Source organism: Bartonella sp. SL320 (assembly GCF_059687635.1).
The window spans coordinates 1-57671 of the sequence record NZ_CM185143.1 but is presented as its reverse complement, the minus strand read 5'-3'; the positions used below and the strand labels follow the sequence as shown (position 1 = coordinate 57671).

At 37.5% G+C, this 57671-nt stretch carries 39 protein-coding genes, 1 tRNA gene and 1 pseudogene (1 of these 41 running past the window's edge); 21 read left to right on the top strand and 20 right to left on the bottom strand.

The features are described from left to right. Both ubiE and gyrB read right to left on the bottom strand, forming a co-directional pair. Positions 1–330: the beginning of a bifunctional demethylmenaquinone methyltransferase/2-methoxy-6-polyprenyl-1,4-benzoquinol methylase UbiE gene (gene ubiE / locus AC6ER8_RS00205; protein WP_497078347.1), read on the bottom strand. 453 nt of this gene lie to the left of the window's left edge; 330 of the gene's 783 nt are visible here — the first part of the coding sequence; it begins with the start codon at positions 328–330; its stop codon lies off the left edge, out of view. Positions 331–443: 113 nt separating this feature from the next. After that, positions 444–2876, bottom strand: coding sequence for a DNA topoisomerase (ATP-hydrolyzing) subunit B (gene gyrB, locus AC6ER8_RS00200; RefSeq protein WP_497078345.1), 2433 nt, complete (start codon positions 2874–2876; stop codon positions 444–446). A 1059-nt stretch (positions 2877–3935) separates the two neighbouring features. Here gyrB and AC6ER8_RS00195 point away from each other — a divergent pair. Continuing rightward, entirely contained in the window at positions 3936–4850 is a 915-nt protein-coding gene (locus AC6ER8_RS00195; protein WP_497078343.1) for an ABC transporter substrate-binding protein, read from the top strand. A gap of 10 nt (positions 4851–4860) precedes the next feature. Here AC6ER8_RS00195 and AC6ER8_RS00190 read toward each other — a convergent pair whose 3' ends face one another. Further along, positions 4861–6393 (bottom strand): YifB family Mg chelatase-like AAA ATPase, encoded by a 1533-nt coding sequence (locus AC6ER8_RS00190; protein WP_497078341.1) that lies wholly within the window; start codon positions 6391–6393, stop codon positions 4861–4863. A 414-nt stretch (positions 6394–6807) separates the two neighbouring features. Here AC6ER8_RS00190 and AC6ER8_RS00185 point away from each other — a divergent pair, with 414 nt between their 5' ends. After that, positions 6808–8772: an autotransporter assembly complex protein TamA gene (locus AC6ER8_RS00185; RefSeq protein ID WP_497078339.1), complete on the top strand. Its 1965-nt coding sequence runs from the start codon at positions 6808–6810 to the stop codon at positions 8770–8772. After that, positions 8772–13436: a translocation/assembly module TamB domain-containing protein gene (locus tag AC6ER8_RS00180; RefSeq protein WP_497078337.1), complete on the top strand. Its 4665-nt coding sequence runs from the start codon at positions 8772–8774 to the stop codon at positions 13434–13436. Before AC6ER8_RS00185 ends, AC6ER8_RS00180 begins: the two co-directional genes overlap by 1 nt. A gap of 1890 nt (positions 13437–15326) precedes the next feature. On the opposite strand, the gene AC6ER8_RS00175 is transcribed toward AC6ER8_RS00180, so the two are convergent. After that, on the bottom strand, positions 15327–17093 hold the full coding sequence (locus tag AC6ER8_RS00175) for an ABC transporter ATP-binding protein (RefSeq protein WP_497078335.1): 1767 nt from the start codon (positions 17091–17093) through the stop codon (positions 15327–15329). Between the two features lie 1500 nt (positions 17094–18593). Beyond that, entirely contained in the window at positions 18594–19112 is a 519-nt protein-coding gene (gene infC / locus AC6ER8_RS00170; protein ID WP_497078333.1) for a translation initiation factor IF-3, read from the bottom strand. Positions 19113–19306: 194 nt separating this feature from the next. Between infC and AC6ER8_RS00165 the strand changes: the two genes are divergently transcribed. The 3 genes from AC6ER8_RS00165 to dapE all read left to right on the top strand — a co-directional run bounded on the left by AC6ER8_RS00165 (position 19307) and on the right by dapE (position 22260). Continuing rightward, positions 19307–20086, top strand: a complete 780-nt coding sequence (locus tag AC6ER8_RS00165) for an alpha/beta hydrolase (protein WP_497078331.1) — start codon at positions 19307–19309, stop codon at positions 20084–20086. A 31-nt stretch (positions 20087–20117) separates the two neighbouring features. After that, positions 20118–20864 carry a M48 family metallopeptidase gene (locus AC6ER8_RS00160; RefSeq protein WP_497078330.1) on the top strand — a complete coding sequence of 249 codons (747 nt, stop codon included), beginning with the start codon at positions 20118–20120 and terminating at the stop codon, positions 20862–20864. A 223-nt stretch (positions 20865–21087) separates the two neighbouring features. Continuing rightward, positions 21088–22260: a succinyl-diaminopimelate desuccinylase gene (gene dapE / locus AC6ER8_RS00155; RefSeq protein ID WP_497078328.1), complete on the top strand. Its 1173-nt coding sequence runs from the start codon at positions 21088–21090 to the stop codon at positions 22258–22260. A gap of 512 nt (positions 22261–22772) precedes the next feature. Here the strand turns inward: dapE and hemW are convergent. After that, positions 22773–23972 (bottom strand): radical SAM family heme chaperone HemW, encoded by a 1200-nt coding sequence (gene hemW / locus AC6ER8_RS00150; RefSeq protein WP_497078326.1) that lies wholly within the window; start codon positions 23970–23972, stop codon positions 22773–22775. Next, complete coding sequence (rdgB, locus tag AC6ER8_RS00145) at positions 23969–24616, bottom strand: RdgB/HAM1 family non-canonical purine NTP pyrophosphatase (RefSeq protein ID WP_497078324.1); 648 nt, start codon at positions 24614–24616, stop codon at positions 23969–23971. The genes hemW and rdgB overlap by 4 nt, the downstream gene beginning before the upstream one ends. A gap of 489 nt (positions 24617–25105) precedes the next feature. Here rdgB and hrcA point away from each other — a divergent pair, with 489 nt between their 5' ends. Both hrcA and grpE read left to right on the top strand, forming a co-directional pair. Beyond that, positions 25106–26176 carry a heat-inducible transcriptional repressor HrcA gene (gene hrcA, locus AC6ER8_RS00140; RefSeq protein WP_497078322.1) on the top strand — a complete coding sequence of 357 codons (1071 nt, stop codon included), beginning with the start codon at positions 25106–25108 and terminating at the stop codon, positions 26174–26176. Between the two features lie 126 nt (positions 26177–26302). Then, positions 26303–26971: a nucleotide exchange factor GrpE gene (gene grpE, locus AC6ER8_RS00135; RefSeq protein WP_497078320.1), complete on the top strand. Its 669-nt coding sequence runs from the start codon at positions 26303–26305 to the stop codon at positions 26969–26971. Positions 26972–27062: 91 nt separating this feature from the next. Here the strand turns inward: grpE and thpR are convergent, their stop codons facing one another. The 6 genes from thpR to AC6ER8_RS00105 all read right to left on the bottom strand — a co-directional run bounded on the left by thpR (position 27063) and on the right by AC6ER8_RS00105 (position 32097). Next, positions 27063–27602 (bottom strand): RNA 2',3'-cyclic phosphodiesterase, encoded by a 540-nt coding sequence (gene thpR, locus AC6ER8_RS00130; RefSeq protein WP_497078318.1) that lies wholly within the window; start codon positions 27600–27602, stop codon positions 27063–27065. A 613-nt stretch (positions 27603–28215) separates the two neighbouring features. Further along, on the bottom strand, positions 28216–28512 hold the full coding sequence (locus tag AC6ER8_RS00125; RefSeq protein WP_497078316.1) for an HPr family phosphocarrier protein: 297 nt from the start codon (positions 28510–28512) through the stop codon (positions 28216–28218). Positions 28513–28529: 17 nt separating this feature from the next. Then, positions 28530–28928: a PTS sugar transporter subunit IIA gene (locus tag AC6ER8_RS00120; protein WP_497078314.1), complete on the bottom strand. Its 399-nt coding sequence runs from the start codon at positions 28926–28928 to the stop codon at positions 28530–28532. Between the two features lie 135 nt (positions 28929–29063). Beyond that, on the bottom strand, positions 29064–29528 hold the full coding sequence (locus tag AC6ER8_RS00115; RefSeq protein WP_497078312.1) for an HPr kinase/phosphatase C-terminal domain-containing protein: 465 nt from the start codon (positions 29526–29528) through the stop codon (positions 29064–29066). Beyond that, positions 29512–31335, bottom strand: a complete 1824-nt coding sequence (locus AC6ER8_RS00110) for a sensor histidine kinase (protein ID WP_497079680.1) — start codon at positions 31333–31335, stop codon at positions 29512–29514. Before AC6ER8_RS00110 ends, AC6ER8_RS00115 begins: the two co-directional genes overlap by 17 nt. 39 nt (positions 31336–31374) lie before the next feature. Beyond that, a complete protein-coding gene (locus AC6ER8_RS00105; protein ID WP_375622009.1) occupies positions 31375–32097 on the bottom strand; it encodes a response regulator transcription factor in 723 nt (240 codons plus the stop codon). 386 nt (positions 32098–32483) lie between these two features. On the opposite strand from AC6ER8_RS00105, the gene lysM reads away from it, so the two are divergent. Further along, positions 32484–32939: a peptidoglycan-binding protein LysM gene (gene lysM, locus AC6ER8_RS00100; RefSeq protein WP_497078310.1), complete on the top strand. Its 456-nt coding sequence runs from the start codon at positions 32484–32486 to the stop codon at positions 32937–32939. A gap of 119 nt (positions 32940–33058) precedes the next feature. Here the strand turns inward: lysM and AC6ER8_RS00095 are convergent, their stop codons facing one another. Then, positions 33059–33613 (bottom strand): copper chaperone PCu(A)C, encoded by a 555-nt coding sequence (locus tag AC6ER8_RS00095; RefSeq protein ID WP_497078308.1) that lies wholly within the window; start codon positions 33611–33613, stop codon positions 33059–33061. Between the two features lie 1040 nt (positions 33614–34653). Between AC6ER8_RS00095 and dnaK the strand changes: the two genes are divergently transcribed. The 5 genes from dnaK to lepA all read left to right on the top strand — a co-directional run bounded on the left by dnaK (position 34654) and on the right by lepA (position 44424). Then, the gene (dnaK, locus tag AC6ER8_RS00090; protein WP_497078306.1) at positions 34654–36546 is read left to right on the top strand and encodes a molecular chaperone DnaK; all 1893 of its coding nucleotides are present in this window, start codon (positions 34654–34656) and stop codon (positions 36544–36546) included. 158 nt (positions 36547–36704) lie between these two features. Continuing rightward, positions 36705–37847, top strand: a complete 1143-nt coding sequence (dnaJ, locus tag AC6ER8_RS00085; RefSeq protein WP_497079678.1) for a molecular chaperone DnaJ — start codon at positions 36705–36707, stop codon at positions 37845–37847. Between the two features lie 1446 nt (positions 37848–39293). After that, positions 39294–40199: an acetylglutamate kinase gene (gene argB / locus AC6ER8_RS00080; RefSeq protein WP_497078305.1), complete on the top strand. Its 906-nt coding sequence runs from the start codon at positions 39294–39296 to the stop codon at positions 40197–40199. Between the two features lie 32 nt (positions 40200–40231). After that, entirely contained in the window at positions 40232–41146 is a 915-nt protein-coding gene (locus AC6ER8_RS00075; RefSeq protein WP_497078303.1) for a DMT family transporter, read from the top strand. Positions 41147–42618: 1472 nt separating this feature from the next. Then, positions 42619–44424, top strand: a complete 1806-nt coding sequence (gene lepA, locus AC6ER8_RS00070; protein ID WP_497078301.1) for a translation elongation factor 4 — start codon at positions 42619–42621, stop codon at positions 44422–44424. A gap of 566 nt (positions 44425–44990) precedes the next feature. On the opposite strand, the gene dapD is transcribed toward lepA, so the two are convergent. Beyond that, on the bottom strand, positions 44991–45839 hold the full coding sequence (gene dapD, locus AC6ER8_RS00065; protein WP_497078299.1) for a 2,3,4,5-tetrahydropyridine-2,6-dicarboxylate N-succinyltransferase: 849 nt from the start codon (positions 45837–45839) through the stop codon (positions 44991–44993). A 106-nt stretch (positions 45840–45945) separates the two neighbouring features. Here dapD and AC6ER8_RS00060 point away from each other — a divergent pair, with 106 nt between their 5' ends. Next, a complete protein-coding gene (locus AC6ER8_RS00060) occupies positions 45946–46809 on the top strand; it encodes an LOG family protein (RefSeq protein WP_497078297.1) in 864 nt (287 codons plus the stop codon). A 32-nt stretch (positions 46810–46841) separates the two neighbouring features. Here the strand turns inward: AC6ER8_RS00060 and truA are convergent, their stop codons facing one another. Genes truA through def form a run of 3 tightly spaced genes read right to left on the bottom strand, consistent with a single transcriptional unit; the run spans position 46842 to position 49046 of the window. Then, a complete protein-coding gene (gene truA / locus AC6ER8_RS00055; RefSeq protein WP_497078294.1) occupies positions 46842–47585 on the bottom strand; it encodes a tRNA pseudouridine(38-40) synthase TruA in 744 nt (247 codons plus the stop codon). A gap of 1 nt (position 47586) precedes the next feature. After that, the gene (gene fmt / locus AC6ER8_RS00050) at positions 47587–48516 is read right to left on the bottom strand and encodes a methionyl-tRNA formyltransferase (protein WP_497078292.1); all 930 of its coding nucleotides are present in this window, start codon (positions 48514–48516) and stop codon (positions 47587–47589) included. Next, entirely contained in the window at positions 48516–49046 is a 531-nt protein-coding gene (gene def, locus AC6ER8_RS00045) for a peptide deformylase (RefSeq protein WP_497078290.1), read from the bottom strand. The genes fmt and def overlap by 1 nt, the downstream gene beginning before the upstream one ends. A gap of 91 nt (positions 49047–49137) precedes the next feature. On the opposite strand from def, the gene AC6ER8_RS00040 reads away from it, so the two are divergent. Both AC6ER8_RS00040 and AC6ER8_RS00035 read left to right on the top strand, forming a co-directional pair. Further along, entirely contained in the window at positions 49138–50328 is a 1191-nt protein-coding gene (locus tag AC6ER8_RS00040; protein WP_497078288.1) for a DNA recombination protein RmuC, read from the top strand. A gap of 114 nt (positions 50329–50442) precedes the next feature. Then, entirely contained in the window at positions 50443–51030 is a 588-nt protein-coding gene (locus tag AC6ER8_RS00035; protein WP_497078286.1) for a transglycosylase SLT domain-containing protein, read from the top strand. A gap of 1057 nt (positions 51031–52087) precedes the next feature. Here the strand turns inward: AC6ER8_RS00035 and AC6ER8_RS00030 are convergent. Both AC6ER8_RS00030 and AC6ER8_RS00025 read right to left on the bottom strand, forming a co-directional pair. Then, positions 52088–52163, bottom strand: a tRNA-Ala gene (locus tag AC6ER8_RS00030). Positions 52164–52277: 114 nt separating this feature from the next. Continuing rightward, the gene (locus AC6ER8_RS00025; protein ID WP_497078284.1) at positions 52278–52658 is read right to left on the bottom strand and encodes a TIGR02300 family protein; all 381 of its coding nucleotides are present in this window, start codon (positions 52656–52658) and stop codon (positions 52278–52280) included. A gap of 186 nt (positions 52659–52844) precedes the next feature. Between AC6ER8_RS00025 and aroA the strand changes: the two genes are divergently transcribed. From aroA to AC6ER8_RS00005, 4 genes and pseudogenes are all read left to right on the top strand, one after another. Next, the gene (gene aroA / locus AC6ER8_RS00020) at positions 52845–54173 is read left to right on the top strand and encodes a 3-phosphoshikimate 1-carboxyvinyltransferase (RefSeq protein ID WP_497078281.1); all 1329 of its coding nucleotides are present in this window, start codon (positions 52845–52847) and stop codon (positions 54171–54173) included. Then, on the top strand, positions 54170–54817 hold the full coding sequence (cmk, locus tag AC6ER8_RS00015; RefSeq protein WP_497078279.1) for a (d)CMP kinase: 648 nt from the start codon (positions 54170–54172) through the stop codon (positions 54815–54817). The genes aroA and cmk overlap by 4 nt, the downstream gene beginning before the upstream one ends. 135 nt (positions 54818–54952) lie before the next feature. Continuing rightward, positions 54953–56653, top strand: a complete 1701-nt coding sequence (gene rpsA / locus AC6ER8_RS00010) for a 30S ribosomal protein S1 (protein ID WP_497078277.1) — start codon at positions 54953–54955, stop codon at positions 56651–56653. A gap of 231 nt (positions 56654–56884) precedes the next feature. Next, a pseudogene (locus AC6ER8_RS00005) lies at positions 56885–57670 on the top strand (hypothetical protein); the annotation flags it as partial. Between the last annotated feature and the right edge of the window lies 1 nt (position 57671).

Below are 57671 nucleotides of genomic sequence, written 5' to 3'. Positions count from 1 at the left end.
GAGCATTGAGCCATTAATATCAAGCACTGTTGCATGGGCTTTTTGGCGTGAAGCATTAAGAATGCGAAAAGCAATATCACCTGTACCACCAGCAACATCAAGAACTTTCCAATGAGAAAGCGCTGGTGGAGAAAGCCATGCAATCATGGAATTTTTCCACACACGATGCAGCCCTAAGGATAAGATATCATTCATCTTGTCATAATTTTCAGCAACAGAATGAAACACACCATCCACCATGGATTGTTTTTGTGTTTCATCAACTCTTGTAAAACCAAAAGAGTGCTCCATGCCACCTTCGATTCCTACACGTTCTGTTTCAGTTGCCATGTATATGACCTTCCTTATTTTTTTATCGTAAATGAAATAGCGAGGGAATGTTCAAATACGAAAAACAACGTATAAAACTGCAACGGTTATAGAGCCAAAACAGAAAAGTACCTTTAGATATCAAGATTGGCAACGCTTAAGGCATTGTCTTGAATAAAAATGCGTCTAGGTTCAACTTCATCACCCATAAGACGAGAAAAGAGTGAATCTGCATCAGTTGCATCATTAATTTTTACTTGTAAAAGAGAACGTGCATTGGGATCAAGCGTTGTTTCCCAAAGCTGTTCAGCATTCATTTCTCCAAGACCTTTATAACGTTGAAGCGTAATACCCTTTTTACCATTTGTAAAAATGCTCTCTAAAAGGCTCATAGGGCCAAAAATTCGCTCTGTTTTCTCTTTGCGGCGTAACAGAACAGGGGGATGATATATGTCGATAAAATTTTGGGAGATGCGATCAATTTGACGGGCATCTGTTGAATTTATAAGTCCAGCATCAAGTGTGATAACATCTTTAACACCACGCAAAATACGCTCAAAACACAAATTTCCATCTTCTGTATATTGTCCACTCCACCCTTGTTCCATATCATCAGCAATCAGATTAAGACGATGCGCGACCGCATCTGCTATTTTTTGCGCTTTTTCGTGTGTTGCAAAGGCCTCAGGGTTAAACGCGCCAACAATAGCGGCTTGCTCAACAATATTGCGATCATAACGGGTATGAAGACTATTTAAAAGCTGACGTAAAATACGAGCATCTTTAGCGAGTTGATACAAATCAGCTCCTGCACGAACTTCTCCCGTTGCAAGTTCAAGTGTTGTTTCTTCTAGTCCCGTATCAAGCAAGAATTCTTCAAAAGCTGCCTCATTTTTAATATATTGAGAAGATTTTCCACGCGATACTTTATAAAGAGGTGGTTGAGCAATATAAAGATGTCCACGTTCAATCAACTCAGGCATTTGTCTAAAAAAGAAAGTAAGTAGCAGAGTGCGGATATGGGCTCCATCAACGTCCGCATCTGTCATGATAATAATTTTATGATACCGTAATTTATCGGGTGAAAATTCATCTTTACCAATAGACGTTCCAAGAGCTGTAATCAGTGTTCCGATCATATCAGATGAGAGCATACGGTCAAAGCGTGCTCGTTCAACATTGAGAATTTTACCGCGGAGTGGTAAAATTGCTTGGTTTTGACGTGAGCGTCCACTTTTTGCTGAACCACCTGCCGAATCTCCCTCAACAATAAAGATTTCTGATTTTTCAGGATCACGTTCTTGGCAATCGGCAAGCTTTCCTGGCAGAGAGGTGATATCAAGCGCTCCTTTTCGCCTTGTGAGTTCACGTGCTTTGCGTGCGGCTTCACGTGCTGTTGCAGCTTCCACCACTTTACTGATGAGAAGCTTTGCTTCATTGGGATGTTCTTCCAGCCATATTGAAAGACCTTCGTTGACCAAATTTTCAACAACAGGGCGTACTTCAGAAGAAACCAACTTATCCTTTGTTTGTGAAGAAAATTTAGGATCCGGAACTTTGACAGAAAGAATTGCTGTTAATCCTTCACGGCAGTCATCACCAGTTAAATTTACTTTTTCTTTTTTGGCAATCCCTGAAGATTCAGCATAACCATTAATTTGGCGTGTAAGAGCACTTCGAAAACCAATCAAATGTGTTCCACCATCACGCTGAGGAATATTATTGGTAAAACACAAGACCTTTTCATGGTAGGAATCATTCCACCATAGAGCAACATCAACGCTCATGCCATCTTTTTCACTTGCAATATAGATAGGAGTATCAAGCAGCGGTTTTTTTGATTGATCAATATATTTGACAAATTCTGTTAATCCACCTTCATAATGCAATTCAACGGATTGAATGTCAGCATGACGCTCATCAACAAGAAGAATATGAACCCCAGAATTGAGAAAGGCCAATTCCCGTAAACGGCGCTCTAAAGTTTCAAAATCAAACTCAACCATCGTAAAGGTTTCAGAGCTTGGTAAAAATCTAATTTCTGTTCCACTCTCTTGATCACAATCACCAACAACTTTTAAGGGAGCATCAGCCACCCCATGGGTAAATGATATTTCATGAATTTTACCATTTCGCTTTATTTTCAATTTAAGCCAAACGGAAAGTGCGTTCACAACAGAGACACCAACACCGTGCAATCCACCTGAAACTTTATAAGAGTTTTGATCAAACTTTCCACCAGCATGAAGCTGTGTCATAATAACTTCAGCAGCAGAAATACCTTCTGTTGGATGGATATCTGTCGGAATTCCACGTCCATTATCACGAACAGAACAAGAACCATCAGCATGGAGTGTAACATTTACAAGAGTTGCATGACCAGCTAAAGCTTCATCGATAGCATTGTCGACAACTTCGTAGACCATATGGTGTAACCCCGATCCATCATCAGTATCACCGATATACATACCAGGACGTTTGCGTACAGCATCAAGACCTTTGAGAACTTTAATAGAAGCGGCACCATAGTCATTATTTTGTTCCGGTGAGGTTATTTCATCACTCATAAAGTTAGTCCATTTCTGTGTTCAATTTACAATATTCTATCCGCATTGTTTAAAGCACAATGTTCTGATCAGTTATTTATGGAATAACCACATTAAACATTTACCGTATATCAGCTCTAGATTCAATATCTGTCGATATACAATGGAGCGAATGATGAAATGATATTGCACTATTCTACAACAAAATATCGTCCATTGAGGATGGTGATATAAGACGAGTAAGCGCATCTTTGATATATTTAAGTATTTATACGGTGTGGGTAAATATTGTGGGGAGGACTTGAAAGCCTTTTGTTTAAGTGAATCGCATGAATGGAAGACTAAAGAAATTAAAAGCGTAATTTATCGAGAAAACCCGACTGTTTATAAGCAAACATTGGTATGAATCCTTTTCCTTTTAGATTTGGGGACAAGGTCAATGAAGCTTTATGTAAGCTTTAAATGCAAATTTTAAAATTGTGCCAAGAGTGAGACTCTTGTTTATTTTTTCACATACATAATATTTCAAAACGAATTGTGTATCTTTCTGTTACAAAAACAAAGCTTTTACTTTTTTATCTATAGATCAATCTTCAATCCTAATGAAGTTATATATTTAAAGCAAAGATAACGCGTTTTCTAAGCTGCTTCCGTTTGTTGTATGTTAGGTTAAGGCGGGAATTATTGTGTGTATTTATTTGCGTTATTCTTGTCATAGAGTTTAGATTTCTCATTCAAAATAAAACGCTATCATATTGCTTATTCACGCACTTTTTTAAGAAGTATCTCTCAATGTGTGCAGATTTATTTTCAACGACTTTTGAAAAGTATAACGTCAAATACTATAAGGTTCATTTCTTTTAAATTGTTTTTATATACTTGTTTGGGAAAATTTGAGATCATTTGAGATCAAAAGTCTAACTCTTAAAACGCATTTCAAAACAAGAAAACTGTGAAATTTTTTAACAGTTTTAGAAAATAGCAAGAATTTTATTTATTAAGCGGCAGATATTCTGGTGAAGTGCGTTAGATAATAACTAAGCAGAGTTGCATTTTAACTTTGAAAATGGGGGAGAGATTTTGAAAATAAGAAAACTTATATATGTAAAACATCTTCAATGGCGTTTTGGGGGCTTTTTACGCAATAATCTATACACTATTTTTATTCGTATTTTATTGGTAGCAGGGGGATTTCTATTTTCCTCTGACTTAGAAGCTGAAATAGCTGGAAGGTTGCCTTCTTTTTTTGATTCGCATGAACATTCAGTACAACCTGATACAACGGATATCACGCGTTTGCGTTTTGTAACAACTTTTGATTTTCCTCCTTTTAATTTTCTTGATGAAACGGGGCATCTTGCAGGCTATAATGTCGATTTATTGCGGGCTATTTGTTCAAAATTAAAGTTAGAAAAATTTTGTGAAGTAGAAGTTTTTCCTTGGACAGAGCTTGTAGGACATGTTAAAAATGGTGGTGCAGAAGTCATTATTGCGGGTTTAAAAGAAACAAGTCAGACCCAGCAAGATCTTGTTTTTACAAAATCATATTTGCGCTTTCCAGCGCGCTTTGTTGCTTCTCGAATTTTAAATCTCGATGAGCCAATAAGTGATCAATTGATCCATTTAACCAGTGGTGTTTTATCGAAAAGTGTTCACGAAAAGCTCTTTCATGATTATTTTCCTAAAGCAAAATGGCAAGGATTTAAAGAGAGAGAAGAGCTCTATAAAGCCTTACAGGAGCATAAAATCGACCTTATTTTTGATGATGGATTTGCTTTATCGTTATGGTTCAAAAATCAAAAATTTGTTGATTGCTGCCATTTTGTTGGGGGGGCCTATATGGCACCACAGTTATTGGGGCAGGGAATGCAGCTTGCTGTTGCAAAAAAGAACGACAAATTGATTGATATCCTTAATTATGCATTAAAATCTCTAGAAGAGGATGGTAAACTTACAGAGCTTTATTTGCGTTATTTTCCAATAAGTTTTTACTAGTCAACAGTTTTTAGTTAAGAGCTGTTAATCTTTCTGTACCAAGTCTATAGGAGATGGCTTCTGCGAGATGGTGGCGTGAAAGATGATCGGATTCATCAAGATCAGCAATTGTGCGTGCAACTTTGAGAATGCGATGATAAGCACGTGCAGAAAGGCGCATTTTTTCACTCACATCTCGTAAAAGTATAGCGGCATTTTTATCAGGAATGGCAATTTGTTCTATAATTTTGGCAGGGCAATCGCCATTGGTTCGAATCTGGTCAAGCCCTAGTGTTGCAAAACGTTTGGCTTGAATGGTACGACATCGTGCGACGCGTTTTGCAACGTCAAAGCTTTTTTCTGATTGCTCTGGTTGCATAAGATCCATCGCTGTTAAAGCAGGGACATCAATTCGTAAATCAATACGATCGAGAAGCGGACCAGAAATACGGGATTGATAGTCAATTTGACAGCGTATTCCTTTAGCACAAACATGACCCTTTTCACCTGCCATACCACATCGGCAAGGATTCATTGCAGCAATGAGTTGGAAGCGAGCAGGATAGCTTATATGATGATTAGCTCTAGCGATAACCGATTCTCCACTTTCTAAAGGTTGACGAAGAGAATCAAGAACTTGCGGAGAAAATTCAGGCAATTCATCAAGAAATAATACGCCATTATGGGCAAGAGAGACTTCTCCTGGTCGTCCTTTAAGTCCTCCACCAATCATTGCAGCCATGGAAGCAGAATGATGGGGGGAACGAAAGGGGCAATGAAGTGAAATGGTATGATGAATTGTTTCTCCTGTAATAGAAGCAATCAGAGAGACATCTAAAAGCTCACGACTATCAAGAGGGGGTAAAATAGAAGGTAAGCGTTGCGCCAACATAGATTTTCCAGCACCAGGAGGCCCCACAAACAAAAGGTTATGGCGTCCAGCAGCACAAACTTCTAAGGCTCTTTTGGCAGTTTTCTGTCCTTTGATTTCGCAAAGATCTGGAAGTTCAGTTTTGATAGTATATTGACGGGGTTGTGGACGTTTTTGAATTTGGGTTCCTTTAAAATGATTGACGATCGTAAGAAGAGTTTCTGGGGCAAGAATATTTATTTCTGCATTTACCCATGCTGCTTCAGGTCCACATTGAAAGGGACAAATCAGTCCTTTATCGAGTGATACAGCCGTCATAGCTGCTGGTAAAACGCCATTAACGCTGGTCAGTGAGCCATCAAGTGATAATTCGCCTAAAATGACATAGTCTTGCGCTACTTCAGGAGGAAGGATACCCATAGCAACCATTAAGCCTACAGCAATTGGTAAATCATAATGTGATCCCTCTTTAGGCAAATCAGCTGGTGCAAGATTAATTGTAATTCGTTTGGTTGGCATAGAAAGACCACAGGCATGGAGGGCTGCTTGTACGCGTTCACGGCTTTCTGCAACTGCTTTATCGGCTAATCCAACAATAGCCATTCCCATTTTTCCGGACGAAATCATAACCTGTACATCGACAGGGACAGCCTCTAGACCGCGAAAAGCAACAGTTGTAATACGTGCGATCATTTATCCCCCCTTTAGACGTGGGAGAGACAATCATATCTACGCATAAAAATCAAGAAGCATTTCTATGGTTTTTTTAATGGAGCGATCTATATAGCTATGCAGGTTTTTGTAGCGTTCTCATGGCAAGTTATTTGTACAAATTTAACCATGATAATATGGAGCGCAATAAAACATTTATAATAAGCTAAATGAATATGTTAAGAAAAACGAATGAAGCTGTTAATGAAGCTGTTTATGTGACACAACAGAGAAGAATTTTGTGAAGATATAAAGGGGAGGATAACGTTATGTATCGCAGAGTTTTATTTAATGTGATAGAACGTGTAAAATATGCGAAGTAGTTATACCTACCTTTTCTTATTTTATATTATTTAAAGTGTAGTATATGCAAAGTGTATTAAAGGTATCTGATTTATGGTATACCAGACGAGAATTTTGTTAAAATCAGGAACCATGCGCTGTGTATTTATGGGCTTGTGTTTTTCTTTTGCTTTTCCACAGCCACTTGCTGCATTTGATTTTTTTGGCATTCCTCTTTTTGGTCAAAAGAAAACAAATTCTTCTTCACGTTCTGTCAAAAGTACAGAAAAATTTTATAAAGTTGATGTTGTTACACCACCAGGGGCACCATCGGAAGGTATAAAAATAGTTAAATCTGTCTCTTCTCTTGTTGCAGATAAAGAGAAAGTATCTGCCAGTTCTTCTGGTTTGTTAGCCAAAGCACGTTCAGATTATCGGGCAATTCTTTCGGCTCTTTATGCTGATGGACGCTATGGTGGTGTTATTAGTATCAAAATTAATGGGTTAGAAGCTGCTGATTTAAGTCCGATAACGCAACTTCCAGCACACTCTAATGTCGTTATTACGGTTAATGCCGGCCCACAATATGTTTTTAGTATTGCAAATATTGATAAAGTAGCGCCTCTTGAAAAACGTAAAGCGCATAAAATGCCCACAATTGAAGAGTTGGGCTATAAAGTTGGGGCTATTGCCAAATCTGAAACCATTTTGAAAGCAGAAAAATGGGCAGTAGAAAGATGGCGTCAACAAGGCTATGCTAAAGCTAAAATTATGAAGAGTGAGGTCGTGGCTGACCATGCTGCATTACATGTTGAAGGACGGATTGTTGTTGACCCTGGACAAAAGGCTTATTATGGTCCTTTAAGTGTCCGTAATATAAGTAAGAAACCAAGTGTCGATTCAGCTTATATCGCATGGATGACCGGATTAAAACCAGGCCAGAAATATGATTCCGATGCGTTAGCTAAGGCAAATGAACGTCTTGCGCGCCTTGGTGTTTTTCGTGCTATCAATATACGTGAGGCTGATACTATTAACAAAGATGGCAGTTTACCACTTATGCTTATTGTACAAGAACGTAAACCGCGTCGTTTTGGTTTAGGGGGTAGTTACTCAACATTAGATGGTGCTGGTTTTGAAGCTTATTGGATGCATAACAATCTTTTTGGTCATGCAGAGGTCCTTAAAATTGAGACAAAAATAAATGGTGTTGGCAACAACAAAAAACAATCATATAATTTTAAAAACTTTGATTACCTCTTTGGAGGCACGTTTATAAAGCCCGGTGTACTTACGCCTGATACAGATCTCAGATCAGAGTTAAAAATACAGCAAGATGTCCTAGAAAATTATACAACAAAAGCCATCAAAGGGAAATTAGGTATTACGCATATTTTCAATAGTAATCTATCGGGACAGACTGCTGTAGAAGTTTCAAATGGCTACTCACGTGATATCTATTTTGGCAGTCGTCACTTTACAACAGTTAGTTTTCCTAGCGGTTTGATTTACGATAGTCGTAATAATAAGTTTAATGCGACAAAAGGTTTGTATGGTGAGGTAATTGTTGAACCTTTTTATGAAATGCGTTTTAGCAACTTTGTTGCCAAAGTAACGGCAGAAGGTCGTTCTTATTGGTCATTGGATGAAGGGGATCATTTTGTTTTAGCAGCGCGGGCAAAGCTTGGCACAATTCTTGGAAATGATACAGCACACGTCCCTGCGGATACGCTTTTTTTTGCTGGTGGTGGGGGCTCTGTTCGTGGGTATGCTTATCGTAATATTGGTATAAAGACAGAAAATGATGCGGTTGTCGGCGGACGGGCGCTTATTGAGGGATCGGCAGAATTGCGTTTTTCTCTCAATGATAAAATAGGATTTGTCAGTTTTCTTGATGGAGGTCTCGTAGGGAAAAAAGCGAATTTTGATTTTTCTCAGAAAATTAAATGGGGAGCCGGTATAGGAGGTCGCTATATGACGGGCCTTGGTCCTTTACGCGTTGATTTAGCCTTTCCTTTAAAGAGAGAGCAGGGTGATCCTCGTATTGGTTTTTATGTGGGTATAGGACAAGCATTTTAATGAAAAAAAGTGTACGTTTATCGGCTTTCTTCTTAGGATTTTTATTTTTTTTGGTCGGTGGTTTTGTTTTTGCACAAAGAGAAGGTATTCTTCCTTCTAGTGAAATGAAAACAGATGATCGTTCATGGCTTGTTTCTTTAATTGAGCGCAAGCTTTCTGCGCCTAATCGTCAAGTTCGTTTACACAATATGCAAGGAACACTGTCTTCTCAAACATCAATTGATGCGATTACGATCAGTGATAAAAAAGGGGTTTGGCTTAAAATTACCAATGCGAAAATGGATTGGAATCGTCTAGCGTTGCTGAGAGGACGTATGGATATTAACCAGCTTTCGGCAGAGCAGGTTACGTTTTTACGCAAACCGCAAGGCAATTCTTCTCTTGTTTCTTCTCTTGAGATGGGTAAGTTTTCTTTACCAAAATTGCCGCTCGCTCTTTCTATCAATACGCTTACAGCTCAACATGTGATATTTGAACAGAACCTTTTTGGTTTTGCTGCTGATATGTCTTTAGAAGGCAATTTCACTTTGGCAAGTAGTGATTTTGATGTTAATATAGCGGCGCATCGTTTAGATGCACCGGGCTCTTTTTCTATTCTCACCAAGATATCTGAGAGCAACCGCACAGCTCAAATTAATATCTCTGTTAATGAACCACAAAATGGTATTTTAGCGAATGTTTTGAATATTGAAAGGCGTCCAGCATTAAATCTCGCCATTAAAGGTGATGGTACTTTTGATGATTTGGTTGTCAAGCTTTCTTTAGAAGCTGACCATCATTCTCTTTTAAATGGTAATATTATTCTTGCAAGTATTTCAGAAGGACACAGTCTTTCTACGAAACTAGAGGGAATATTGAGCCCTTTAATACCGGCTCAATATCGCCATCTCTTCGCATCTGATATAACATTAAAAGCAGAGGCAAGAAGGACAAAGGAGGGGGTAACCCACCTTGATCAGATGGTTCTTCAGAGCCAAGCCATGAATGTTATCGCTAATGCTGAAATAACCGCTGATGGATTTTTGCGGCGACTTTTTGTTGATGGTAAAATGGCTCTTGATAATGAACTTGATAATGAAAAGGAGTCTGTTCATTTATCGATACCAGAGAGACCAAAGCCTGCCAATAATATTGCTTTGAACATTGACTATGGTCGCGAAGGACAGCAATCTTGGAATGGTCGGCTTGTTGTCCATCATTTTAGCAATAACAATATTTATATTCGCGATGCTGTTTTTGATATGGGGGGAGTAAGCGAAAATCTTGATAATGCGGCTTCTCGTCATGTTGGTGTTCAGGTTAATGGAATACTTCAAGGCGTTAAAAAGATTAAGGGAGGGGTCGTAGAAGATTTAAGCCAAGCGGTCCATATGCATTTAGATACGGACATTGTTTCGAATAAACCAATTTTGATTCATGATTTTAGTGTTACGGCTCAGGGTTTTTCTTCTTGGTTAAAAGGAACAATAGAGCATTTTGTTTTTAAAGGCGATCTTGGTTTAAAAGCTCAAACATTAGCGCCTCTGGAAGTATTCAGCAAACAACCACTCTCTGGTCGTGCAGATATTAAAGCTAAAGGAACGATTGGTTTATTGAGTGGTATTTTTGATCTGAAATTATCAGGAATGGCTGATAATATGAAAATAGGTGTGCAACCTTTTGATCGTTTACTCAAAGGAAATATCACTCTTTCAGGGGGGGCTGCTCGAAATACGATGGGTTTCGTTTTGAATCATTTAAATTTAAAAAATCAATATACCAACATAAAGGCTAATGGTTACTTTTCGGATGAAAGCGCTAAAATGGATTTATCTGCTCAAATATCTGATCTAACCAAATTAAATCCGAAGATAAGTGGTGCCCTTACAATTCAAGGGACAGCAAGAGGACGCAATAGCCATATAAAGCTCAATACACGTGCCTATATTGCTGAAGCATTAGTTGTGGGGAAAAAACTTCAAAACACAACACTTAACATAAAGGCACTTGTAGATAATACAGCATCCGTTACTTCTTTAACGGGTTTTGTAAAAGGTAAAGGAACTTTTGCTAAAAAACCTTTGCATATATCTGCTTCTTTTAAAGATTCTCATAAAATTCGAAAACTTGAAGATATCGATATTAGAGGGGAAAATACAAAAATAACGGGTGATCTTTCTCAACAACTTGGAGGTTTTTTGAAAGGAGCGCTGCATATTGATGCCGATGATATTTCAGTACTTTCAGCATTATTTTTGCAGGATGGTAGTGGAAAAGTAAAAGGAGATTTTATTTTTGATGAACAAAATGGGAGACAAAAAGCTCATGTGAATGCACATGTTAACCATTTGAATTTTGCTAAGAATAAAATAAAAAAACTGGCAATAGATGCAGACATATTTGATCCTTTTGGTATGACTCAGTTTGAAGGTGTCATGAATGCAGAGCATATCCAAACGCCTTTAATAATGGTCAATCGTTTAAATGCGCATGCCAATAGAAATAATGACCAAACGGTTTTTACTATCCAAGCAATGTTGCATGATGCTCTTAATGCTCAACTTTCTGGTCGTGTAATGGGTGTAGAACTTCCAAAAGGCATAAAACGAGAAGTGCAAATTGATGCCATAGATTTAAAACAACACCATTTTCATGCGACATTGCCAAAACCGTCAATCATTGTTTTTGATAAAGATGGAATAACAATCAATGAATTAGGAATTGCAATAAATGGCGGTAAAATTACGCTTGCAGGAAATATTCAAGATACCCTTAATTTGCACCTTAGCGTGGATGCTCTTCCTGCTACTTTAGCCAATCTGTGGAAATCTGATCTTGGAGCAGCAGGGAGTGTAACAGGACAGGTTATGATTCGTGGGCATTTAAAAAAACCTGATATAACCTACGATATAAAAGGTGAGGGACTGACAACGGTTTCTCTTCAAGATAAACAAATTATGCCTTTTTCGCTTTCTGCTACGGGGAAAACTTTAGATCAAAACCTTACTTTGAATGCAAATTTAACAGGAGAAGGCGTACAAGCACAAGCTCAAGGGCTTGTATCTTTAGAGAAAGACAAACTTGATCTTCATATTAATTTACAAAGTTTATCGGCACGTTTGGCAAATAGCTTTATTGCAGGACAAGCACTTGATGGGACGGTGATCGGTAAAATTGATATTGACGGAACAATGAAGGATCCTTCTGCTCATTTTAAACTTTCTAGTCAAAGTTTAACCGCTATGACGCATAAAGGGCCGATGTCAATCAATATCAATACGCATGGTTCTTATAAAAAGTCGATATTTCATATTGAAAATATGGTAGCGACAGGAGATAAAGGATTAGATCTTTCCATCCATGGGCCTGTTTCTCTTAATGGTTCAGAGGCAAAATTAAACATTAAAGGAATAATGCCTCTTGATTTTGTTAATCTTTTATTAGCTAAGCGGGGTGCCCATATAACGGGTACAGCAAGAATTGATACAACTCTTAATGGCGCGTTATCAAAGCCACAATTTATTGGCAATATTTCTATCGGTGATGGTAGTTTTTTTGATTCAAAAACCAATGTAGGATTGAATAATATAACGCTTGAAGGCAAATTAAACGGCGATCATATTCTTATAGAGAAAGCTTCAGCTTCTTCGTCTGAAGGAGGAAAAATTTCTGCTTCAGGTCGTATCTCTAATGATTTAGAGACAGATTTAATCTTTCATCTTGATAATGCCAATTATAATGATGGCTCTATGATTCTTGCAACATTGTCAGGTAAGATGACAATGACAGGTCATCTTTTGAATGATCTTGCTATTGGTGGTGATATCATCGTTGAAAAAGCTGAAATTTTGGTTCCGGATCATTTTCAAGGTGCCAAGTTTCTTGATGTTAAAAATAAGAATTTAACCAAATCGATTCAAACAACTCTTGAACGTGCTGATATTAAGAACACGAACAAAAGCCCTAGTATCACAAAAGAATCTTCATCTGTTGTATTATCAAATATGCGTGTGACAGCACGTAATCAATTTTTTGTACGGGGGAAAGGGTTAGATGCGGAACTAGGAGGACGTATTAATCTGGCAGGACCATTAAATGATGTACATCCAGTGGGTGAATTTAGAATGATTCGTGGACGTTTTGATATTCTTTCACAGCGTCTTAATTTTGATCAAGGACAAGCAAGCTTTAGTGGTAATCTTAATCCTACGGTTTATTTTGTAACCAATAATAATAGTGGTGACATTCACGTTACTGTAACCGTAAGTGGAACGATTGATAATCTTGATATTAATTTTTCTTCACAACCGAATTTGCCACAGGATGAGATTTTAGCGCGTTTGATTTTTAATCGTTCTCTAAGTGAACTATCACCATTTCAGATTGCTCAACTTGCGGCAGCAGCAGCTGATCTTGCGGGTGCTTCTAATACATCTTTGTTGAACACTTTACGAACTAAAATTGGGCTTGATGATCTTGATGTTATCGTTAATGAAAAGGGTAATACAGGTTTACGTATTGGACGCTACATACATAATAACATTTATTTAGGCTTTGAAGCAGGATCTGATGGAACAACAAAAGGGACAATTAATTTGGATCTTTCGCGTCATCTCAAAGCTAAGGGCGCTATAGGAAATGAACAAAATTCAAGTATTGGTCTCTTTTATGAAAGAGATTATTAAAAATTAAAAAAACAATTTCTTTATTTTTTGCTTCTTCTTTCTAAAGCTGAGAAAGAAAGCCTCAACGAGGAATACACTCAAAGGGGAAGTGTGTTATTCTAGTGTGAAAAGAATGATCTAAAATATTTGATTTTTTATTGATGCTATTTTCTAAAGAGACCAAATCTTTACGAAAAAAGTATGTTATTTTTCTTATTTGTATTTATTTTAGAGAAATTCTTATCTATTTCTCAAGCCCATTTTATACTGTTGCCTAAAGCGTTATAATATATACAACCTATTGAGTTATAAATATAATTTGCTGTTATTCAACTGGAAGCAGAACGTTGAATACCGTAATCTTTTCGCATTCATTGCAAAACTTTCTCATTATAATTTGACATGAGGTTTTGTACTATGTGGGATTAGATAGGAATACGTGATAATTGATTATTTTTATGAGTTTTTTACCATTAAATGTGCGTTTATTAAAATAGATTTTGACATCTAAAATCGCAAAAAAGTGTACAAAATAACAAAAATCGGAATTGTGGGATAAAAGTAAAAAAAGTCTTTGAGACCCCCTTAAAAATCATTCGTAATAAAATAAATTGATGCAAAATTTAAGTAAAAATATCCAAAAACCACTGACAAGCTAAACTCATGGCGAATTAATCAAAACCATTCGCTTACTTATTACAAGTGGGAACTTCTGCGTAGATAAAAAATGATTAAGAGATGACTAAAAATGCTTCTTCTGCACATTTCAAAAGCTAAGGGCTTGCTCCATATTGGTGCTGGAAAAGTATGTGATGGTGCCGATGTGTTATTCCATAAGCCTAAAAATGGAGGGCACTCAATGGATTTATCGTTATACAATTCACGAATGTTGTCGTAAAATATGCTTGGGAGAGTGTTGAGAGATATCTTTTTAAAACAAGCCTGTGAATTTTCGACACAGTGGTATTCTATCTCACGTGAAGTACGTGATTCCATTAAAGAACGTGATAAACCAAAGGGCGCGGTAAGCGTAAAATTTATAGGGCACAAATTTTATATTTAAAAGCATTTAAAGGAATATTGTTTATAATAAAAACGACTTATTGTTTTACATTTTCGTTTATTATGTTTTTTAATGAAATCACTTTTCTTATAACACCCCGAAATATCTCCCCAAAATAGAACACATTCATGAGCTTGTTTTAAAGAAACATTTCTCGGTGTGCGTTTAAGCCTATTTTATGATACTACTTGTGAAGTTGTATAAAGCATCCCTTATGAATGGTATACAATCCATACTCTTGTATGAATAACTGTGTAAGTATTGAATAAAGATATCGCTTGGCATTATCATGCTATTTTCAGCTTCTCATGTTGCCAGCAGTCTTTATACTCAAAAGCGTGTAGATATTTTATTACTTATCTTAAGCGTTTTTATGGACACGCTAATATTTTTTATAATGTACAAAAGTGATTTTGATTGTTTCATCATAGATATAAAGAATAAATAAGCAAACAACATTGTATCTTTTATTTGAGATAAAAAATACTCAGTGTGAAGATAAATATGGATAAAGGCAGCATCAATTTAGATTTTATTTCCTTTGTGAAATTTTTTCAAAACTTAATGGTGTCCCCCTTTTTTAAGATTTTTAAAATTAATGCATGTTCTATCACTTTCTTAAAAAGAGAAGAAGTGTTTTGTTCTCAAGTTACATGATTAAAAAATCAACTGTATTCAATAAAACAAAAGCGAAGGCTTTCATCTAAGTTCACGAAATTTATCCTCAATAAACCATAAATTCTGTGCCAATTCTTCATTAAAATAATATTGTGACTTTGTAGTATTAAAAGTGAGGCGTTAGATTTTATCCGTTTTTTTATTTTAAATCTTATGTAAAGATTTAGAAATTAGGACGTGTGTTTTTTGAACTGAATAGTATGAAGTTTTTTATAAAATCCGTGTTCTTTTGCGAGTAATTCTTTTTGAGTTCCTTGTTCAATCAGTTGTCCATTTTCTATGACCACAATTTTATGAGCACGAGCAATTGTTGAAAGGCGATGAGCAATAATGATCGTTGTGCGTCCTTTGGTAAGGTGATGAATAGCTTCATTAATTTGTGCTTCAGTGTGTGAATCGAGCGCACTTGTTGCCTCGTCAAGAATCAGAATCTCACTGTCATGAATCATTGCTCTAGCAATAGCGAGTCGTTGTTTTTGTCCTCCTGAAAGGTTACAGCCATTATCACCTATTTGTGTATCATAACCATTTGGCAACCCCATAATAAAGTCATGAGCATTTGCAGCTTTTGCAGCTTCGATGATTTCGTCATCACATGCTCCTTCTTTTCCAAGACCAATATTATATTTAACAGTTCCTTGGAAAAGAAAAGTATCTTGTCCTACATAGGCCATCAAGTTTCTTAGGGAGCGAAATGTTGTGTAGCGGATGTCTTGATTATTAATCAATATACGTCCTTTTGTGGGGTCATAGAGGCGCATAATAAGATTGATAAGGGTTGACTTTCCTGAACCGGATGGCCCTACCAATGCTGTCATTTTTCCAGCTTCTATTTCTAGATTAATGTCTTTCAAGACTATTTTGTTATCAGTATAGGCAAAAGAAACATGCTCGAAGCGAATAGCTCCTGACGTTTTATTCAGATCTTTAGCTTCTTCATGTTCTATAACTGTAAGGGGACGATCGAGTATTTCAAACATCGTACGAATATTGACCAAGCCAGATTCAATTTTGACACGGACATTTGCTAATCTTTTTGCGGGTTCATAAGCCAAAAGTAAAGCAACAATAAAGGACATAAATTCACCTTGAACACCTGCGCGTTGGGTTGCAAGGTAACCGGAAAAACAGATAATACCTGCAATGGCGACACCCGTGAGTGTTTCCATAATTGGATTGGTAATTGCTTCAAGTGTTGCAATATTATTGGTTTGTTTTTCAACGTCACAAATAGCTTTGTCCATTCGTTTTTTCATGACTTCTTCTAGTGAAAAAGCCTTGATGACTCGAATACCAACAGCCGTTTCCTGGACGATTTTTATAATCTCACCAAGTGAAATAAGCTCTTTTTCCATCAGGCGGCGAACGCGTTTTAAAGCCATTCGAACACCTAAAAAAGCGAGTGGTCCTACGATTAAAGTAATGGAGATTAACACAAAGTTTTGAATGAACATAACAAGCAACAGACCGCAAACGGAAAGCAAGTCACGTACAAAAGTTGTGATAATAGTATCAATGATATTACGCACAGCTGTCGCATTATGGGTTACACGAACAAGAAGATCAGATGATGTGTTATTATGATAAAAAGAAACACCTTGTTCCATAAGGCGCGCATAAATTTTGCGCTGTTGTTCAGCAATGATACTGTTGCCTGCTTTGCTTAAAAAGTAAGTTTGGGCAAAAGTTGCAATTCCTTTAAGAATAAAGATAAAAGCAATGAAGCTAGAAATCAAAACGATCATATGAAAATTTTGTGCATCAACAATCTGATTAACAACATCACGCATAATCCATGCACTGGTTGCGGTTGTGCAGGAAATAATGATCATTGAGATAATAGCTGCACTATACCAACGCACATGCTTACGAAAATTTTCTCGCAAAAGGCGAATAATAAGATGTTTATCAAAAGAAGAAATTTGTTTTATTGCCATGAAGTGCTTCTATATTTTCTCGTTGCTTTATGCAAGATTGAAGCACTCTTAATGAAAACCTCTTAACTTTTTACAAAAAGAGCCTTCTTTATTTCAATGCGCGTTACACGCTTTCATGCTACGGCGCTTCGTATAACGCAAAATCCTTCATAAATGGTATGTGCACCACTCCTTCACTGATACAAGATATAAGCAGATATCATTATTCTATTGATACTCCCATATCACAAAAGCTCTTGGCACTTTATATAATGCCATATGGAGGAGGCTTTAAAGCAAAAAGCCTACAATACTCGCTTCTCTTATTCAAGGAGAAAAAATATAAATTATCATTATTAATTAATATGTTATTCCATTTCATATAAAATACTGCACGAGGAGTTTTCATGCTTTAAGCATTTATAAAATATATAATTTTCATCTTACAACGTTGTGTCTTGATTTTATTCTATTATCTTCAGAAATCTGTGTTGAAGCCAATGGAATAAAAAATTTTAAAGGCTTTGGTCGTGAACCAATAAAATGATCCATCTTTAAAATGGGTTAAGGTTGAAGATGCTGACAATAGAGTTGATGATGAGGGAGAGTTTGTAATAAAGAGATGATATCCTATTTGAAAAAACAGATCATGATTGTCTAGTGGCTTGTTAAATGCTGTTTGGTAAAATGTTGTTATTGTAAGTAACAGACGAGAGTGATCATGTTAATGGGCACCGTTATTTTAACGTTTATGCTCATGCCTTGACATATATGAAAGTGCAAGTCGACACTACCATTTTTTACCAATTGCCATATTTTGATAGCCTTTGGCATTTGAAGTGGCTTATGCTCATGAATGCTCCTTCATAAGCGTAAAGATTAGAGGTTCAATAAAATTTATCATTATAGATTCACGTGAAACATTGCGAAATAAATGTGACGAGCGTTGAGAAATGTTTCTTTAAAACAAGACTGTGAATATGCAATGCCATGGTGTTCTGTTTTACGCAAGGCTCGTAACTGCATTACAGAACATTAGAAATAAAAACACGAAGTGATGTGTAATCTCTATAGTTTAAAGGGTATTGCTTTAAATACTGTTGCAATCCGTGAAGTTGAATAAAAAAATAATGGTAAAGATGATAACGGCTTTCTGTCCTTAAAACTTCATCTTTGACCAAAATTAGGTTGTTTGCCTGTTTCAGAGATTATACAAACAAAGACGCTCCCCCCTTGCTTACGTTTGGCATATAAAAGCTTGGACGGTCCGTACAGCACTGATATGACCTAATTTTATCTAAAACACATGACTGTATGGGGATTGGATATTGATTTACAGTCAATAATGCAAAATAACGAATTTTTTTACCAATCGAGAAAATATTATTCAATTCTCAAAAAGGATCTATACAGATTTATAAAAAATCCCAGAAGCACTACAGAAAATCCTATGTAGTGCTTCTAAATGATAGCCATACGCTCATTTTGACGATTTGCACACAAATATTATTCCAATAGAAATTATTTAGGTGCTATCACCATCATCATTTGCCGGCCTTCAAGCTTTGGCTCTAATTCGATTTTGGCGATTTCACTTGTATCTTCTTTCACACGCTGAAGAAGCTTTAATCCAAGATCTTGGTGAGCCATCTCACGACCACGAAAACGCAAAGTAATCTTTACTTTGTCACCATGATCAATAAAGCGATGAACAGCCTTGAGTTTGACTCCATAATCATGGACATCAACATTTGGGCGCATCTTAATCTCTTTGATTTCAATGACTTTTTGCTTTTTACGTGTTTCAGCAGCTTTTTTTTGGGTTTGATATTTTAATTTGCCCAAATCAACGATTTTACATACGGGCGGTTCCGCATTTGGTACAATTTCAACCAAATCAAGCCCTGCGTCCGCGGCCATAGCAAGAGCTTCTTGTATAGCAACAACTCCCTGATGTTGTCCTTCATCATTGATAAGCTGAACATAAGGTACCCGAATATCCTGATTTGAACGTGGTCCGTCTTTTTGGGTAGGTGTCATTTTAAACGGTCTACGAATGGTTTACGCTCCTTAATTTTGATTCAACTACAGTTAATTTCATATACAATTATGCACATAAAAACAACTATAATTCGTGCCTTTTTCATTATTTGATTTGTTACTTTTTTAAGTGATTTAGATTATAAAAGTTTTTTCTTAAATTTAAGAAAATTGTTTTACGGAGGATAAGAATCATGAATCAAAATATTCCTTGTCAGTTTTTTTCGTTTGAGGACACCGCTCTTGCAGTACGCTATCGCAAGGGATGCTCCTCTCCAGGTTTGGTTTGGCTTCATGGCTATCAATCTGATATGTTGGGAAGTAAGGCAACTTTGATTGATCAGTTTGCTCAAAAGAATGATTTATCTTGTTTACGCTTTGATTACTCTGGCCATGGAGAATCTGAAGGTGACTTTTTTCAAGGCACAATTTCACGTTGGGTAAGCGAAAGTTTAGCAATTTTTGAAACGTATTGTGAAGGACCGCAAATTTTAATTGCTTCCTCTATGGGTGGGTGGATTGCTCTAAAGCTTGCTATGATGCTAGCGCAGAAAGGCAAGAAGCTTGCTGGTATGATATTGATTGCTCCAGCGCCTGATTTTACACAAACATTGGTGGAACCAGAATTAGGCCCTGAAGAATGGAAAGTTTTGGAAGAAAAAGGCTATATTGAACGTCCTGCTGTTGGAGATGAGGAGCCAATGCCCTTTACAAAAAAGTTGATTGAAGATGGACGTGAAAATTGTATCATGAAAGGATGTATTGATGCTGGTTGTCCGATCCATATACTGCAAGGGATGGAAGATAAAGAGATCCCCTATCAACATACATTGACTTTACTTGATCATTTACCGCTCCATGATGTAACATTAACGCTTGTTCGTGATGCGGATCATCGTTTTTCTCGTCCACAAGATTTAGATTGTCTTGAAACAGCCTTGAGATCTTTTATTAATCAGATTAATACAAAATAGGGGGATATTTATTGATGATGAAGATAAATATATGAGCATTTCTGAAAAGCATTTCATTTTTTCTGATCGCGCTATCCCTTTACGAGTGCGGGAAAATAAACAGGCGCGCCGTCTTACATTACGTGTTGATGCTAGGTGTCAAGAGATTTGTGTAACAACGCCACCAGCAGTAAATCTCTGTACAGTTCAAAATTTTATTGAAAAAAATCGGACTTGGATTGAGGCACGTCTTGCTCGTATACAAGTCTCTCATGAAGATGCTTATCTCAAAGTGGGGTCAACAATTCCTTTATTGGGGGTTTCCCATATCATAAAGCATGAACAAGGACGTGGGGTCACAGAAATTGTTACAGCGGATGCGGAGCAAGGGCCTAAAATTATTGTTTATGGTCAATTAGAATATCTCCCAAGACGCATTGCTGACGTTTTAAAAAAACAAGCAGCGCTTTTTATAACACCTTTGGTAGCACATTATGCTCATCAGGTAGAACGTAAAGTCAAGTCCATTTGTTATAAAGATACGAGAAGTCGTTGGGGTTCTTGTTCCATCGATAAGCGTCTTTCTTTTTCTTGGCGCCTTATTATGGCTCCAAAAGAAGTTGTTGAATATGTTGTCGCTCATGAAGTTGCTCATCTTGTTGAAATGAATCACGGACCAAGGTTTTGGGCTCTTTGTGAAAAACTATGTCCTGATAGTAAAACGTATCGTGCTTGGTTGAAAGAAAATGCGCATAGACTACACGCCATTAACTTTGATTCCTATAAATTAGAGGCGTAAAAAACTTTCAAATGAAAGCAATATTTGACGGAACTTTTTGTTGAGTATTTCGTTGTGTGTGTGCTTCGTTATGCATGATGAGGAAGCCATTGAAGCTCTCAGCACGATTGTCCTCCCCTGCTTGGTTTGCTGAGTGTCTTCAATGTTTTTTCTTTATCTTTTTTGTTATTCAGCGTAATAACCTTAAGTCTAGATGATTTATGACAAATGGGAAGGGGTTTTTATGTCTGTTCTTACAGATCCACTTCAGCTATTACAGGCTCTTATTCGTTGTCCTTCTGTTACGCCTCATGAAGCAGGGGCTTTATCGACTTTGGAACAATTTTTGAACAAAATGGGATTTCATGTCGAACGCCCTATTTTTACGGATAAAAATGCAGATAATGTTGAAAATCTTTATGCAAAAATGGGAAAAGAAGGACCGCATCTTATGTTTGCAGGGCATACAGATGTTGTACCACCAGGGGCATTGGAAGATTGGACCTATCCACCTTTTGAAGCTGTTATAAATCAGGGGAAGTTGTATGGGCGGGGTGCTGTGGATATGAAAGGCGGTATTGCTTGTTTTATTGCGGCTCTCGCGCGCGTTCTTAAAAAACAATCCATTAAAGGAACGATAAGCCTTTTGATTACCGGTGATGAAGAAGGCCCTGCACTTAACGGTACGGTAAAACTTCTCAAATGGGCAGAAGAAAAAGGCGAAAAGTGGACTGCAGCTCTTGTGGGAGAACCAACAAGCGTAAAGACTGTTGGTGATGTGATCAAAATTGGACGCCGCGGATCGCTTTCTGGTATCATTACTGTGAGGGGGCGCCAAGGTCATGTTGCTTTTCCAGAACGGGCTGCAAATCCTTTGCCTTTGGCAAGTAAGCTTATTCAAGCATTGACACGAACGGCTTTAGATCAAGGGACAGAGAATTTTCAACCCAGTAATTTAGAGCTAACAACTATCGATACTGGTAATGTGGCGGTTAATGTTATTCCCGCGCAGACAACAGTTCGTTTTAATATACGCTATAATGATCTTTGGACAAAAGAAACACTGATGGAGGAAATTGAAAAGCGTCTTGTTCTGGTGCAATCAAAAAATAACAGTGATCAATATCCTTCTTATCAACTTGAATGGATTCCAAGTTTGGGGGATGTTTTTTTGACCAAAAATGATAAACTTATTCAAATTTTATCCAATGCTATTAAAAGTGTAACAGGGCATATGCCAGAATGTTCCACGTCTGGTGGAACTTCAGATGCACGCTTTATTAAGGATTATTGTCCCGTGGTTGAATTCGGCTTACCAGGACAAACGATGCATATGATAGATGAATGTGTCGCTCTTGATGCAGTGGAAACGCTCACAGTTATTTATGAGCGTTTTATTGTTGATTTTTTTGCATAGAGAAATAATTATTTAGTCCAACAATATCTTTATCTTGTTTTGCCATAAGACTCTTTTGTTGCCGCAAAACATTGCCATTTGAGATGTGGCAATATAAGGTGAGACTTACTGTATTAACGGATTTTAGCGTATGTGATGAGCATTCTAAAGCTGGAATTTTATTCGTAAAGTCTTCAGTTTTGTGAAGCATATGAGTGGAAAACTAAGAGAAACTTGTTTAAAAAAAACAGGATCGTTTACAGATCTGATTGCGTTAAGAATACTCGTCCTTATTTATTATAGCCAATGGTGCTTATGAAAATAGTGTAATAAAATCTATAGGATATCACTCTTTTTATGCTTTTTTATAGTTTTCATACAAATATTTCATCACTTTTAAGCAGTCAGTGAATGGTTGTAATTAATGTACTATGAACAGTTTTAAAATAAGAAAACCTTACGATATTTTGGTCTAATTTTTGCTGTTAAAAATAATAATTATGATTAAAATTAATATGTTGTTATAAAAAACTTTAGTTTGCAAGTTGGCTGATAATGTGATCAAGAACAATACGTCCTTTGGTTGTTGCTTTTAAGCGTTGGTTGTCCACCATTTCTACCAGTTCTTGGTGTTGTAAATCGATAAGTTTTTCCATTGGGATGCGTTTTGGGCTTAAGGTTTCGTAGCGTGTAAGTTCTAAGCCTTCACAAAGGCGCAACCCCATAAGGAGCATTTCATTTGCTTGTTGCTCAAGAGTTAATCGTTCTGTTTCAATACAGCCATGCCCTGTTTTTTCGACCAATTCAAGCCACTGTTCAGGATGCTTTTCATTGATTGTGACATAACGTTCATGGTTTTCAAGGTGTGATAAAGGTGTTTTTGAAAAGGCGGAAGAAGGATTTGGTATGTTCTCAATGAAACGCCCGTGTGCTCCTGGACCAAAGCCTGCATATTGATGATAACGCCAATAAAGAAGGTTGTGTGCTGATTCAGCACCAGGCATGGCATGGTTTGAGATTTCATAGGCAGGAAGTCCATACAAAGCTGTTATTTCTTGGGTAAGCTGATACATATCTGCTGCGAGTTCCGATGGAGGAAGGCTAAGCCTCCCTGCGTCATGAAGTCGTTTAAAGGCGGTTCCTTCTTCGATCGTCAATTGATAAAGGGAAAGATGGTCTGCTGCCAAATCAATGGCTTGTATAAGTTCAGATTTCCATTGTTCAAGGGTTTGTTCGGGTCGAGCATAAATGAGATCAAAGGATAAACGTGGAAAAATTTTCCGTGCTAAAGCAATGGCACAAAGAGCTTGTTCCACATTATGGAGTCGGCCAAGTTTGCGCAATGCTTTATCATTGAGCGCTTGTATCCCTAAAGATAAGCGATTAACACCCGCAGCACGGTATCCACGAAAGCGCTCTGCTTCCACACTGGATGGATTAGCTTCTAATGTAATTTCAACTTTATCATCAAGTATCCATTTCCTTGCAAGTGCCTGCAAGAGGGCATCAACAGTTTGCGGCTCCATAAGAGAGGGGGTTCCCCCACCAATAAAAATACTGGTAATATGGCGTGGACCTATTTTGTGGTATTGCGTTTCTATTTCGCGTTCAAAGGCGGTGACAAAACGTGGTTGATCAACACCATGGATGCGAACATGTGAATTAAAGTCACAATAGGGACATTTAGCTGTACAAAATGGCCAATGAATGTAAATGCCAAAAGGTTCGTTCATGAGACTGCCAGAAGGTTTTCTGCCAAAAGTTTAAAAGCTCGTGCGCGATGTGAAAGAGGGGGAATGTCATTGTGTTGCCAGCCGTGTTTTTGCTCTGTTGACATTTCTCCGAAGGTATTCTCATATCCATCTGGTAAAAAAATAGGATCAAAACCAAAACCTTTGTCTCCTCGTGGAGGCCAAATGAATGTTCCTTCAACGCATCCACGGAAATAATCTGCATGGTTATCAGGCCATGCAATGCAAATGACAGATATAAAACGGCATTTTCGTTGACTTTTTTCTCGCGCTCCGACTTTTTGGAGTTCATCTTCTATTTTTTGCATCGCTTTTGGAAAATTACGTGTACCGTCAGTTTGAATCGCCCAATCAGCTGTATAAACGCCTGGTGCACCATCCAATGCATCCACCTCTAAGCCTGAATCATCAGAAAGAGCGGGCAGTCCTGTCTTTTTTGCTGCTGAAAAAGCTTTAATATAAGCATTTTCTTCAAATGTTGTTCCCGTTTCTTTTGGTTCTGGCAAGCAGAGCTCTTTTGCCGATTGTATTATTAAACCGAAAGGCGCAACCAAATTAGTGATTTCATGTAATTTGCCGGCATTATGTGTAGCAATGACAAGTTTTTTATCTTCTATACTTCTCATATAGATTTCTCCAAAAGTGAAAAGGGAACTACTGTTATACTAAAAATCAGCTTAAAAATTCTTATGATACACGCTCTGCTCGATTTTACATGATAAGATTTTTTTTACATGCTTTATAATATTTTATTCAAATAAATTAAAAAGACACGAGAGACGCTCTTTTTTATAAAAACCTTTATTTTTATGAGAGCCTCTTTATGGAAGAAATCTAATTTTCTACTCCCAGTAGTTTGTAAACAACTCAGATTCCCTTAGCAAGTCCTTAAAAAAGATCAATCCCTCTCTTAAATACCCAATCACACATTCTAAAAAACACCTCACGCATAATTTATATATTTATATGCCTTATATCATCATTCTAAAAGATGGTATTTTACGGCTCAATAAAATAATATATTTTTATACTTATACTACTTTAGACTATTTGACCAAAGCTTGGCAAAAATTATATAAGAGAAGAGTGTTTTTAAAAGTAGTGAAACAATTGTGATGAAGCACAAACCTATTGATAATGAATTTAAATATCTTGATGAGCGTTCGCGTGATATTTTTCGCCATATTGTTGAAGCCTATCTTAATGATGGTGAACCTGTAGGGTCACGCAATCTTTCGCGACTTTTGCAACAAACACTATCCCCTGCAACGATTCGCAATGTGATGAGTGATCTTGAACATCTTGGTTTGATTTATGCACCGCATGTTTCTGCGGGGCGGATGCCAACACAATCGGGTTTACGCTTTTTTGTTGATGCATTTATGGAAGCGGGTGATTTGCCAAATGAGGAGCGGGAAAATATTGAGATGCAAGTCAAAGAGGCAGGTCATGCGCAATCGGTTGAACATTTTCTTGTTCAAGCAAGTCGCGTTCTTTCCGATCTTTCACGTGGGGCAGGACTTGTTCTTGCAACAAAACAAGAAGGAACATTAAAACATATTGAATTTGTGCGCCTTGATAGAGAGCATGCTCTTGCTGTTTTAGTAACTCAACAAGGTGAAGTTGAAAATCGGATTGTTCATTTGCCAGAAGGGGTTACTCATGCGCAATTGACAGAAGCAACGAATTTTCTTAATGCGCATATTCAAGGACGTACATTGAATGAAGCTAAAGGGGAAATTGCTCGTTTATGCGCAGAAACACGAGCTGCACTTGATGATTTATCGCATCATCTTGTTGAAACAGGATTAGCTCTTTGGGGAGGAGAAGGGGCGGATCATAAAATACACCTCATTGTTCGTGGACGCAGTAATTTGCTTGAAGATGTGAAAGCAGAAGAAGATTTAGAACGATTACGCCATTTATTTGATGATCTTGAAACACGTGAGAGTATGGCACAACTTCTCGATTTAACGGATGCGGGTTCAGGGGTACGAATTTTTATTGGTTCAGAAAATAAACTGTTTTCACTTTCTGGTTCTTCTTTAGTCGTGGCACCTTATCGTGATTCACAACAAAGAGTCATTGGTGCTTTAGGCGTTATTGGTCCTACACGGCTTAATTATGCAAGGATTGTTCCCATGGTTGATTATACAGCTCAGCTTGTGTCACAGTTATTACGTTAAAATGATGCAGTTTAAGTATTTGTACTATAAAAGCTCATTATATTAATATACATCAATACCCCTTGATTTTTGTCTGTAAAATTTCGATATCGAGAATAACAAATCTTATGAAGGAATAGAATTTTTATGTCTGATGAAAAAAACAAATTTACTGACGCTTCATTTGAAAATTGTGATTTAAAAAATCCAGCTGATCGTAATACACTTAAACAAGCAGCAGATGAACTTTTAAAAACACATAAAACAGAAGCACATGAAGACGTTGAAGAAGAAAGTAATGAGATTGATCCTTTAGCATCTTTGCAGAATGAAAATAAAGAGCTGAAAGATCAGCTTTTGCGTCTTGCTGCAGATATGGAAAATCTTCGACGTCGCACGGCGCGTGATGTCGCAGATGCGAGGGCCTATTCCATTGCTAATTTTGCACGGGATATGTTATCTGTTTCTGACAATCTCAATCGTGCTTTGGAAGCAATTCCAGAAGGTGCACGGGAAAGTGATGCTGGTTTGAAATCATTGGCAGAAGGTGTTGAAATGACTGAACGTGCCATGATGGCAGCATTAGAACGTCATGGGGTGCAGAAAATTCACCCAGATGGACAAAAGTTTGATCCTCACTTTCATCAAGCGATGTTTGAAATTCCTAATGCCGATGTTCCCGATAACACTGTTCAACAAGTAGTTCAGGCCGGTTATATTATCGGAGAAAGGGTTTTACGTCCAGCTATAGTAGGTGTGGCCAAAGGAGGAAAAAAAGACGCTTCTGTTGAAACTGATACGGCTTCACATCAATAATAAGCCTCCAACGTAAAATGCACATTCTTTGCAATTTTGCATGTATGGGGTCTTTTCTCAAAAAGCTTTAAAGGGTGTTACAAACACCCTTTTATCTTTGAAGCACCCAACTTCCTTTGACAAGATACCTAGCATCACTTGAGGGAGATGGCGATGCAAATAAAACAAAGTGATCGACCTTAAAAGGAGAAAATGAAAAATCACCCCGAGAGGATAGATAAGGAGGAAGGTCTTCAGGTTTAATATCGAGCAGCCGCGCAAGGGTAATATGTGGAATAAATTTCTTTTCATCAGGCGTTAGACCTAAATGACTGCGAATACATTGCATTTTCTCGTGTAAAAGATTGAGAGCGTCACAAGGTTCGATGCGAATAACAAGAGAATGTGGCGTATTTTCCGAACCAAAAACATCAAAACCCCTCATTTGTAGCATAAAAGGAGGGAGATTTATTGTATCAAAGGCATGCATAAGTGCAGTTTCTGTATCATTTTCAACTTCACCGAAAAAAGACAAAGTGACATGAAAATTTTGCGGATTAATCCATTGCGCATTTGGTAAGCCATTTTGCAACGATATCAGTTGTTGTGTTGTTTGTTGAGGAATTTGAAGAGCACTAAATAGACGATCCATAATATTATCTCCTTATAACGAAAAGATGCTGTACAATGACAGATAAATTGAAAGCGAAGCGTGTCATAGAAGATAAGGCAATAGTTGTGAAAAAGAATGTCTAAAAAATGCTTACCACAATTATGAACGTACAAAGCTTATTTTTTAAAGAAGATAGTTGTAATATCGATAAGAATTGCATTTTCATGATATGCATCACAATGATAGGCAGTTGAAAATTATTTTTGTATTATGAAAAGCTACAAAGTTATCAGAAGATAAGGAAAGTTGATTGATTTCTGATTTGTGAAATTATCTTGATATTTTTTTCATTTAAAAGCACACATATTCAGTACAATTAAGAATTCTCTTTTTTGTAAAGATGTAAATCGTACGATGAAGTTGGGTAACAGCCATAATACGCAACAACGATTTAGATTGATCAAATAATATTAAGAAAGAAAAAAGCTGCATAATTTAATTATGATAAGCCGTTACATTCATAATAATTACACCAACCTACAGTTGATATGAATATTAACATAAAAGTGGAAAAGGCAATAAAAATTCAAGATAATTATGGAAGTTTTTTATTCTCTAAGGATTATTATTCTTTTTTATGATAAGCAAGGCGCTAGTTTTCTTCTCCAAAGTTACTATTGATGAGCTTTTCAAGAGCATTAAGAGCATCTGTTGCTTCTGGTCCACAAACACGAACAGTGAGGTTACAACCGGACGAAGCGGCGAGCATCATAAGCCCCATAATAGATGAGCCGCCAACTATTTTCCCATCCTTTTCAACTTCAACAGTGGCGTTAAAATTGTCAACAGTTTGTACAAATTTTGCAGAAGCCCTTGCGTGCAACCCACGTTTATTACAAATATTGAAATGACGGCTTATTGGAGAGGGGAGGGTATCTTTGGAAAGCATCAGTATTTTATCATCCGCTATAAAGTCATACTTGGTACATTAATATATTTACGCCCTGCTTCTTGTGCTATTCTTAACGCATCTGATAATGAGATATCAGGGCATTTGCGAATCGAAATCAGCTTAATAAGCATGGGCAAATTAACGCCTGCAATCATTTCAACGCGCCCTTTTTCAATAGCAGGAATAGCTATATTTGATGGTGTTCCACCAAACACGTCTGTTAATATGATGACACCATGATCTGTATTTGTATCGGTCACTGCGGCTATAACATCACCACGGCGCTGTTCTATATCGTCATCAGGATAAACGCATATTGTTGCGAACTTTTCTTGTGTTCCAACAACATGTTCCACGGCATGTAAAAATTCAACAGCCAGCTCACCGTGCGTTACAAGCACGAGTCCAATCATTTACGCAAACTCCTGTTAACTCATAAGATCCAACCATATCGGTGGGAAAGATATTGTACAAGGCTTTATCTTGCTGCCAAGAAAAATTTGCAAAAAAAAGGCAAAAACTGTGATTTTTTTATCTTTAGAAAAAATTTAGACAGTTTTACGCCATATTTTTCTAAATAAAAATGCTTCAATAGCCTGACAAATGGCTGTACAGTCGGCCTCACGAAGAGAGGGAAGTTTTAAAAGAGGAATGTGCAAATTTTCAAATTGAAAAGTTTTATTTGTGGAAAACCGCTCATATTCAGGACCGAGAAGAATAGCACAATCGATGATTGTATGTTTTTGAAATTCCACCGTATAAAGACCAGCGCCACGAATTTCAATGCCACCCTCCAAATTTTCAGGTGTGTATCCGTGAAGTTTTCCATTTTCCGCACACAGCATTGTATAATCATCACTGATAAGTTTTGCTTCACGTTTTGACCACTCAGCGCGGTCGAGCAAAGAAAGAGTGATGGTTGATTTCCCTGATCCCGATGGACCGATAATTAACAGCCCTTTTCCACCTAGTTGAAGGCAATTTGCGTGGATCATTTCATATTTTGTTTTCATATCTTTTACTTTGAATAAAAGATTTATTTACGAGGGGAAGCATAATAATAAAACGTGCACCAGTTTTATATTTTCCAAGTGCCGGATCAATAATATTTTCGGCTGTAATTGTTCCATTATGGGCTTCGATGATTTGTCGACTAATAGACAGGCCAAGCCCAGAGTTTTGTCCAAAAGCATCTTCGTTTGGTCGATCTGTATAAAAACGCTCAAAAATACGTTCAATATTTTCTGAACGAATGCCAGGGCCATTGTCTTCAATGGTTAAAATAAGAGTTGAAGCATGACTTTTCATAGTAATACAAATTTTACCACGATTACGAGGAATAAAGGAACGTGCATTTTCAAGAAGATTTGAAATAACTTGTCCTAAACGGAGTTCATGTCCCAACACAAGATAGGCTTTTCCATGAGGACGTGGCATAATATTAAGGCTTACATCAATGGTTTGCGTATTACGGTATATTTCCTGAATAGCATGAACAAGGCTTTCCAAAAGCGGTGTCATATCAACGATCTCTGCAGTTTCTCGTGCCAGCTCTGCATCGAGCCGCGAGGCATCAGAAATATCCGTAATCAACCGATCAAGACGGCGTACATCATGTTGAATAATTTCAAGCAATTTCTCTTGTGCTTCTTCATTTTTAGCCAGAGGGAGGGTTTCAACAGCACTACGAAGAGAGGTAAGGGGATTTTTTAATTCGTGGCTTACATCAGCAGCAAAGCGTTCAATAGCTTCAATACGCATATAAAGGGCATTTGTCATGTCACGAATAGAGGTTGAGAGATGACCAATTTCATCTTCACGCATTGAAAAATCGGGGATTTCTACACGCTGATTATTACCGTTACGCACTCGGTTAGCAGAAGCAGATAATTTACTTAATGGATGGGCAATCGTATGGGCTAAAAAGAGCGAAAGAACTAAAAGTACGCTGCCTACAACGGCAAAGACTTTAAATATAACCAGTCTTTCGGCCTTTACAATGTTATCAATATCGGAGCCGGTAGTTGAAAGAAGAAGGGCACCAACCACTGCGCGATAGCGTTGAACAGGAACGGCCACAGATACAATGAGTTGGCCTTGTCTGTTGCGTCTTTTCGCCGTAGCAAGAGAGCCGTTTAATGCTCGGTATACTTCTGGATAAGCAATACCACTGGTTTTTGCTTGTTCTCTGTCAAGAGCAATACCTTTGTCATAGAATGTGTTTGAATACCATGACGTCAGGCGATCCCACATGTTTTGTTCTGTTTTAAGTGGGGGTAAATCATAGCTAAAAACTTCTCCACTAGAATAAAGAACACGCGAATCAAGAAGTAAAGTAGCATCACGATCATAGATACGTGCTCTTGTCGTTTTAGGTGTGATGAGACGTCGTAAAAGAGGAGCAACTTGTTCAGGGTTAATGGGAAAATCCCAAGAGTCAGTTGATTGGGGGGCGGGAGTGACGCTTTCACCAGTCTGTAACTCTAAGAGTTTTTGGGGGTCAATAAGAATAGAATTTGTATCTACTGTTGCAGAGGCAGCAATAGCTCCCGCGATAATTTTTCCTTGGGTACATAAACTTTTAATTTTTGCTTCAATTAAACCATCGCGAAATTGGTTAAGGTATAAAATGCCTGTAACCAGAATGGCAAGAGCAGCAATGTTTAATATAACAATGCGGCGTGTGAGACTGGAAAAAAGCAATTGCCTGAAGAGTCGTTGTGTTCGAAGATGCAAATGAGAAAACATAAGAAATGGCGCTGAAAATATACCATTAGGGGTTTTTTTTTGTAGAGTTTTCAGTTGAGAATTGTCTGTCATTGATTTGATTGCCATTCAAATTTTTGCGACAAAGCAGTTTTATACCTCGTGAAAACGATAACCTACACCATAAAGTGTTTCAATCATTGCAAAATCATCATCCACTTGTTTAAATTTTTTACGCAAACGTTTAATGTGACTATCAATGGTGCGATCATCTACGTAGACTTGATCACTATAGGCTGCATCCATTAAAGCATCACGACTTTTTACAACGCCTGGTCTTTGTGCTAAAGTTTGCAGAATCAAAAATTCTGTAACGGTTAAAATAACAGGTTTATCTTTCCATGTACAGGTATGACGTTCTTGATCCATTACAAGATCTCCGCGCTTGAGAGAAGAGGTAGAAGAAGTTCCTGTCGCAAGTGGTTGGTTGCGTGCATTAGAACGGCGCAAAATAGCTTTCACACGCTCAATGAGAAGACGTTGGGAGAAAGGTTTTGTAATAAAATCATCAGCCCCCATTTTGAGACCAAATAATTCATCAATTTCATCATCTTTAGAGGTGAGAAAAATAACTGGAAGATCAGATTTTTGACGCAAACGACGCAAAAGCTCCATCCCATCCATTCGGGGCATTTTAATATCAAAAATAGCTAAATGTGGGGGGTGAAGTGTGAGACCTTTAAGTGCAGATGCTCCATCTGTATAGCTCTCAACCCGATATCCTTCTGTCTCAAGCGCAAAAGATAAAGATGTCAAAATATTGCGATCATCATCAACAAGTACAATCGTTTGCGTGATTGTTGGTGTATCTTTCATGGTTTCTTAGACCTTTCTATTGCTGCGGTAGCAAATTACCCACACCTATTTATATGGGAGTTCACCTTTTTTTTGCAAAACAAATATGATACAAACTGTAGCAAAGTAAAAACCCTTTTGTCATTCCTGTAAAATCTTGTTTTGCTTTCATAATTTGTAACGTTTCTATGTCTATTAAGATCCCTTCGTTTGAGAGAAAATTTTCATAAAAGCTTTTTTTGTTAATGTTTATTACAAAGTTTATTATTGTCTTTGTCTCATAATTGAACAGGTTTGGTTTTGATTATTGAAGTTTAGAAAATCCGCCTATGTGTTTTAAGAGCAAAGACAAGAATGTGGCAATATATGCACAAAAATTTGTTTCTGCTACACAAAAGGAGGCCATAATGGGATTTTTTAATTTTATTAAAACTGTAGGGGAAAAGTTGGGTATGGGGAACCATGAACCAAAAGAAAAAGACTTTAAGGCCGCATTTGATCATTTTCAACTCAATACAGAAAAAGTCAATATTCAAGTTGAAGAAGGTAAAGCTATTTTAAGCGGTGAGGTTCCAGATAGGGAAACATTTGAAAAAGCACTTCTGGTTGTTGGCAATTCACAAGGTATTTCTTCTGTGGATGTTGAGCAGTTAAAGGTTATCGATACGACGCTTGGAAAAACTTCTCGCCTTTATGAGGTTAAATCTGGTGATAACCTTTGGAAAATTGCTGAAGAGGTTTATGGAAAAGGGCAAGGTGATAAAAACACACTTATTTTTGAAGCTAATAAACCAATGCTACAGTCTCCTGATAAAATTTATCCTGGACAAGTTTTGCGTATTCCTGAAATTGATCGCATTTAACATTTAGTATCTCACAAAGAATAATTTTTTGCTTATGTTATGGCATTAACAAAATGAAGAAGCGTAAAAAAATTCACGCTTCTTCATTTTATAAAATGTGTGTTTATAATAAAAAGAACTTAGTGAGCATGAGTAGATTTAGAAGGTGAGGTTGTTTTCATAGCGTTTACAGAGAAATCAACATTAATGGTTCCTGCGTTCTCAAATGTTAGTTTTGCACTAATTTTATCACCTCGCTTGAATGGTTTTGAAAGTCCCATAAACATAATATGATTACCGCCAGGCTTAAGCGTGATTTCGCCATTTCCAGGAATTTCAACGCCATTGTGCATCTTTTCCATTTTCATAATATCATTCACAACAGCCATAGAGTGAATCTCTGTTGTTTTTACACCGCTTGTGGAAATAGAAACCAAGCGGTCTGGAGTATCACTGTGATTAATAATGTATAGATAACCGCTACCAACTTTCGCACCTCTAGGTGTTTCCCGTGTCCAAGGGTTGAGAATTTCTATATCGCCAAGTTTATATTGTTGAGCTTCCGCCGGCAGAGTTATAACGGCAAAAAGAAGAGCACATAAGATATTTGTGATAACCTTTTTGCACGGATATTGTGCATGTATTGTATTTTTGAAAATGATATTTTTTATTTTTTTAATAATAGATGTCATCATTGTTCACCCTCCTTCATAAGATTCATACTTTGAATATCTTTTTTGTTTTAGCAGAGTTTTTGTTTAAAATAAAAGAAAGAATTACGAAAATAAAATTGATTTTAATCTAAGAATAGAAATCATAGAGTTCTTGAATTTTAAAGGCGAAAGTAAGGTTTATAACACCAAAAAGTCTCTCAATATTTCCATTTTCATTTCCCATCATATTCATCAATGGTATAAGGATCTATGGTGCATCACTGTTTTACTTAATAAAGATATAAAATAGAACAATCATACACTTGATCAACTCTTAAACATTATGGCAGCTTTTTACATTTTTAAAGTGTTTATAAAGAGGGATTGTTATATATCTTCAAATTTCAGAATTACAGTTAAGAAAAAAGCTCTTTCGGTAAGTTTAAAGCACAGCTTTCAAATAGCAATGAACAATGAGGCTATTAGAGAATTTTTTTTGAAAGAAGATCGATAGATAGTACCTTTACGAATATGAGCGTTAAGAAAAGCACCATTTAACACCATAAACGAGACTTTAAAAAAATGCTTCATAAGATATGGCGGTTATTTTAGTCTCGTGGCGTTTTAAAATGTCTATGATATCAATGATACACTTTTAAACGATATTTTAAAAAAGGTTTTACGTGAATATCCCTTATTAAGGTGAATATCCCTTATTAATTATGAGAGATCAAGAATGCGTATAAAATTACTCTTTTTATTTTTATGGACAGATATATTCGTTGAGAATTGCAAGAAAAATATATTATAATGGCAACTCTTTCATAAATCATGGTATTTATGAGTCATTAGAGCGACTATTTTAAAAGAAATTTTTTATTTTGGAGATGTTTCTCTCATTGTTCTCTTGTAGCAATAAAAGCCTGTTCTTATATACGAGGCAGCAAGGCTTGTTGCGACTTGCGGTTTATGATTATTTTTATGTTACTTAAAGCAAGATACGGGCTTTAAGTTTTATGAGGAGCTATCTTAAAAAGATGCTTTATGAAGGTTGAGGTAGCTTGCTGAATGGAGATTATAATATGGCAAAAGTAATTGGTATTGATTTGGGGACAACGAACTCTTGTGTGGCTGTTATGGATGGCAAAAACGCAAAGGTTATTGAAAACTCAGAAGGAGCGCGAACAACACCTTCCGTTGTTGCCTTTACTGATGGGGGAGAGCGACTTGTTGGACAGCCTGCTAAACGTCAGGCAGTAACAAATCCTGAAGGGACAGTTTTTGCAGTGAAACGCTTGATAGGGCGTCGTTTTGATGACCCTATGGTTGAAAAAGATAAAGCACTTGTACCTTATAAAATTGTTAAAGGTGACAATGGCGATGCATGGGTCGAAGAAGCAGGTAAGAAATATTCTCCATCGCAAATTTCAGCGATGATTTTGCAAAAAATGAAGGAAACGGCTGAATCTTATCTTGGTGAAAAAGTTGAGCAAGCCGTTATTACGGTTCCTGCTTATTTTAATGATGCACAACGTCAAGCGACTAAAGATGCGGGTAAAATTGCTGGTCTTGAAGTTTTACGGATTATTAATGAGCCGACAGCTGCTGCATTAGCATATGGTTTGGATAAAAAGGACGGAAAAACGATTGCTGTTTACGACCTTGGTGGTGGTACATTTGATATTTCAGTCCTTGAAATTGGAGATGGCGTTTTTGAAGTTAAATCAACCAATGGAGATACGTTCTTAGGGGGTGAAGACTTTGATATGCGCCTGGTTGGATATTTTACCGATGAATTTAAAAAAGAGCAGGGAATTGATCTGAAGAATGATAAACTCGCTCTACAGCGCTTAAAAGAAGCGGCAGAAAAAGCAAAGATTGAGCTTTCTTCATCACAGCAAACAGAAATCAATTTACCATTTATCACGGCAGATCAATCCGGTCCCAAGCACTTAACAATGAAATTGACTCGGGCAAAATTTGAATCTCTCGTTGATGATTTAGTGCAACGTACCATTGAGCCTTGTAAAGCTGCGTTGAAAGATGCTGGATTAAAGGCTGGTGAGATTGACGAAGTTGTTTTAGTGGGGGGTATGACACGGATGCCCAAGATTCAGCAAGTTGTGCAGAGCTTCTTTGGCAAGGATCCACACAAAGGCGTTAATCCTGATGAAGTGGTTGCAATGGGTGCTGCCATCCAAGGGGGTGTCTTACAAGGTGATGTCAAAGACGTGTTGTTGTTAGATGTAACACCTTTATCCTTGGGAATTGAAACGTTGGGAGGCGTTTTCACACGTCTCATTGAGCGCAATACCACTATCCCAACGAAAAAATCGCAAGTTTTTTCAACGGCTGATGATAACCAGAGTGCTGTAACGATCCGTGTTTTCCAAGGTGAGCGGGAAATGGCAAGTGATAATAAGTTATTGGCTCAATTTGATCTTGTTGGGATTCCTCCAGCACCGCGTGGGATACCTCAAATTGAAGTTACTTTTGATATTGATGCGAATGGTATTGTTAATGTTTCGGCTAAAGATAAGGGAACGGGTAAAGAGCATCAAATTCGTATCCAAGCATCAGGTGGTTTAAGTGATGCTGATATTGAAAAAATGGTACAGGATGCAGAAGAGCATGCAGCTGAGGATAAAAAACGCCGTGAAGGTGTTGAAGCCAGAAATCAAGCGGAAGCTCTTATTCATTCAACTGAAAAGTCACTTAATGAATATGGTGATAAAGTATCAGCTGAAGAAAAGGAACAGATTGAAACAGCAATATCTGATTTGAAATCTGCGCTTGAAGGCAGTGATACGGAAGAAGTAACAACAAAAATGCAAAAATTAGCTGAAGTCAGTATGAAGCTTGGACAGGCTATGTATGAAGCTTCACAAGCAGCGAGCGCAGACACTGAAACAGAGACAAAGAATGATGATGTTGTCGATGCTGATTTTGAAGAAGTTAATGATAAGAAGAAATAGTATCAGCATATGTATTGATTAATTTATAAACCCAGCCTTTGAAATATAAGGCTGGGCTTTATTATTTGAGAAAAGTTGCAACTTTGTTGCTAAAAATATAAATTAAAAGCAATGTGATCCATAAAGATGGATGACAGAAAAATTATCAGGAATACATGATGAAGGTTGATTATTATGAAGTTCTTGGCGTAACTCGCGAATGTGATGATAAAAAATTAAAGTCTGCTTTTCGTAAGTTGGCAATGCAATATCATCCTGATCGCAACGCCGGGGATAAAGAGGCAGAGCGAAAATTCAAAGAAATTGGTGAAGCCTATGAAGTTCTGAAAGATCCTCAAAAGCGTGCTGCTTATGATCGGTTTGGTCATGCGGCCTTTGAAAATGGCGGTGGTCAAGGGGGAGCCAATCCCTTTAGCGGTTTTGCCGCGGGTGGTGGATTTGCTGATATTTTTGAAGACTTTTTTGGTGAGATGATGGGAGGTGCACACCGTAAGCGTGGCGATGGTCGCGAACGTGGTGCAGACCTGAGTTATAATATGGAAGTGACTTTAGAAGAGGCATTTTCAGGAAAAACGGCAGAAATTAATATTCCCAGTTCCGTCACGTGCGATGTTTGTGAAGGCTCTGGATCGAGAAAAGGCTCTAGTCCGCAAGTTTGTGGAACATGTCATGGATCCGGTCGTGTACGTGCTGCACAAGGTTTCTTTTCTATTGAGCGAACATGTCCTTCATGTCATGGACGTGGGGAAACGATTACGGATCCATGCCCCAAATGTCAGGGGACACGACGCATAGAGAAAAAACGTTCATTGAGCGTAAATATTCCTGCTGGTATTGAAGATGGAACGCGTATTCGTCTTTCTGGGGAGGGGGATGCTGGTGTTCGTGGTGGTCCCAGTGGCGATCTTTATATTTTCCTTTCCGTTAAACCGCATGAATTTTTTCAACGAGAAGGAGCAGATCTGCACTGTCGCGTTCCTATTTCAATGGTAACAGCGGCTTTAGGAGGAGAGTTTGAAGTTTCCGACCTTGATGGTGTTAAAGCACGGGTTAAGATCCCGGAAGGGACACAAAATGGACGCCAATTCCGCCTTAAAGGCAAAGGTATGCCCATGTTGCGTCGTCAGCAAGCAAGAGGTGACCTCTATATTCATATCACAATTGAGACACCGCAGAAACTTACGCAAGAGCAACGTGAATTGTTGCAACAATTTGAAAAGCTCTCAAGTCATGAGAATTCACCGCAGTCCCATGGTTTTTTTTCTCGTATGAAAGAATTTTTTGAAAATATTTCTGGTTAAAAGATGTGAGTTGTTTCCAGAACAAACTATAAAACGCATTTGGAAGCTTATTGTTATTAAACTTTCTATTGTCTCATCATCTTTGAAAAACATTATTTGGGCTGGAAAAGAAAAGAGAGAAACGATTAATTTAGGGTAAGTTTCTGCCGCCGCTGATCGTTTTTTACATTTTACAAGTTTTATGGATAAGTCTTATTTTTGAGTGTCTGTGACATTTGAAAAAGGACTTATCCGTATAAGATATGTAATTGAGTAACTGATAATATTTCCAATGTTATAATAACTGCCTGATGCATACAGAGTTTTTTACGCAACATGCCTTTTTTAAAGCCTTATAAAAACTGTAAAAAGGCAGCTTCTGACCAAGCAACGCAGCTATTGGAAATCTATTTTTTTCAAAGAAGATAACCTTTTATGATCAATTTTATAGCTGATATTTTGTATAGTTTGAGCCAATGCTTTCCTTAAAATACAGGTTATTTTATTGGAATACCCTTGATATTTCTCATCGCAGCTCTTGATGGTTATTATTGCTTTTTAGATTGCGGCTTTTGCTTTGTATTTTTGATGTCATAAAATATTTTTATCTAGATAATAAAAAGTAATATAATTAAAATGCATATTAAAAATATTGCAACTTCTAAAATTTATTCAATAAGTTAAGCATGTATTGCTATGCGGAAAAAACTTCAAGAATTGAAGTATAAACATGAGAAATTGTATAAAACCTACAAAGATATCAATCGAAATGATTCGCAATAAATTTACAAAATACGATAATATTCTCTTAACAAGATATTATAGAGGCATTATGCCTCTTTTATATTGTTTCTTTTATGGATTAACTTTGTCGGATTAAGACAGTAATTGATGCAATATAGTAATTGATGCAATATAAGGAGCAATTTTACTTGTATCGCAAAGTTTTAATAAAATGCTTTAGAATCCTTTTAAGAATACGTTTGTATAGATAAGCCAGAGAAACTTTTTTCATTCGAATTTCCGCATAATTTTAATGATTATGAAGACAGTTAACATAAAGTAATCATTGTATAACTTTATGGTTCTTATCTAAACAATTGCTCTGATAAGGTGACAGTGCGAAGCTTTGTTCCTTCTTATTGTGGTGATAGGTTATTCATTTTTATCTTACAAAATCAACGGTTGTATATATTCTTATTCATTGTTAAGTATCTTCGAGGTTAAACTAATAAGTTGAATGTACAGCGTAGTTTTAAAATTTTGCTGTTTAATTTTATATATAAGATCATCAAACAAGAGCATTTTTTGTGCTTATTTTTTCTCTGTTAATTCTTTTTCATAATTTAAAAGAAAATTGACGATCTTCAGGGGGATGGATAGAGTAAAGCTTTGTTTTATTGTTTTCACTTTTCCTAAATTTCATTAAGAGATAGTAAAGTAAAAAGTGATGAGGAGACTCTGTTAATGGATGATACTAAAAACGATGCTGTAGATGTTTTAGAAAAACAAGCGGCATTTTTATCGTCTGCTTTACCTTATATGCAAAAATATGAAAATGAAACGGTCGTGGTGAAATATGGCGGTCATGCAATGGGTGACCTTGCTTTGGGGCAGGCCTTTGCGCGTGATATTGCTCTATTAAAACAATCGGGGATTAATCCTGTTGTTGTTCATGGGGGTGGGCCGCAGATTGCTGAAATTTTAATGAAAATGGGGATTGAATCACGATTTGAAAACGGTTTACGGGTAACCGATGAGCGGATCGTTGAAGTGGTTGAAATGGTTTTAGCCGGTTCCATCAATAAGGAAATTGTTGCTCTCATCAATGCGGAAGGTGAATGGGCAATCGGATTGTGTGGCAAAGATGGCAATATGGTTTTTGCTGAAAAGGCTTATAGAACTGTTATGGATCCTGATTCGCATATTGAACGTGTTTTAGATTTAGGATTTGTTGGTGAACCAGTTGAAGTTGATCGTACATTGTTGGATCTTTTAGCCAGTTCTGAAATGATACCAGTTCTTGCTCCTGTGGCTCCAGGACGCGATGGTAAAACCTATAATATTAATGCTGATATTTTTGCTGGGGCTATTGCTGGTGCACTAGAGGCCAAACGTCTTTTATTTCTCACGGATGTTCCTGGTGTTTTGGATAAAGAGGGTAAACTTTTAAAAGAATTAACAGTTTCTGAAGCTGAGAAACTTATTAAAAATGGAACAATTTCAGGGGGCATGATTCCAAAAGTAGAGACTTGTGTAAAAGCCCTCCAAAATGGTGTGGAAGGTGTTGTCATTTTAAATGGAAAAACGCCTCATTCTGTTTTACTAGAATTATTTACCGAGCAGGGAGTTGGAACGCTTATTGTTTCATAAATTGTGCGGAAAATTGGAGGAGAAGGTCTTTCATGACAAATATAAAACAGTTTAAATATCCTTTATTAAGCAAGCCAGAATTGGCCATATTTGCTGCGACAATATTATGGGGCATTACATTTTTAGTCATCCACATTGCGGTACGCTATAGCGGTCCTCTGTTTTTTGTTGGATTTCGTTTTATTGTTGCATCTCTGATATGTGGGGCAATTTTTTGGCGCTCTATAAAAGGTGTAACTGTTTATGAAGTTTTTGCGGGGATGGCGATTGGTTTAGCCATGTTTTTTGGTTATGCTCTTCAAGCGGCTGGTCTTCAAACGATTATTAGTAGTCAATCAGCGTTTATTACAGCACTTTATGTTCCGATGGTTCCAATCTTGCAATGGATTGTTTTTAAAAAACCTCCCCGTTTTGCTTGTTGGGTTGGTATTGTTTTTTCTTTTATTGGGCTTGTACTTGTTTCAGGCCAGAAGCCAGGAAGTTTTGATTTTTCAAAAGGGGAAATTTTGACTTTGTTAGGGGCTTTAGCAATTGCTGGAGAAGTCATACTTATCGGTATTTTTGCCAACAAGGTTGATAGTCGGCGTGTAACGATTATCCAGTTATTTTTTAGTGGTTTTTTTTCATTTGCTTGCATGCCTTTTATGGGTGAAAGTATTCCTGAATTTTCTTGGATATGGTTTAGTATTGGTATCGGATTGGCATTAATGAGTGCTATCATTCAATTGGCTATGAACTGGGCACAAAAATCTATTTCTCCTACGCGTGCAACGCTTATTTATGCAGGTGAACCGGTATGGGCTGGTATCGTTGGGCGTTTGGCTGGAGAGCGTTTATCCCCCCTAGCTTTATTGGGTGGCCTACTTATTCTGATTGGGATCATTGTTGCTGAATTACAACCTTCACAATGGCGTAAAAAAAATAAAGCAATTGAAAAAAATAATTAGTTATACTTCTTATTGCATGGAATTTTTGCTTATAGAGCTTTCATTTTTGAGTTTTTTAGTATGGAGATAATGAGGCTCTATAAGCTGTTTTTTCTTTTGGTATACCAAATGGGAGCAAGAGTATTTATTTGTTTACCTAATCTCTAAAATAGGAAGTCCACCTTCATTGAGCCGATGACATGAAGAGGTAAAAACAAAAACCAGCTCTCATCTTTACTATTATTTTTAAGTTGATCTTTACAATGTTCAAAAACACCCACGGTAATATTTTTGAATAGTAAAACTTACGCAACTATTGTACGTTATACCTTTTATCCTTTTATGGGATTATACTTTGCATGTAAATGTTTTAAAGAAACCTCTTATAATGTTACATATTGCTGCGCTTTTTTATAAAAGATACATTTCTCAATCTGTGTCATACTCATCGACGATTTCCGCAAATTATATGATGATCTCTGCAAGCTATATAATGTAAAAGCTTTTGCGAACTATATAAAAATCACAGAGTATCTTAAATAAAAGGCAGCATCATTTTCTTTATCAGCTGCCAACATTACAACAGCCCTTGGCACCTGAAAAAGGATGAAGTGTTTGATGTATTTCTTAAACGATTTTATCTGCCCATCAGCTCTGTTTGTTCACGGGGAAGAGAAAAAATTTGATTGATTATGAAAAGATTTAAGATGAGAGAGGCTCATGATATTCAGAGTTTTTCATTGAAATTGCAAAACAATAAACACTTATTATAAATTAATATATTATCCAATGAGTTGAAGATGAGAAATATTTTTTAGCTTTAATGGAACAAGAGAGGGATTGTATAAAAATTAAAACGATCACTCAATAGAATCTATTTCTAAAGCTTTATATGTTTGAGAAGAAAACTATCCCTTCCGATCATGCATTTGTTTTTATATAAGATTGCTAAAAAACAGATTATTGCGTACAAATAAAAAAGCACTTCTTTCGAAAGCTATCGAAAGTTTAAGCGATATATACGTCCATCCTATATTCATGCAACATATTAATTTATAATGATAATATAGCGTTATTGACATTGAATGAGAACTCTGAATACCATAAAATGCTCTCGTTGCAAATTTCTCTCATGTTAAATCAATCCCAATCACTTGCTTGCATGTCATAAGTGGGGTGAGCCATGTGGCTAAAACTGTACAAAAAAAGCATGCCTCCTATAAATTCTTTCAAGTTTCAAGGATCGTCACAACTTTGGGGGTATGCCCAAGTGTGCGATGGTGAGGGGTTATCCAACCTATGAGTCATAAAATAAGATATTAAAAGATCATTTTAATTCTCTTAATATTTAATTTAGTAAACAAAAGCCTTATTTTTAGGCTATAAGAAGTTTTATTTTGAGAGGCTTTTTTGGTTGATATTCTTTTGAAAGGTTCTCGATAACACATAATTGGTCTTTGCGTTTTGTATTATTCTTTGCTAAATCGCCTTATATGACAATAGATCGTAACTATATTCGTAATTTTTCCATCGTGGCGCATATTGATCACGGCAAATCCACTTTAGCTGATCGTTTGATTCAAATGACAGGAGGGCTTGATACACGTGAGATGAAGGAACAAGTGCTTGATTCCATGGATATTGAGCGTGAACGTGGGATTACTATTAAAGCACAAACAGTGCGTTTACACTATAAAGCAAAGGATGGAGAGACCTATATTTTAAATCTTATGGATACACCTGGTCATGTGGATTTTGCTTATGAGGTTTCGCGTTCATTGGCTGCTTGTGAAGGTTCTCTATTGGTGGTGGATGCAAGCCAAGGTGTAGAGGCACAGACATTGGCAAATGTGTATCAAGCCATTGATAATTCTCATGAATTAGTTGTTGTGCTTAATAAAGTAGATCTTCCAGCAGCAGAACCTGAGCGTGTAAAAGAACAAATTGAAGATGTGATAGGCATTGATACATCTGGGGCTGTGGAAATATCAGCAAAAACAGGATTGGGTATTCCTGATGTTTTGGAGGCAATTGTAACACAATTGCCACCCCCACGTACAGGCGATGTTTCAAATCCCTTAAAGGCAATGTTGGTTGATAGCTGGTATGATGCCTATCTTGGCGTCATTGTGTTGGTACGGGTGATTGATGGTGTATTAAAAAAAGGTCAAATCATTCGTATGATGGGTACTGGGGCAAAATATCCTGTTGAGCGTGTTGGGGTATTTACACCTAAAATGGTACAAGTTGATGCGTTAGGGCCAGGCGAGATTGGTTTTATCACGGCTTCTATCAAAGAGGTTGCCGATACACGTGTTGGGGATACGATTACGGAAGAGCGTCGTCCTTGTGAAAATGCTTTACCTGGTTTTAAGCCTGCGCAACCAGTTGTCTTTTGTGGGCTTTTTCCAATTGATGCTGCCGATTTTGATGATTTGCGTGCAGCCATGGGCAAATTACGCTTAAATGATGCGAGTTTTTCTTTTGAAATGGAAACATCAGCGGCCTTGGGGTTTGGTTTTCGGTGTGGCTTTTTAGGGCTTCTGCATCTTGAAATTATTCAAGAGCGATTAGAGCGTGAGTTTAATTTAGATTTAATCGCGACAGCACCCTCGGTTGTTTATCGCATGAATATGAATGATGGCTCTGTTAAAGAGTTGCACAATCCAGCAGATATGCCTGATGTGGTTAAAATTTCTTCTATCGAGGAACCGTGGATCCAAGCGACAATCATGACTCCTGATAATTATCTTGGGTCAATTTTAGAGCTGTGCCAAGAGCGGCGTGGGATACAGGTTGGGTTATCCTATGTTGGAACACGTGCTATGGTGACGTATGATTTACCACTCAATGAAGTTGTTTTTGATTTTTATGATCGCTTAAAATCGATCTCAAAAGGGTATGCTTCTTTTGATTATCAGATGAAAGATTATGCAGAGGGGGATTTAGTTAAAATGTCTATTTTGGTGAATGGAGAGCCTATTGACGCATTGTCAATGCTTGTGCACCGAACGATTGCGGAAAAGCGTGGGCGTTCAATGTGTGAAAAATTGAAAGATCTTATTCCTCAGCATATGTTTCAGATTCCAATTCAAGCGGCAATAGGTGGTAAAGTGATCGCGCGCGAAACAATTCGTGCTTTGCGTAAAGATGTAACAGCAAAATGTTACGGGGGCGATGTAACACGTAAGCGCAAACTTTTGGAAAAGCAAAAAGAAGGCAAAAAGCGAATGCGCCAATTTGGAAAGGTAGAAATTCCTCAGTCAGCGTTTATTCAAGCGCTCAAAATGAATAAGTAATAAAGAAATGCCGTTCACTGATGGCGCTTTTTGCATTTATCTTTTGGCTTAGATTTTTAAAGAGTTCTTTTTAATGAAAATTGCACAGTATTCATATTTTGGTTATCGTTTTTTTCATTGTGTCTCGTTTCTTACGTAAAACAGAATATTTTAAAAATACATTTGCGTTATATATTAGCGCACTTTTTTAAAGAAATATCTCTCAATGCACCTGACCTCATTTTACAGCGGGACCATGAAGATATAACGGTAAAGATCTCCGTGAACGACCTAAAACTATTTGTGGCATTATCATCTTTACCTGTCATAAAGTTCATAGTGCCGTCATCATACTTTTTACACGCTCAAAATGTTATGAGTGCTCTTAGGGTTTGAGAGAATGCATTGAAGACATTTTACTTTTTTTATTAAGAGGTATCTTACCCAAAAACTCCTTACGTTTATAATGCGCAAGGAGATGAAAGCGATTGATTGAATATGAAAGGATTTGAAGTGAGAAAATCCTTGTATTTTAAGATGTTTTTAAGTCTAAAACAATGAATTATTATTATAAAACAATAGGGTATTTAATCACGTAAAAGATCATTAATGGATGTTTTCTCTCGTGTTTTTTGATCAACACGTTTTACGATAACAGCACAATAAAGATTAGGGCCTGCCTCACCATTTGGGAGTGGTTTTCCAGGGAGAGACCCCGCTACAACAACGGAATAAGCTGGGACTTCACCAATAAAAATTTCCCCTGTTGTCCGATCAATAATCTTTGTAGATTTTCCAATAAAGACTCCCATTCCTAAAACAGCGCCTTCACGAATAATACAGCCTTCAACAACTTCAGAGCGAGCACCGATAAAACAATGATCTTCAATAATGGTTGGATTTGCTTGCAGAGGTTCCAAAACACCTCCAATACCAACACCGCCAGAAAGATGAACATGTTTACCAATTTGTGCACAAGAACCAACGGTGGTCCATGTATCAACCATTGTCCCCTCATCGACAAAAGCACCAAGATTGACAAAGGAGGGCATGAGTATAACGTTGGGTGCAATATAGGCAGAATGGCGTACAATGGCTCCTGGAACGGAACGGAAAGCAGCGTTTTTAAAATCTGCCTCTTGCCAACCGGAAAATTTCGAAGGAACTTTATCCCACCAATGTGTTCCATTGACTCCACCAGCAATAATTTGCATTGGATTTAGCCGAAAAGAAAGCAAAACAGCTTTTTTCAACCATTGATGAACATGCCATTGTCCATTTTGTTGCCGTTCTGCAACACGAATTTCCCCTTTATCAAGAAGGTTCAATGTATGTTCGACACTCTCACGAATTTCCCCCTTTGTGGTAGTATTAATAGAATCACGATCATCAAATGCTTTTTCGATAATGATTTCAAGTTGTGTGAGATGAGGCATGATAAGAGTTCCGTTAAACAAGTTGAAAGCTTCAAGATTTATTCTCTATGAACTACGCGAAGAAATGTTTTCAGTCAATAAAATGGTAAGAAAGTAGGACATGTGTATGAAAAAAGGCTGTAAAGAAAAAAGAAAAGAAGAACAAGAAAATTGGACACCACTTCTTCATACGAAAGAAGCTCTCCAACAGATCCATAAAGGCTCTAATTCAGCACAAATGCGTTCATCGACTTATCGTTTAGCTTATATCGATCAAGATTTTATGATGCGTCCAGAGCTGCGTTCACAACGTATTAGTCTTGAATTTTTAAAGCCGGAAATAACCCTTAAAGAATATAATATTCAATCAACCGTTGTTTTATTTGGTGGTGCACGTATTCCTGAACCCGGGCAAGCAGCGTGGGCTGCAAAAAATGAAACCCAAAAGAAAAACTTGCATGCTATGTCACATTATTACGATGAAGCAAGAGAGTTTGCGCGTTTGTGTTCCCGCCATTCGGCAAAAACAGAATATCGTGAATTTGTCGTTGTTACGGGGGGCGGACCAGGGATCATGGAGGCAGGAAATCGTGGTGCCTGTGATGTTGGGGCTCCAACGATTGGTTTGAATATTATTTTACCACATGAGCAAGCACCTAATTCTTATGTGTCTCCGCATTTGTGTTTTAATTTTCATTATTTGGGAATGCGCAAAATGCATTTTTTAGTACGGGCAAAGGCATTAGCAATTTTTCCTGGAGGATTTGGAACTCTGGATGAGTTGTTTGAGACGTTAACTTTAATACAAACAAGACGTATGAAACAGGTACCCATTTTATTGTTTGGTAAAGAATTCTGGAGCAATGTTATCAATTTTGAATATTTAGCTTCGCAAGGTACAATTTCTCCTACGGATGTTAATTTGATAAAATTTGTCGATACAGCAGCAGAAGCTTTCAAAGAAATTTGTTCTTTTTATAAGCTTTCTTAACGGCTTTTGAAAAAGTTATTTTTGTGAGACAGTTAATATTCTACCTTAGTCAAATAAAGCCCTGAAGGAGGAGCAACAACACCACAACGTTTACGATCTTTAGCATGAAGAGCTGCTTCAAGATCTTGAGCTGTCCAGCGTCCAATACCCACTTCCATGAGGCTTCCTGCAAAGGAACGGATTTGATGATGAAGAAAAGAGCGGGCCTGCGCGTAAAGGAAGATTTCTTCTCCTTCTCTTTTCACATCGAGGCGTTCAAGGGTGCGAATAGGGCTTTTGGCTTGGCAATGTGCTGAACGGAAAGTTGTAAAATCATGGTGTCCTACAAGTTTTTGAGCTGCTTCATGCATGCTTTCAGCATTAAGAGGTTTTGGCAACCACCACACACGTTTGGCATTTAAGGCTGGTGGAGAGCGACGATTGAGAATTTTAAAAAGATAATGGCGTTTGATAGCGGAAAATCGTGCATCAAAGTCATCAGGGACATTTTCTACATTTAAGATTGAAATCGCTTCCCCCTGTTGACGCAAAAGAGCATTGAGTGCATCTCGTACAGTATGGGGAGGCCAGTTTTTTATGAAATCAACATGGGCCACTTGTCCTGTAGCATGCACCCCTGCATCTGTTCGACCTGCTGTTGTTATGGTTAATTGTTCTCCACTAAAGCGGAAGATAGCCTGTTCAAGAGTCCCTTGTATGGTTGGGAGGCTTGCTTGACGCTGCCAGCCAGCGTAATTTGATCCATCATATTCAAGAGTAAGTTTAAACCGTGGCATATCAAAAAATAGCAGAAATATGAGCGCCTCGCAAAAAAGTTGCGCTCTCAAGGACTTTACCACCAGATCTTTGTAGATGGGTTATTTCAAGACGCCCTTGTCCACAATGGATAATCAAAGAACCTGGTTCTATTCGACCAATTTCAAGAGAAGGACCTGTGATTAGACGACTTCCAAGAATTTTCACCCGTTCTTCTTGTCCAGTGATATTCATGTTACACCAGCAACCAGGAAAGGGAGAGAGCGCACGGATATATTGATGAATAAATTCAGCAGATTTTGTCCAATCAATGCGGGTTTCTTCCTTTTTGATTTTGGTAGCATAGGTGATGCCTTCTTCTGGTTGGGGGGTAAGTTTAAGTTGTCCTTTTTCCAGAGTTGATAGAGTTTCTATCATAAGTTCTGCACCAATATGTGAAAGTTGTTTTGAAAGCTCAGCAGTGGTGGTGGTATCCGTAATAGGGAGTGAGCGTGAAAGAGCAATAGGCCCTGTATCAAGCCCTTCATCCATTTTCATAATCATCATCCCCGTTTCTTTATCTCCAGCCATAATGGCACGCTGAATAGGCGCAGCACCGCGCCATCGTGGTAAAAGCGAAGCATGGGCATTAAAACAACCAAAACGGGGCGTTTCGAGAATAGCTTTGGGCAATAGGAGTCCATAGGCAACGACAACAGCAGCATCAACACAAAGTGCTGCAAATTGAGCTTGCTGTTCAGCTGTTTTGAGTGTTTGAGGCGTGAATACGGGAATAGATCTTTCTTCTGCTGCATTTTGAACAGGTGAGGGGATGAGTTTAAGACCGCGACGCCCTGCTGGACGAGGGGGTTGACTATAAACGGCGACAACATCATGCCCAGCATCTAACAAAGCATGTAAAATGGGAACAGAAAAATCCGGTGTTCCCATAAAACTTAATCGTAATGCCATTACAAAACTGTTTCCTGCGTATTTTTTTCTTTTGCGCGTTTTTTAAATTTTCGGATGACCATATCACGTTTGATTTTTGAAATATAATCAATAAAAAGGCGCCCATCTAAATGATCAATTTCATGTTGCAAGCAAGTGGCTAAGAGATCATCTGCTTCAATCTCTGTTTGTTTTCCTTCACGGTTTTGATAGCGAATACAAAGGCGTTTAGGGCGTTCAACTTCTGCAAAATAGTCAGGAATAGAAAGACAACCCTCCTTATGAACATTACGTTCCTCTGAAAGCCATAAAATTTCAGGATTGATAATGACAAGCGGATTTTTTGGCGCATCATTTGGAGAGACATCTATAACCAACATGCGCAGGGGTATGCCAATTTGAATAGCAGCAAGACCAACGCCGTTGGAATGATACATAGTCTCCAGCATGTCATCAGCAAGCTTTTGGAGAGCTGTATCAACCTGCTCAACAGGTTTTGACACTTCCCGTAAAATCGGATCTGGTAAAGTAACTAAAGATCTCATTGACATGAAGAATAGATTAATCAATGCGTGTGTATTGGTCAATATTGAATAACGGATTCTGGCGCTTTTTTGAGATAAGCGCGTTATATTACTGTTTATGTTTGATTCGTTTTTTTCTATATTCGCAGATGAGTCTTTTTCTAAACTAATGCTTTTGCTTTTATTGATACTCGTCTGTTTGGCATTTTTTATGCTGATATATTCTCATCGAAAAAAAGCGCTTTTGGAAAATGAGATTGCTGAACGCGCACGTGAAGCACAAATGCAGATGGCTACTTTGCTGAAAACACAAGCTGAAATGCAAGGCCGAATGCAAACGATGGCAGAAATTTTTGGTCAAAGACAGGCAGAATTGAATAAATCACTCAGTGAGCAACTCAATGGCATGACAACAAGCTTGGGGCAGACACTTCAGGTACAGACAAAATCTACTTATGAAAATTTGAATCGTTTGCAAGAGCGTTTAGCCGTCATTGATGCGGCGCAAAATAATATTCAGTCACTGACTGGACAGGTTGTGCAGCTGCAATCCATTTTAAGCAATAAGCAGACCCGTGGTACTTTTGGTCAAGGGCGGATGGAAGCCATTATTGCTGATGCTTTACCAGCAAATGCTTATGCTTTTCAAGCTGTTCTTTCTAACGGAAAGCGCCCAGATTGTCTCATTCATATGCCCAATAAATCCCCTTCTCTTGTTATTGATGCTAAATTCCCTCTAGAAGCTTGGAATGCGCTGCGTAAAGCAGCATCAGAGCAAGAACGTCAAGAGGCAGAACGTCAGTTTCGCACCGATATGGATGTTCATATCCGTGATATTGCGCAAAAATATCTCATTCCTGGAGAAACCCATGATACCGCTTTTCTTTTTGTGCCGTCGGAATCGATTTTTGCAACAATTTATGAAGATTTTGAACCATTGGTACAAAAAGCCAATAGAGCTCATGTGATTATTGTTTCACCATCTTTATTAATGCTTTCTGTCCAAGTTGTGCAAACCATTATGAAAGATGCGCGGATGCGCGAACAAGCACATTTGATACAGTCAGAAGTGGCAAAATTAATGGAAGACTTTGGACGAATGGATACACGTGTTCGCGCACTACAGAAGCATTTTCACAAAGCAGGGGAAGATATAGAGGGAATTTTAATATCGTCCTCCAAAATTATGAAACGGGCAAATCGTATTGAAACTTTCGAATTAAAAGAAAATTACTCCGAACCAGCAAAAATGACAACATCGGCCCCATCGACTCAGTCGCAAACATTACGTTTTGTTGACGAGGAATAAAGTAAAGCAAGCCTCTTCAAGATAAGAAGTTAAGATCATATTCTTTATTGATTAGTAATAATTTTTGACTATCTCTAGTCTGTTTTATTTCTTAAATTGAAAGGAATAGGAAATATGCGACACCTTTTGTGTTTAGGGGCATTGGTGTTTTTGCTAGGGGGCTGTGCAACAACCACTCCGATCCACACAAACAATGCTTGTGCTATTTTAGCACAAAAAAATGGTTTTTTTGATAATTGGGGTAAGGCATCTAAAAAAGCAGAAATGCACTATGGTATTCCTATGCCGATTATTCTTGCAACTATTAATATGGAATCGGGCTTTCGTCATAATGCACGTCCTCCACGCAAAAAACTACTTGGTTTTATTCCATGGAAACGTCGGTCTACAGCTTATGGCTATTCTCAAGCGCTTGACAGTACATGGGCCATGTATCTTCGCTCCACAGGCAAGTCTTTTGCACGGCGTACGAATTTTGCAGATGCTGCTGATTTTGTTGCTTGGTACTATCGCCAAACTGTTCAACGCAATGGGGTGAGGTTTGATGATGCCTATAGCCTTTATTTAAATTATTATATGGGGCATGGTGCTTATGCGCGGAGTGGTGGGCATGTTAATGCTGCACTTTCACAGGCAGCGCAGCGTATGGCAAGGATGTCGAGACTCTATGAACAACAATTAAAGAGATGTGGATGGCGTTAGAGAAGATTTTCGAAAATCTTAATTAGGAAGTTGATGAGATAACATTATTTGAAAGCAAAATTTCTTATGGTGTAATTAACAGTATCGTTTTTCTAGTTGCAACAACATATTGATTTATAATGCTAACCTAGCGCTATTCATATTGAGTTAAAATTCCGCATACTGTAAGATTCTTTCATTTCAAATCTGTTTATCTTGAATCAATTAAAATCACTTGCTTGCATGTCAAAAGCGGGGTTGGCGTGTGGGTAAAAATTGTATAAGAAAGGACTAAAAGTGGCTTTTATGAACCGTCTTAATGCAAGGTCTGTCGCAATATTGGGAGCTGGCAAATATAAGGATGGTGCTAGCTTGCTGAATCAAATAAATTGTTATTAAATAAAATAAATGCAAATGACAAAAAAGCTTTTGCAATATGCAATGTATCTCAAGGTCCTCTTGGTATTTTTTCCTTTTGTCCAAAGAAGTTATATTGATGCAAAACATTTACAATAGAAACGATCTTCTATTTAGTATTCTCATTGAGTACCGGATTAAATACCAGAGATTGTTTAATAAAAATTTTTAAAGATAATATTATTTTATTCGGATTAAATTGAAGAGTCTCGAATACCGTAGAGTTTTATCATTTCATATTTCTTGATATTAAATCAATAAGAACCATTCGTTTGCACATAACAAGCGTAATCGGCATGTAAGAAAAATTGTAAAAGAAAGGATTCCCAATATTTCTTATGAATTATCTCAAATCTTAAGATCTATCCCATAAGCGGTCGCCAATATAATGGTGGGCCCGTCCTAGATTTCAATTTCGCTTGTGATAGGCTAGGAAAACATATTGAAGGGACTCAATTGTGTGAGGGCTTATGACGAGAAAATTTACTCTATTTTGAGTTTTTATGGAATACATAGATAATTTATCATGCAAAATCAATATGTTATTTTATCGTTAACATATCTCATGAATGAGCAGGTAACCTCTATTTAAGAGGAGCACTTTTAAAATTGGTGCACATACTCCCTGCTATAATTTTTTTGATAGAAAAGCTGGTCCTTTTGGTGGAGCTAAGCGGGATCGAACCGCTGACCTCTTGCATGCCATGCAAGCGCTCTCCCAGCTGAGCTATAGCCCCTATAAAAATCTTCCCCAAAACGATAGTACACAACCTCAGCTCTTGTAAAACGAGAAAAATTGAAGATCAAGAAGAATTTTTATTCCAGAGAAAAGATGCCTTCTTTTACTTCTCTTAAGAGTCGTCATCATTAGAAACACCGCCTCCGAGAATATCGGTAACGTCATCATTCTCATCGTCATCATCGTGAGATAAAAATGTATCATCATCATCACCCAGATCGACATCACTGTCTTCTAAATCAGGAAGATCATCATCTTTAGAATCGTCATCTTCTTCTTCAAGCAGCATAAAAGCAGACTTTTCAAGTGCTGTATCAAGCTCTTCAGTATCCACTTCTTCTTCATTGTTTGCTTCAGCTGCTGCAACCTCAAAATAAGAGCGCGGATAAGAAATCCCTGTATAAGGCGACACAATAGGGTCGCGATTTAGATCGTAAAATTTTTTTCCTGTTTCTGGATCAACACGTTTCGTTCCAAGTTCTTGTTTTGCCATAAACCGTGCCTCTTTGATTAACTCTATTCCATTAAAAGATAAATTTTATGGTGCTTAATCGAAAAATAATGCCTTTGTCAAAGATAAATATACTGTTCCACAGTGATTTTCTCATGACGCTCTTTAAAGCATGTGCTAAAGAATACATAATTTCATAAAAGTTAGATAGAATTAAATAGAATTTTCATGCAAAAAGCAATCCCTATAACTGCCTATAAATCGAGTCGTCTCTCTGGAAAGATTCAAATACCAGGAGATAAATCAATCTCTCATCGCTCTCTTATACTGGGAGGATTAGCAAGTGGTGAGACATATATCCACGGGTTACTTGAAAGCGCTGATGTACTTAATACAGCTGCTGCTATGCAAGCTATGGGCGCCTATATAATTAAGAAAGATGACTTCTGGATCATACGAGGAACAGGAAATGGTTGCCTTTTAGCTGCACAAAAACCTTTAGACTTTGGAAATGCTGGAACAGGTGCTCGCCTGATTATGGGAATGGTTGGTTCCTATCATATGAAAACAACTTTTATTGGTGATGCTTCTCTCTCTAAGCGTCCTATGGGACGTATCCTTGATCCACTGCGTCTCATGGGGGTTGAAATTGAGGCAACTGACGGCAATCATCTTCCTTTAACGCTTTATGGTCCGAAAATGGCTCATCCGATTCGCTACCGTGTTCCAATAGCTTCCTCTCAAGTTAAATCGGCCGTTCTACTTGCTGGACTGAATACAGCGGGCATTACAACGGTTATTGAGCCGGTTTTCACACGTGATCATACGGAAAAAATGTTAAAAGCATTCGGTGCAAAACTTGACATAGAAAGAGATAAAGAAGGCGCGCGTTTGATACATCTTCATGGTCAACCTCATCTTACTGGACAAACGATTCATGTTCCGGGAGATCCTTCTTCTGCTGCTTTTCCAATTATCGCAGCTCTTCTTGTAGAAGATTCTGATATCACCATTGAAAATGTTCTGATAAACGATTCTCGAATAGGGCTTATCGAAACATTGTGGGAAATGGGGGCTCAAATTGAATTTTTGAATCAACGCCAAACAGGTGGAGAGGATATAGCCGATCTACGGATAAAATCATCGATCCTTAAAGGTGTTAGAGTGCCTAAAGAACGTGCTCCATCGATGATTGATGAATATCCTGCTTTGGCAGTTGCAGCAGCCTTTGCAGAAGGTAAAACAGTGATGCTAGGAATTGAAGAATTGCGCGTTAAAGAATCAGATCGACTGTCTTCTGTCGCTCAAGGATTAAAAATTAATGGTGTAGACTGTGAAGAAGGCCAAGATTTTCTTGTTGTTTATGGAAAAGGTTCTGCCAAAAATTTAGGGGGTGGAAAGGTTTCCACACATCTTGATCATCGAATTGCTATGTGCTTTCTCACCTTTGGGCTTGCATCAGAAAAACCTGTTACCATTGATGATAAACGAATGATTGCGACGAGTTTTCCAGAATTTATTCCTTTTATAAAACAACTTGGGGGAAAAATTTCTTGAAGCCTTTTGTTATTGCCATTGATGGACCTGCTGCTTCAGGCAAGGGGACCTTAGCACGAAAAATTGCTGCCCATTATCATCTTCATCATCTCGATACAGGACTGACATATCGTGGTGTTGCGCATGCGCTTTTACAACAAAATTTAGCGCTTAATGATGAAAAAAATGCTATTATTTATGCTAAAGAACTTGATTTTAATACCTTAAATTCTGCTCTTCTCTCTTCTCATGAACTTGGTGAAGCGGCTTCAAAGATAGCGATTAACCCCGCTATACGTAAAATTCTTATCGAAAAACAACGTAATTTTGCCAAAACTTTACCTGGAAGCGTGCTGGATGGGCGGGATATTGGCACGGTCGTTTGTCCGGATGCCGATATCAAATTTTATGTTCTAGCCAATGTTCAAACACGTGCCAAACGTCGCTACCAGGAGATTTTAAAAAAGGGAGAGCAAGCAAATTATCATGAAATTCTCAGCGATCTTGAACAACGAGACCGTCGGGATATAACGCGCAAACAAAACCCGCTAAAACCAGCAAAAAACGCCCACTTGCTTGATACATCAGAATTGAGTATAGAAGCAACATTTGCAATTGCATGTAGTTTTATTGATCCAATCATAAAAATGCATATAATTGGATAAATTCGTTAAGGTAACTTCCAGCCTAGCGCTAACTTTTCTTCCTTATATGCAAGGAAAAAGGCTAAGGAGTTGCTCATGTTAACACTAACCTAGCGCTCATACCTTCATAATACAAGGTATATATTAGGAGTTCTTATGTCACAATACAATCCCACAACAGCGGATTTTGAAGCTCTTTTAACAGAATCTTTTCAAACAAATGATCTCAATGAAGGATCTGTTGTTAAAGGTCGTGTTATTGCAATCGAAAAAGACATGGCCATTATTGATGCTGGACTTAAAGTCGAAGGACGTATTCCTCTCAAAGAGTTTGGAGCAAAAGCAAAAGATGGTTCTTTGCAAGTTGGCGATGAAGTTGAAGTTTACATTGAACGCATTGAAAATGCGATGGGTGAAGCTGTTTTATCGCGTGAAAAAGCACGGCGTGAAGAAAGTTGGGTCCGTTTAGAGGAAAAATTCAATGCTGGTGCACGCGTTGAGGGCGTTATCTTTAGCCAAGTAAAAGGTGGTTTTACGGTTGATCTTGATGGGGCTGTTGCTTTCTTGCCACGTAGCCAAGTTGATATTCGTCCTATTCGTGATGTTTCACCTCTCATGCATAATTCACAGTCCTTTGAAATTTTGAAGATGGATCGTCGTCGTGGCAATATTGTTGTCTCACGCCGGACTGTTTTAGAAGAAAGTCGTGCTGAACAACGTTCAGAAATCGTACAAAATCTTGAAGAAAACCAAATTGTTGAAGGTGTGGTAAAAAATATTACAGATTATGGCGCCTTTGTTGATCTTGGTGGGATTGATGGTCTCTTACACGTTACAGATATGGCATGGCGGCGTGTTAATCACCCATCTGAAGTGCTTACAATTGGTCAAACGATTAAAGTTCAGATTATTCGCATCAATCAAGATACGCACCGCATTTCTCTTGGAATGAAACAGCTTGAAAGTGATCCTTGGGAAAGCATCAGTGTTCGGTATCCGATTGGTAAAAAAATCAAGGGTGCTGTTACCAACATTACGGATTACGGTGGGTTTGTTGAAATTGAACCAGGAATCGAAGGATTGATCCATGTTTCTGAAATGAGCTGGACAAAGAAAAATGTTCACCCTGGAAAAATTCTGTCTACATCACAAGAAGTAGAAGTGGTCGTTCTTGAGATTGATCCTTCTAAACGGCGTATTTCTCTTGGCTTAAAGCAAACATTTGAAAATCCATGGGAAGCTTTTGCCAATAAATTTCCTGTCAATTCACAAATTGAAGGAGAGGTTAAAAATAAAACAGAATTTGGTCTGTTTATTGGTCTTGAAGGTGATGTTGATGGTATGGTTCATCTGTCTGATCTGGATTGGAACCGTCCTGGTGAACAAGTTATTGATACTTATAACAAAGGTGATGTCGTTAAAGCAGTGGTCCTTGATGTTGACATTGAAAAAGAGCGTATCTCTCTTGGAATTAAGCAGCTTTCCAGCGATAAAGTTGGAGAGGCAGCCGCTTCTGGCGAATTGCGAAAAGGTGCTGTTGTAACGTGTGAAGTGATTGCTGTTAACGACAATGACATTGATGTGAAGTTGATTGATCATAACCTTGAAACAACCATTCGTCGTGCGGATCTCGCGCGTGATCGTGATGAACAACGTCCTGAGCGTTTTGCAATTGGACAAAAGGTTGATGCGCGCATCACAGCATTTGATAAAAAAACACGTAAAATTTCAGTATCAATCAAAGCGTTAGAAATTGCAGAGGAAAAAGAAGCAGTTGCACAATATGGTTCTACAGATTCCGGTGCTTCTCTTGGCGATATTCTCGGTGCAGCTTTGAAAAAACAAGAACAAGATTAATCATCAATCATTAAAGTTATTGGTGTTATTAAGGTCACTCCTGAAAGGAGTGACCTTTTTATTTTTTTAAAAAATTATCTATTTAATTTTTTAATTATTGCATCAAAAATTATAAATGCTTGCAAATAAAAACAAAAATTTTATTTTTTTGTTTATCAACGGTTCACTATTCAGATAAAATGCTTACAATTAAAATAAAAAAATAATATAATCGAATAACAATGGGACATTATGGCGTGCACAATACCTTTCATAAAGTGCTTTTTTTCTCAAAAAAAAGAAAAAGACCATTTTATTAAGACAGATTTTCCTCTTCGTGCAATTTATAAAGTGCAGGAAGATCTTTATAATTTAGGGAATGATATAGCTTCTGGTAAAGAAATTTTACTCCCTGAATATGAAGGAGTAGAAGATTTTCGCAAGAGACTGAATGAAAACTCTAAACTTATACTTCATGCTTTTCATACCAGTGATTTGGCTGCTCGAAACGATGAAACGATAGCACCCTCTGCTCAATGGCTTATTGATAATCATTACACTATTGATAAAACAATACAATTGTTACGCCGTAATCTCCCCAAGTCCTTTATAAAGAAACTTCCTCTTTCTACACAAAAAGCAGGAATACCACGCATTTTTGCTTTAACTTGGCTTTATATTGCACATACCGATAGTCGTTTTTCACAAGAAACACTCACGGCTGTGATTAATGGATTTCAAGAAGTTTCTCCGCTCACAATTGGTGAATTATGGGCACTTCCTTCTGTCATAAAAATGCTGCTCATTGAAAATGTGCGTCGTCTCTCCGTGCGTATCGAAAAAGCGCGGCATATGCGCCATCTTGCTAGTCAAGTGGCTGATAAAATTTCTCTTGTAGAAAATACAACAAGCTTAAACTCTCTTTTTACGCGGTATAAACCATTCATTGCTGATCCAACTTTTTCAGCGCATTTATTCTATCGTTTGCGTAGTGCATCTGTCGATTCAACTGTAGCCTTAACTTGGCTTGAAAAACAAT

Bases quoted from the DNA above. Each gene is read 5' to 3' on its own strand.
- gyrB (WP_497078345.1), bottom strand. From the start codon at position 2,876: ATGAGTGATGAAATAACCTCACCGGAACAAAATAATGACTATGGTGCC.
- AC6ER8_RS00190 (WP_497078341.1), bottom strand. From the start codon at position 6,393: ATGATCGCACGTATTACAACTGTTGCTTTTCGCGGTCTAGAGGCTGTC.
- AC6ER8_RS00185 (WP_497078339.1), top strand. From the start codon at position 6,808: ATGGTATACCAGACGAGAATTTTGTTAAAATCAGGAACCATGCGCTGT.
- AC6ER8_RS00180 (WP_497078337.1), top strand. From the start codon at position 8,772: ATGAAAAAAAGTGTACGTTTATCGGCTTTCTTCTTAGGATTTTTATTT.
- AC6ER8_RS00175 (WP_497078335.1), bottom strand. From the start codon at position 17,093: ATGGCAATAAAACAAATTTCTTCTTTTGATAAACATCTTATTATTCGC.
- infC (WP_497078333.1), bottom strand. From the start codon at position 19,112: ATGACACCTACCCAAAAAGACGGACCACGTTCAAATCAGGATATTCGG.
- AC6ER8_RS00165 (WP_497078331.1), top strand. From the start codon at position 19,307: ATGAATCAAAATATTCCTTGTCAGTTTTTTTCGTTTGAGGACACCGCT.
- AC6ER8_RS00160 (WP_497078330.1), top strand. From the start codon at position 20,118: ATGAGCATTTCTGAAAAGCATTTCATTTTTTCTGATCGCGCTATCCCT.
- dapE (WP_497078328.1), top strand. From the start codon at position 21,088: ATGTCTGTTCTTACAGATCCACTTCAGCTATTACAGGCTCTTATTCGT.
- hemW (WP_497078326.1), bottom strand. From the start codon at position 23,972: ATGAACGAACCTTTTGGCATTTACATTCATTGGCCATTTTGTACAGCT.
- rdgB (WP_497078324.1), bottom strand. From the start codon at position 24,616: ATGAGAAGTATAGAAGATAAAAAACTTGTCATTGCTACACATAATGCC.
- hrcA (WP_497078322.1), top strand. From the start codon at position 25,106: ATGAAGCACAAACCTATTGATAATGAATTTAAATATCTTGATGAGCGT.
- grpE (WP_497078320.1), top strand. From the start codon at position 26,303: ATGTCTGATGAAAAAAACAAATTTACTGACGCTTCATTTGAAAATTGT.
- thpR (WP_497078318.1), bottom strand. From the start codon at position 27,602: ATGGATCGTCTATTTAGTGCTCTTCAAATTCCTCAACAAACAACACAA.
- AC6ER8_RS00125 (WP_497078316.1), bottom strand. From the start codon at position 28,512: ATGCTTTCCAAAGATACCCTCCCCTCTCCAATAAGCCGTCATTTCAAT.
- AC6ER8_RS00120 (WP_497078314.1), bottom strand. From the start codon at position 28,928: ATGATTGGACTCGTGCTTGTAACGCACGGTGAGCTGGCTGTTGAATTT.
- AC6ER8_RS00115 (WP_497078312.1), bottom strand. From the start codon at position 29,528: ATGAAAACAAAATATGAAATGATCCACGCAAATTGCCTTCAACTAGGT.
- AC6ER8_RS00110 (WP_497079680.1), bottom strand. From the start codon at position 31,335: ATGACAGACAATTCTCAACTGAAAACTCTACAAAAAAAAACCCCTAAT.
- AC6ER8_RS00105 (WP_375622009.1), bottom strand. From the start codon at position 32,097: ATGAAAGATACACCAACAATCACGCAAACGATTGTACTTGTTGATGAT.
- lysM (WP_497078310.1), top strand. From the start codon at position 32,484: ATGGGATTTTTTAATTTTATTAAAACTGTAGGGGAAAAGTTGGGTATG.
- AC6ER8_RS00095 (WP_497078308.1), bottom strand. From the start codon at position 33,613: ATGATGACATCTATTATTAAAAAAATAAAAAATATCATTTTCAAAAAT.
- dnaK (WP_497078306.1), top strand. From the start codon at position 34,654: ATGGCAAAAGTAATTGGTATTGATTTGGGGACAACGAACTCTTGTGTG.
- dnaJ (WP_497079678.1), top strand. From the start codon at position 36,705: ATGAAGGTTGATTATTATGAAGTTCTTGGCGTAACTCGCGAATGTGAT.
- argB (WP_497078305.1), top strand. From the start codon at position 39,294: ATGGATGATACTAAAAACGATGCTGTAGATGTTTTAGAAAAACAAGCG.
- AC6ER8_RS00075 (WP_497078303.1), top strand. From the start codon at position 40,232: ATGACAAATATAAAACAGTTTAAATATCCTTTATTAAGCAAGCCAGAA.
- lepA (WP_497078301.1), top strand. From the start codon at position 42,619: ATGACAATAGATCGTAACTATATTCGTAATTTTTCCATCGTGGCGCAT.
- dapD (WP_497078299.1), bottom strand. From the start codon at position 45,839: ATGCCTCATCTCACACAACTTGAAATCATTATCGAAAAAGCATTTGAT.
- AC6ER8_RS00060 (WP_497078297.1), top strand. From the start codon at position 45,946: ATGAAAAAAGGCTGTAAAGAAAAAAGAAAAGAAGAACAAGAAAATTGG.
- truA (WP_497078294.1), bottom strand. From the start codon at position 47,585: ATGCCACGGTTTAAACTTACTCTTGAATATGATGGATCAAATTACGCT.
- fmt (WP_497078292.1), bottom strand. From the start codon at position 48,516: ATGGCATTACGATTAAGTTTTATGGGAACACCGGATTTTTCTGTTCCC.
- def (WP_497078290.1), bottom strand. From the start codon at position 49,046: ATGTCAATGAGATCTTTAGTTACTTTACCAGATCCGATTTTACGGGAA.
- AC6ER8_RS00040 (WP_497078288.1), top strand. From the start codon at position 49,138: ATGTTTGATTCGTTTTTTTCTATATTCGCAGATGAGTCTTTTTCTAAA.
- AC6ER8_RS00035 (WP_497078286.1), top strand. From the start codon at position 50,443: ATGCGACACCTTTTGTGTTTAGGGGCATTGGTGTTTTTGCTAGGGGGC.
- AC6ER8_RS00025 (WP_497078284.1), bottom strand. From the start codon at position 52,658: ATGGCAAAACAAGAACTTGGAACGAAACGTGTTGATCCAGAAACAGGA.
- aroA (WP_497078281.1), top strand. From the start codon at position 52,845: ATGCAAAAAGCAATCCCTATAACTGCCTATAAATCGAGTCGTCTCTCT.
- rpsA (WP_497078277.1), top strand. From the start codon at position 54,953: ATGTCACAATACAATCCCACAACAGCGGATTTTGAAGCTCTTTTAACA.